Below are 57,671 nucleotides of genomic sequence, written 5' to 3'. Positions count from 1 at the left end.
GGGTCAGCGGCTTTGTCCGGCGCTTTCGGGCCCGTCAGGGAGCGCATTTGCAGGCGGTCACGGGCATATTTCAGGCCACCCTGGAAGCCGATCTCGGCGTGGGCCAGGCCTTGCAGCGCGGTGCCCAGGCGTGCAGTGTTCATGAAGGTGAACATGCAGTTCAGGCCTTTGTTCGCCGGGCCGATCAGGAAGCCAGTGGCCGCGTCGAAGTTCATCACGCAGGTGGCATTGCCGTGGATGCCCATCTTGTGTTCCAGGGAACCACAGCTCACCGCGTTGCGCTGGCCGACGGTGCCATCAGCATTTGGCAGGAACTTGGGAACGATAAACAGCGAGATGCCCTTGGTGCCGGCCGGTGCATCCGGCAGACGTGCCAGGACGATATGGACGATGTTGTCGGCCATGTCGTGTTCGCCAGCGGAAATGAAGATCTTGGTGCCGGTGACCTTGTAGGAACCATCGGCCTGCGGTTCGGCCTTGGTGCGCAACATGCCCAGGTCGGTACCGCAATGAGGTTCGGTCAGGCACATGGTGCCGGTCCATTCACCGGAAACCAGCTTGGTCAAGTAAGCCTCTTGCTGCTCGGGCGTACCGTGCTCGGAAATCGTGTTCATCGCGCCATGGGACAGGCCTGGGTACATGCCCCACGACCAGTTGGCTTCGCCGACCATCTCACTGACCGCCAGGCCCAGGGACTCCGGCAGACCTTGACCACCATGCGCCACGTCGTGGGCCAGGCTTGGCCAGCCGCCTTCGACGAATTGCTTGTAGGCCTCCTTGAAACCGGTCGGGGTTTTCACGCCGGACTCGCTCCAGGTGCAACCTTCGATGTCACCCACGCGGTTCAGCGGAGCCAGCACCTGCTCACAAAACTTGGCGCCTTCTTCGAGAATGGCGTCAACCATGTCCGGAGTTGCGTCCTGGCAAGCCGGAAGGCTCTGATAATGCGCTTCGTAGCCGAGCAGTTCGTCACGAACGAAGCGAATATCACGCAAGGGGGCCTTGTAGTCAGGCATAGCGATAAACCTCTGCTGATGTAACCGGGAATGAACGACCGCATGGATTTGTTATGGCGGTCAAACAGTTGTTTGAAACATACGTTTACGCCCAAATCTTGTCAAGCGTCGATCTTTTGCCATTCGTCATCGAATCGGGAAAATCCCAGGCAAGCGCGATCCTTCACAGCCAAGGCCCGCGATACACGTGGAGAAAAGATTAGTTGAGCAAGAAGAGGTTAGAGACAAAAACGCCGCGAACGATCGCGGCGCTTTTGCAAACTTGAAGTAGAGCGATCAGGCGAAGGTATCGATCAACGTACCGAGCATTTCGTCGGATGCCTTAGCGACCTTCACGCCCAAGTCAACCTGGAACTTGCCCTGGGACATTTCCACCATGTTGCTGGCCACGTCTGACTGCTGACTACGATCCACCGAACGCAGGCGATCGACCTGGACCTCAGAGGACTGGCTGGTGACCGAACGCTCGATGGTAGTGCTGGCGATCTGGCTGGCCGCCTGATCGACACGGTTCTGCCCCGTCTGGACAGTGCTCAGACCGGCATAGAACGCGGTGTTTCCTGCGATTTGCATGGCAGAGCTCGTCTTCTTGAAGGGTCGACAGTGGCTATTGAAGCAGAAGGCCTTCGGAAAGGCCCGACAAAAACACTAATGGCACACTGCCTTACCATAGCGAAAACCTTAATCCAGCAGCTCCAGATGCAGATGACCGGCCACGGCCTCAGCAGTGACACCTTTGATTTTCGGCACTCTGCCCAGGCATGGCGCGGGAAGACGTTCGGCCAGGGTGGCGAGGTTTTCTTCCAGGCGCGAGGTCTTGGGGTCGATGATATTCGCCACCCAACCGGCCAGCTGCAAGCCGTCTCGGGCGATGGCTTCGGCGGTCAGCAGCGCATGGCTGATGCACCCCAGGCGCACGCCCACCACCAGGATCACCGGCAGGCTCAATGCCTTGGCCAGATCCGAAAGATTGTCCTGATCGGCCAGTGGCACGCGCCAGCCGCCGGCGCCTTCGATCAATGTGAAATCAGCTTGCAAGGCCAGTATCTCGCGCATCGGCCCGAGCAATGATTGCACGGTCAGCGCAACACCGGCTTCCCGGGCTGCCAGGTGCGGCGCAATCGCCGGCTCGAACGCCACCGGGTTGACCTGGGCATAATCGAGCGGCACCGAGCACTCGGCCAACAGCGCCAACGCATCGGCGTTACGCAGGCCCTTGGGGGTGACCTCGCAACCGGAAGCCACCGGCTTGCCGGCGGCGGTGCTCAGGCCGGCCAAGCGTGCGGCGTGCAGCAGGCCGGCCGCGACGGTGGTCTTGCCGACATCGGTGTCGGTGCCGGTAATGAAATAGGCCTGACTCATAGCGGTTTCTCCAAAATGGCGTAGACCACCTGGTAGGTCGCCGGCAGTCCTTGTGCCTGACGAAACTGTTCATAGGCCTCGACCAGCGCCTTGATCCGCGCCCTGCCCGTCAATCCGCCGGGGCGACCGGGATTCAGATTGTGCGCGCCCAGCGCTTTCAACTCGTGGGTCAGGCTGCGCACGTCGGGGTAGTGCAGCACATGAGGAAGGTTTTCCAGGCTGATGAGATTCAGCCCGCTGGCCGCGCACAGCTGTTGATAGGTCTTGAACGCTCGGAAACGGTTGACGTGCACCAGGCCATCCACCTGACGCCAACTGTCGCGCAATTCGTACAGCGTGCCCACGCAAAGGCTGGTGAAGGCCAGCACTCCACCAGGTTTCAATACGCGATAGGCCTCGCTCAGTACCGAAGCAAACTCCGCGCACCACTGCACCGCCAGGCTGGAGAACACCAGGTCGCAGCTCGACGCCTGCACCGGCAGGCGCTCGGCGTCGCCGGCGACAAAATGTGCGGCCCCACCCTGAGGGCGGGCATGATTGAGCATGCCTTCGGCGATATCCAGCGCCAGACCATTCGCTGCGCCGAAGCGCGCGCCCAGGGCTCGGGTGAAATAACCGGTGCCGCAGCCCAGGTCCATCCAACGCCCCGGCACAAACCCGGCAGGTAACCGCGCCAGCAATTGCTGGCCAACGTCGCGCTGCAATTCAGCGACGCTGTCATAGCTGGTCGCCGCCCGGGAAAACGAAGCGGCAACCTGGCGTTTGTCGGGCAAGGCGCCGGGTAATGGGGGAATCGATAAATCAGTCATCACCGGACTCATGCAGAAAAGCCTGGATCGCCGCCGCCACACCGTGGGGGTCGTCCAGAAGGAATCCGTGGCCGGCCTGTTCGATCAGGCCGATTTCGACATCCGGCAGCAACGCCAGCAAATCAGTTGTTGCCTCCGCCGGCACCAGGGCATCCAGCCCGGCGAACAAATGCAGTTGCGGACCGCGATAACCCTGTAATGCCGCGCGAATATCCAGTTGCGCCAGCACTTGCAGGCCGGCCATCAATACTTCAGGCGAACCGCCCGGCGCACCGGCCAGCAGCAACCGCGACAAGCCCCGCGGATCGCTGCAGCCCTGGGCGCACAACAGGCTGAAACGCTTTAGGGTTTGCCGTGGATCAGCGGCGCACCCGGCGAGGAACCCGTCGTAGGTCTCGCTGGCCATCGCGCTCGGCCACTGTTCATGCGCGACGAACGACGCATTGCTCGCCAGCGTCAGCAATCCGCAGCAGCGCTCGCCCCGGCGCGCCGCCAGCTCCGCGGCCAGCATGCCGCCCAGGGACCAGCCGCCCAGCCAGGCGTCCTGCGGCACGCAAGCGTCCAGTTCGTCGAGCCATTCTTCGGGGTCAACGGACGCCAGCGCCGGCAACGGCTCGATTTCCACCCGCAAGTGCTCGTCCAGCCCATGCAGCGCGGCGGCCAGCGGCTCCAGCGGTGAAACGCCCAAGCCCCAACCGGGCAGCAATATCAGTCGATCACGCATGGCTTGGCTCCAGTCCCAACTGTGCGAAACATTCGGCCAGTGCATTCAACAATAGTTGCACTTGAGCTTCGCTATGGGCGGCGGTCAGTGTCACGCGCAAACGCGCACTGCCGGCCGGCACCGTGGGTGGACGTATCGCGGTGACCATCAGTCCGCGCTCGCGGAGCATCTGCGACAAGCGCATCGCCCGCCCCGCATCGCCGAGCAGGATCGGTTGGATCGGCGTAAAGCTGTCCATCAATCGCAGGCCGATCTGCTCGGCGCCCTGGCGGAACTGGCGGATCAGTACCTGCAAGTGCTCGCGCCGCCAATGCTCGCTGCGCAGCAGTTCGAGGCTCTTGAGGGTTGCGCAGGCCAGGCCCGGTGGCTGGCTGGTGGTGTAGATGTAGGGGCGGGCGAACTGGACCAGGCTCTCGATCAGTTCCTCGCTGCCCGCAACGAAAGCCCCGGCAGTGCCGAACGCCTTGCCCAGGGTACCCACCAGGACCGGCACGTCATCCTGGCTCAAGCCGAAATGCTCGACAATCCCACCACCGTTTGCCCCCAACGGGCCGAAACCGTGGGCATCGTCGACCATCAGCCACGCGCCCTTGGCCTTGGCTTCACGGGCCAGTGCCGGCAGGTCGGCAATGTCGCCGTCCATGCTGAATACGCCATCGGTGACCACCAATGTGTTGCCGGTGGCTTTCTCCAGGCGGCTGGCCAGGCTCCGGGCGTCGTTGTGCAGGTAGCGGTTGAAACGCGCTCCGGACAACAGCCCGGCGTCGAGCAATGAGGCGTGATTGAGCCGATCTTCCAGCACCGTATCGCCCTGCCCGACCAACGCAGTGACGGCGCCGAGGTTGGCCATGTAGCCGGTGGAGAACAGCAGGGCGCGCGGACGACCGGTCAGCTCGGCCAGGGCCTCCTCCAGGGCGTGATGAGGACCGCTATGGCCGATCACCAGATGCGAAGCGCCACCACCGACACCCCAGCGGGCCGCCCCGGCGCGCCAGGCCTCGATCACCTGCGGGTGATTGGCCAGGCCCAGGTAATCGTTGTTGCAGAACGCCAGCAATGGCTGACCGTCCACCACGACTTGCGGCCCCTGCGGGCTTTCGAGTAGTGGGCGTTGGCGGTAGAGGTTTTCGGCACGACGGGCAGCCAGGCGTGCGGCGAGATCGAAGGGCATGCAGGCCTCGGGGGAAACGCCATTTAAAGACCGAATGGGTCCCCTGTGGGAGCGAGCCTGCTCGCGATGGCGGTGTGTCATTCAAGTAGATGTCGAATGTTTCATCGCTGTCGCGAGCAGGCTCGCTCCCACAGGGGCCCGCATTCCAAATAAGAAGTCGGGTTGATCAAACAGCCGCGTTATAGAACTGCTCGCTGCTCTTGTGCTCCACCAGCGCCTGCTCGATCGCCGCCTGGTGCACTTCGTCGGCATGTTCTTCGCGGGCTTCAGGCTGGATTCCGAGGCGGGCGAACAACTGCATGTCCTTGTCGGCCTGCGGGTTGGCGGTGGTCAGCAGTTTGTCCCCGTAGAAAATCGAGTTCGCGCCGGCCAGGAATGCCAGGGCTTGCATCTGCTCGTTCATCGCTTCACGACCGGCCGACAGGCGTACATGGGACTTGGGCATGAGGATCCGCGCTACCGCGAGCATGCGGATGAAATCGAACGGATCGACGTCCTCGGCATTCTCCAGCGGCGTGCCGGCGACTTTTACCAGCATGTTGATCGGCACCGATTCCGGATGCTCCGGCAGGTTTGCCAGTTGGATCAGCAGGTTGGCGCGATCGTCCAGGGATTCGCCCATGCCGAGGATGCCGCCGGAGCAGATTTTCATCCCCGAATCACGCACGTAGGCCAGGGTTTGCAGACGCTCGCTGTAGGTGCGTGTGGTAATGATGCTGCCGTAGAACTCCGGCGAGGTGTCGAGGTTGTGGTTGTAATAGTCCAACCCGGCCTGGGCGAGGGCTTCGGTCTGTTCCTGGTCGAGACGGCCCAGGGTCATGCAGGTTTCCAGGCCCATGGCCTTCACGCCCTTGACCATTTCCAGCACGTAGGGCATGTCCTTGGCCGATGGGTGTTTCCAGGCCGCGCCCATGCAGAAGCGGGTCGAACCGATGGCCTTGGCCCGTGCGGCCTCTTCCAGGACCTTCTGCACTTCCAGCAGCTTCTCTTTATCCAGCCCGGTGTTGTAGTGACCGGACTGCGGACAATATTTGCAATCTTCCGGGCAGGCGCCGGTCTTGATCGACAACAGGGTCGAAACCTGGACGCGGTTGGCGTCGAAATGCGCGCGGTGCACGGTCTGCGCCTGGAACAGCAGGTCATTGAACGGCTGCACGAAGAGTGCTTTGACTTCGGCCAAAGACCAGTCATGACGCAGGTTGGCAGTGGTGCTGGCGCTCATCGGTATTTCCTTGATTATGCTTGGCTGGCGTCCGGGATATCCAATACCCACAGGCGCGACACGGATGTTCGGCATATTTAAGGAAGAGCCATGCGCTGTCAACCACGATACGAAGGACAGGTTTACATCTGGTTAAAAAATAAACAATTCTGTCTGTTGTGCGGTGAGTCTACCGATACGCTACAGCCGATCTGCACCCCCTGTGAAAGCGAGCTGCCTTGGCTCGGCAATCAATGCAGCGTCTGCGCCCTGCCGCTGCCTACAGCCGGACTGCGTTGCGGGCAATGCGCCACGCGACCACCGTCCTTCGAGCGGGTCCTGGCGCCCTGGGCTTATGATTTTCCGGTGGACAGTCTGATCACCCGCTTCAAGCATCAAGCGAAATGGCCGCTGGGTCGGCTGATGGGCGAACTGCTGGCGCAGGCATTGCAACACCAATTCGATGAAGGGCTGGAACGGCCTGATGCGCTGTTACCGGTGCCACTGGCTGCCCGGCGCTTGCGCCAACGGGGCTTCAATCAAGCGGCACTGATTGCCCGCTGGCTCTGCGAAACGCTGGAAATTCCCTGCGAAGAAAACCTCCTGCGGCGGGTCCAGGACACCCCGGCGCAACAGGCACTCGATGCCCGGGCGCGCCGTCGAAACCTGCGTCAGGCCTTTGCCTTGGCGCCCGGTGTCGACTTGCGCAAGCGTCACCTGGCGTTGGTGGACGACGTGCTCACCACCGGCGCCACCGCCGAGGCGCTCGCGGGATTGCTACTCGACGCCGGTGCGGCACGCGTCGATGTCTACTGCCTGGCCCGCACGCCAAAACCCGGCGAACCGGCTTGACGCGCCGCGCCCAAGGCGCCAACGTCCGTTGATCAATCTTCGCGTGTAGTTTCGTCATGTCCTTGCCCACGCTCCTGACCCAACACATCGTCCGGCGGCCCCAACGTATCGCGCTGCTGCAGCATATCGCCGAACAGGGTTCGATCACCCGCGCAGCCAAGAGCGCGGGCCTGAGCTACAAAGCCGCCTGGGACGCCATCGATGAGTTGAACAATCTGGCGGACCAGCCTTTGGTGGAACGCAGCATCGGCGGCAAGGGCGGTGGCGGCGCCAGGCTGTCGGACGAGGGACAACGGGTGCTGCGCCTCTACCAACGCTTGCAGACCTTGCAGGCGCAGTTGCTCGAAGCCAGCGAAGCCCCCGACGACCTGGGCCTACTGGGTCGTCTGATGCTGCGCACCAGTGCGCGCAATCAACTGCACGGCACGGTCCTGGACATCGAATCCCAGGGCCACAACGACCGGGTACGGCTGGAATTGGCCCGTGGCCTGGTCATCGAAGCGCGGATCACCCACGACAGCACCGTGCGCCTGGAACTTGCGGCCGGCACCCAGGTGGTCGCACTGATCAAGGCCGGCTGGCTGGAATTACGCGCGCCCGAGGAAACCGATACCTCCGGGAACAACGTCCTGCACGGCGTGATCGAGCACGTTGCCGCGGCCGAGGATGGCCCCAGCGAAGTACGCATCGGCCTGCCCAATGGCCAGACATTGTGCGCCCTGGCCGACCCGCTCCAATTGCGCAACCGGAACCTGGCGCCCGGTTCGGCGGTACAAGTGCGGTTTTCCCCGACAAATGTGTTGCTCGGTACACCGTTGTAGCGAGTTGCAACAATAGTTTCATCGACCCCCTTTAAGGTGACTGCCAAAACCAGCAGGGAGCCTGAGATGAGCCTATTAGAAGAAAACCAATCCACCGACCTGGAAAAAATCGTCGGCCTGAGCCGTCGTAGCTTCATCAGCGCCGGCGCCCTGTGCGGCGCGGCGATGTTTTTGGGCGGCAACCTGCTGAGCCGCAGCGTCCTGGCCGCCGCCGTGAGCGAAGGCAACAGCCGGCTGTTGGGCTTCAAGAGCATCGCTGCCGCCACGACCGACACCATCACCCTGCCGCCGGGCTACAAATCCTCGGTACTGATCAGCTGGGGCCAGCCGCTGAAGAAAAACGCGCCGGCCTTCGACCCCAGCGGCAATGGCACCGCCCGCGCCCAGGAAGTGCAATTCGGCGACAACAACGACGGCATGAGCCTGTTCCCCTTCCCCGGTGACAACAATCGGGCGTTGATGGCGATCAACAACGAATACACCAACTACCGCTACCTCTTCCCCCACGGCGGCCAACCGCAGTCGGCTGAAGACGTACACAAGGCCCAGGCCAGTGAGGGCGTGTCGGTGATCGAGGTCCAACGTCGTCGCGGCGGCCAGTGGCAGTTCGTCCAGGATTCGCGCTACAACCGCCGGATCCACGGCAATACGCCGATCCGCCTGCGCGGCCCGGCTGCCGGTCACGACCTGCTGAAAACCAGCGCCGACAAGAGCGGCAAGAAGGTGCTGGGGACATTCCAGAACTGCGCCAACGGCATGACGCCTTGGGGCACTTACCTGACCTGCGAAGAAAACTTCACCGACTGCTTCGGCAGCAGCAAGTCCGACTTGCAGTTCGACGAAGCGCAAAAACGCTACGGCGCCACTGTCGCCAGCCGCGAAATCAACTGGCATCTGTACGATCCACGCTTCGATCTGGCGAAGAACCCCAACGAACTCAATCGCCACGGATGGGTGGTGGAGATCGATCCGTTCGATCCTGATTCCACGCCCGTGAAACGCACCGCCCTGGGCCGCTTCAAACATGAGAACGCCGCCCTGGCGCAGACCCGTGACGGTCGCGCCGTGGTGTACATGGGCGACGACGAGCGTGGCGAGTTCATCTACAAGTTCGTCAGCCGCGAGCGCATCAACCCTCGTAATGCCAAGGCCAACCGCAACCTGCTGGACCATGGCACCTTGTACGTGGCGCGCTTCGATGCCGGCGACGGCAACCCGGACCATCCCAAAGGCAAGGGTCAGTGGATCGAGCTGACCCACGGCAAAAACGGTCTCGATGCCAGCAGCGGTTTCGCCGACCAGGCGCAAATCCTGATCCACGCACGCCTGGCTGCCAGCGCCGTCGGGGCCACGCGCATGGACCGTCCGGAGTGGATCGTGGTCAGTCCGAAGGACGGCCAGGTCTATTGCACCCTGACCAACAACTCCAAGCGCGGCGAAGACGGCCAACCGGTGGACGGACCGAACCCACGGGCCAAGAACGTCTACGGCCAGATCCTGCGCTGGCGCACCGACCGCGACGACCACGCGTCCAAGACCTTCTCCTGGGACCTGTTCGTGGTCGCCGGCAACCCGACGGTGCACGCCGGCACGCCGAAAGCCGGTTCGTCCAACATCAATGCGCAAAACATGTTCAACAGCCCCGATGGGCTGGGCTTCGACAAGGCCGGCCGGCTGTGGATCCTCACCGACGGCGACTCCAGCAATGCCGGGGATTTCGCCGGCATGGGCAATAACCAGATGCTCTGTGCCGACCCCGACAGCGGTGAAATCCGCCGGTTCATGGTCGGACCGGTGGGCTGCGAGGTGACCGGGATCAGCTTCGCGCCGGACCAGAAGGCTCTGTTCGTCGGGATCCAGCATCCGGGAGAAAACGGCGGCTCGACCTTCCCCGAGCACCTGCCCAACGGCAAGCCGCGCTCGTCGGTGATGGTGATTACCCGTGAGGATGGCGGGGTAATCGGCGCCTGAGTCATTCTTTGTGGCGAGGGAGCTTGCTCCCGCTTGAGCGCGCAGCGGTCATCATCAAGCATGCGACCGCTGCGCGGTCGAGCGGGAGCAAGCTCCCTCGCCACAGGGCCCGGTACAAGTCTGATCAATCAATCCAGACTGCTTTGCGCTACCATGCTGGGCCGGACGCGGCAGCCCTGCCGCTGCGCAGGAGTCAGCATGTCCCATCCGTTCGATACCCTCACCCCCGACCTGGTGCTCGATGCCGTTGAGAGCCTTGGCTTGCTCAGCGACGCCCGTGTGCTGGCCCTCAACAGTTATGAAAACCGCGTCTACCAGGTCGGCATCGAAGATGGCGAGCCGCTGATCGCCAAGTTTTATCGCCCGCAGCGCTGGACGGACGAAGCGATCCTGGAAGAGCACCGCTTCACCTTCGAGCTGGCCGATTGCGAAGTTCCGGTGGTGGCGCCACTGATCCATCACGACACAAGCCTGCATGAGCACGCGGGGTTCCGCTTCACGCTGTTTCCCCGGCGCGGCGGGCGGGCGCCGGAGCCGGGTAACCTGGACCAGCTCTATCGCCTCGGGCAATTGCTCGGACGTCTGCACGCGGTGGGCGCCAGCCGTCCGTTCGAGCATCGCGAAGCCCTGGGCGTGAAGAACTTCGGCCACGATTCGCTGGCGACCGTGTTGCAAAGCGGCTTCGTGCCCAGCGGCCTGTTACCGGCCTACGAGTCGGTCGCCCGGGATCTGCTCACACGCGTCGAAGAGGTCTACGCCGCCACGCCCCACCAGACCATCCGCATGCACGGCGACTGCCATCCCGGCAACATGATGTGCCGCGACGAGGTATTCCACATCGTCGACCTGGACGACTGCCGCATGGGCCCGGCGGTGCAGGATCTGTGGATGATGCTCGCCGGCGACCGCCAGGAATGTCTCGGGCAGTTGTCGGAACTGATGGATGGCTACAGCGAGTTCCACGACTTCAACCCCCGCGAACTGGCACTGATCGAACCCCTGCGCGCCTTGCGCCTGATGCATTACAGCGCCTGGCTGGCCCGGCGCTGGGATGATCCGGCGTTCCCTCGCAGCTTCCCGTGGTTCGGCAACGAACGGTACTGGGGCGACCACATACTGGCATTGCGCGAACAACTGGCGGCGCTGGATGAAGAGCCGTTGAAACTGTTCTGACGACCAATGCGCTCCCACAATGGGATTGGGTACGACCGCCAGAGACAGGTCAGCTGTCAGGCCGCCACAGTTTTTTTCAGCAAGCGCATCAAAATCCCTCACCCCACAACCTGACAAATCTCCTTACAATCACTCCTTTGTTAGCTGCCTAAGCAAGGATTCTGCATGCAAGCCGCCAACCCGCGTCGCGGGTACATCCTGGGCCTGAGTGCCTACATTATCTGGGGTCTTTTCCCAATCTATTTCAAAGCCATCGCCAGCGTACCGGCGGTGGAAATCATCATCCACCGGGCGCTGTGGTCAGCGCTGTTTGGCGCCGCATTGCTGATGGTCTGGAAACACCCCGGCTGGTGGCGTGAGCTGCGGGACAATCCGCGTCGCTTCGCGATCCTGGCCCTGAGCGGCACCTTGATCGCGGCCAACTGGCTGATCTATGTCTGGGCGGTGAACAACGGACGCATGCTCGAAGCGAGCCTGGGGTATTACATCAATCCCTTGGTGAACGTACTGCTGGGGATGCTGATCCTGGGCGAGCGGCTACGGCGCATGCAGTGGCTGGCGGTGGGGTTGGCGGCGGTCGGCGTGGCGCAGCAGGTCTGGCAAGTGGGCAGCTTGCCCTGGGTTTCGCTGGCATTGGCGTTGACCTTCGGCTTCTACGGGCTGATCCGCAAGCAGGCGCCGGTCAAGGCCTTGCCGGGGCTCGTAGTGGAAACCTGGATGCTGGTGCCGATCGCCCTCGCCTGGTTGCTGTTCAACCCGACCGCCACCAGCGCCCAAGCGGCCTTCTGGAGCACCTCCGATGCCTGGTGGCTGGTCGCCGCCGGCCCGGTGACACTGGTCCCACTGGTGTGTTTCAACGCCGCCGCACGGCATCTGCCCTACACCACCCTGGGTTTCTTGCAGTACATCGCACCGACCCTGGTGCTGATGCTCGCGGTGCTGTTGTTCGGTGAACACTTGTCGTCCAGCACCCTGGTGGCGTTCCTGTTCATCTGGGCCGGGCTCGCGGTGTACAGCGTCGATGCCGTAATCAGCATGCGCCGGCGCAGCTGATCAAAAAATGCACAGACCTCCACAGGCTACGCCGGACGTGGCCTGCACTGATCCTTCCCAAGGTTATCCACAGCGTGATCCCCGCCGTTTGTGCACAAGCCCTTGAAAATTGGTGATTTTTTGATCATCACTCGCTAAGGCCCGGCAGGCTTGGGCCAGCGCCGGGTCTCTACAGGTTATCCACAGGCAGGCGCAGGGTTTCCTTGGATAAAACCGCGGTCATGCTTCGTCGCTAAGCTTGAGCTCCACCATCAATTCATCGGCCAGGGTTTCCAGCCGCTCTTGCAAGGTATCCAGGGAAAGACCCAGCGGCACTCCCAGGATCGCTTCGGCGTGAAACAGCAACTCGCCGCTCATCGGCGCCGGTCGCACATCGGTGACCAATCGCTCGACATTGACGCCCTGCTCGCTGAGCAAACGGGTGATGTCGCGCACGATGCCGGGACGGTCATTGCCCACCAGTTCCATGGCGATGGGTTTCCAGGTACAGGATTGTTCCATTGCACTTTCAGCGATCAACACGCGAATGCCATGAGTCGTCAGCCCCTGCAAGGCTTCGATCAGTTCTTCATGGGCTTCGGCGGGGGCGCTGAGGCGCAGGATTCCGGCAAATTGACCGGCCAGGTGCGACATGCGGCTTTCCAGCCAGTTGCCGCCGTGCTCGGCGATGCAATCGGCAATGCGCTCGACCTGCCCGGGCTTGTCCGGGGCGAAAACAGTAATGACCAAGTGGTCCATGGCGCAGCCCTCTTGTTGTGAGAAGCCAGAGTATAGGCAAGCCACCGCATCACGACGGCCGGGCTTTTGTGGCGAGGGAGCTTGCTCCCGCTGAACCGGACCGGCGCTATGGGAAACGCGCGACTCGACTTCTTGGGCTACTGCGTTGCCCAGCGGGAGCAAGCTCCCTCGCCACAGAATGTGTACATAACGTAGATTTATCTGGAACAATCCATCAATTTTTTGAGAACATCCAATGCTTCGTCGTGACCGTACTGCTTTAGTCGGTCGCAGAACGACGCATTTAGTCTGATTTTCACAACCGCGCCTGATCATGTAGTATGCCGCAGCGCGCACTACATAACGCTGGACCGATGTCTGCCAAGGCGCAGTCGCATCCCTGAGAAAGCCCCGTCAGCAAGGCTTAAACGCCCGTGGCAGGTCCCACCCAGCCGCCAGCGATGGCATGTACTGGTAACCGGGTTTGTGGTTTAAATGTCCCGAGGCTTCATTGTCAAAATCGAAGAGCTGAAAAGCGAAATAGCTGAGCAGAGTGAGGCAAGCAATGACTGAACACGTTCAAGTCGGTGGCCTGCAGGTCGCCAAAGTCCTGTTCGACTTCGTGAATAACGAAGCCATTCCCGGAACCGGTCTCACGGCCGATGCGTTCTGGGCCGGCGCCGACAAGGTCATCCACGACCTGGCGCCGAAAAACAAAGCCCTACTCGCCAAACGCGACGATTTCCAGGCGCGGATCGATGCCTGGCACCAGACCCGTGCCGGCCAGCCCCATGACGCCGTGGCTTACAAAGCCTTCCTGCAAGACATTGGATACCTGCTGCCAGAAGCGGCGGATTTCCAGGCCACGACCCAAAACGTGGATGACGAAATCGCCCGCATGGCCGGCCCGCAGTTGGTGGTGCCGGTGATGAATGCCCGTTTCGCCCTCAACGCCTCGAACGCCCGCTGGGGTTCGCTATACGACGCGCTGTACGGCACCGACGCCATCAGCGAAGCCGATGGCGCGGAAAAAGGCAAAGGCTACAACAAGATTCGCGGCGACAAGGTCATCGCCTTTGCCCGCGCCTTCCTCGACGAAGCCGCCCCGCTGGCGGCCGGCTCCCATGTCGACTCCACCGCTTACAAGATCGTCGACGGCAAACTGGTGGTCGCGCTCAAGGGTGGCAGTAACAGCGGCTTGCGTGACGATGCACAACTGGTGGGCTTCCAGGGCGACGCTTCGGCACCGGCCGCCGTCTTGCTGAAGCACAACGGCCTGCACTTCGAAATCCAGATCGATGCCGGCACCCCGGTCGGCCAGACCGACGCCGCCGGCGTCAAAGACATCCTGATGGAAGCCGCGCTGACCACCATCATGGACTGCGAAGACTCGGTCGCCGCCGTGGATGCCGACGACAAAGTGGTCATCTACCGCAACTGGCTCGGCCTGATGAAGGGCGACCTGGCGGAAGAAGTCGCCAAGGGCGGCCAGACATTCACCCGCACCATGAACCCCGACCGGGCCTACACGGCCGTCGACGGTTCGAGCCTGACGCTGCACGGCCGCTCGCTGCTGTTCGTACGCAACGTCGGCCACTTGATGACGATCGACGCGATCCTGGACAAGGACGGCAACGAAGTGCCGGAAGGCATCCTCGACGGACTGGTGACCAGCCTGGCGGCGATCCACAGCCTCAACGGCAACACCACGCGACGCAACAGTCGTACCGGCTCGGTGTACATCGTCAAGCCGAAGATGCATGGCCCGGAAGAAGCGGCGTTCACCAACGAGCTTTTCGGCCGCATTGAAGACGTGCTGGAGCTGCCGCGCAATACCCTCAAGGTCGGGATCATGGACGAGGAGCGCCGTACCACGGTCAACCTCAAGGCCTGCATCAAGGCGGCCAGTGAACGCGTGGTGTTCATCAACACCGGTTTCCTGGACCGCACCGGCGACGAAATCCACACCTCCATGGAAGCCGGCCCGATGGTGCGAAAGGCCGACATGAAAGCCGAGAAGTGGATCGCCGCGTACGAAAACTGGAACGTCGACATCGGCCTGAGCACTGGCTTGCAAGGTCGCGCACAGATCGGCAAAGGCATGTGGGCCATGCCGGACCTGATGGCCGCCATGCTCGAACAGAAGATCGCCCACCCAATGGCTGGTGCCAACACCGCCTGGGTACCGTCGCCGACCGCCGCTGCCCTGCACGCGCTGCATTACCACAAGGTCGACGTGTTCGCCCGGCAGGCCGAGCTGGCCAAGCGCGCCCGTGCTTCGGTTGACGACATCCTGACCATCCCGCTGGCCGTCAACCCGAACTGGACGCCGGAACAGATCAAGCACGAACTGGACAACAACGCCCAGGGCATCCTGGGTTATGTCGTGCGCTGGATCGACCAGGGCGTGGGTTGCTCCAAGGTGCCGGACATCAATGACATCGGCCTGATGGAAGACCGTGCGACGCTGCGTATCTCCAGCCAGCACATCGCCAACTGGCTGCGCCATGGCATCGTCACTCAGGACCAGGTAATGGAAAGCCTCAAGCGCATGGCGCCGGTGGTGGACCGTCAGAACGCCAACGACCCGCTGTACCGCCCGCTGGCGCCGGACTTCGACAGCAACATCGCCTTCCAGGCGGCGGTCGAACTGGTGATCGAGGGGACCAGACAGCCCAACGGTTATACCGAGCCGGTGCTGCACCGTCGTCGTCGTGAGTTCAAGGCGGCCAATGGGTTGTGATTGAGCGGTAGCGTTGAAAAAGGGCCCTGATCTTGCGATCAGGGCCCTTTTTATTCACTGGGAAGATGATTCAGAGGCAACTCTTGTGGCGAGGGGATTGATCCCCGCTGGGTTGCGCAGCAACCCTAGACTCGTCGCCTCTATGTTCGAACGAGTTGAATTCAACGCGTTGGGCTGCTTTGCAGCCAGCGGGGATAAATTCCCTCGCCACAGGTTCTTCGCGAAAGGGACCTAGAGATCCATCCCCAGCTCATGCTTGACCAGCCCCAGCAATTTTTCGGTATCGATGGGCTTGAGCAAAAAATCCACCACGCTCAGGTGCATGGCTTCGATCGCATCCTTCACGTCGGCATCGCCGGACACGATGATGATCGGTAGCGCGGCCCGTTCCGACTCGCGTACCAGGCGCACCAGTTCCAGGCCATCGACGTTACCCATGCGCAAGTCGGTAATCACCAGACCGATGGAGGGCTTGGTCTCCAGCATCTTGAGCGCCGTTTCACCGCTGGCGGCGGTCATGCAATGAATACCGTCCAGCGCCAGAATTTCCGACAGCAGCTCGCGGGCGTCTTTGTCGTCATCGACGATCAACACCCGTTGCGGCGGCAGGTCAGGCTCCAGCATGACGGCACTCAGCGCCTCGCGCTCGGCGTCACTCAAAATATCGTGGTCGGACATGATGCTCTCTACGTTCTTAAATCGATCCCCTGGCACAGTGGTCAGACATCGTCTCGCGGCGCTTCAATGTGCACTTCGTCGGATTTTTTTCCAAGGGCATTCAGTGACGATTTTGCAGACACCGGACGTAAGTCTTTTTCCTTATCGCGGTGCGATTGCTGCGACCTAGACTTACGTCCAATGGGCACCCCGTGCTCAGGGGTCGACCATGGGGGAACTGATCCGACCACAACAATTCGAAAAAGATTGCGTAAAGTCATGAAAAAAGCGGACGCCTTCATTCAGGCAGGGAAAACCGCGGTGTTGCAAAACATCCAGGGGACGCTGCAATTCCTCCAACGCTTCCCCCCGTTCAACCAAATGGAAAATGCCCACCTGGCCTATCTGGTGGAGCAATGCCTGCTGCGCTTCTATGCCTCGGGCGAAAGCATCATCAAGCCGGCCGACGGTCCGGTGGAGCACTTCTACATCGTCAAGCAGGGCCGGGTGGTGGGTGAGCGTCCGCACACAGCCAAGGGCGGAACCGAAACCACCTTCGAAATCACCTCCGGCGAATGCTTTCCCCTCGCTGCCCTGCTCGGCGAGCGCGCCACCCGCACGGAGCATCTGGCCGGCGAAGACACGTTCTGCCTGCAATTGAACAAACAGGCCTTCATCAAGCTGTTCGCCCTGTCCGGGCCGTTTCGTGATTTCGCCCTGCGCGGGGTCAGCAGCCTGCTCGACCAGGTCAACCAGCAGGTCCAGCAGAAGTCGGCCCAGGCGCTGGGCACGCAATATTCCCTCAATACCCGGCTGGGTGAGCTGGCGATGCGTCATCCGGTGAGTTGCCATCCGGCCACGCCGCTGCGCGAAGCCGTGAAGCTGATGCACGAGCAACAGGTCGGGAGCATCGTGGTGGTGAACGATAGAAAATCGCCAGTCGGCATTTTCACTCTGCGCGACTTGCGACAGGTCGTGGCCGACGGCACCGGGGATTTTTCCCAAGCCATCGCCGAGCACATGACCCAGGCGCCGTTCCATCTGACACCGGACCACAGCGCCTTTGACGCCGCCATTGCCATGACCGAGCGCCACATCGCCCATGTCTGCCTGGTCAAGGATCAGCGCCTGTGTGGCGTAGTGTCCGAGCGCGACCTGTTTTCCCTGCAGCGGGTCGACCTGGTGCACCTGGCCCGAACCATTCGCAGCGCGCCGCGGGTGGAAAACCTGGTGGCCCTGCGCGGTGAGATCGGCCAACTGGTGGAGCGCATGCTGGCCCACGGCGCGTCATCGACGCAGATCACCCACATCATCACCCTGCTCAACGACCACACCGTGTGCCGGGTCATCGAGTTGACCCTGGCCGACAAGGGCGACCCGGGCGTGCCATTCAGTTGGCTGTGTTTCGGCAGTGAAGGCCGGCGCGAGCAGACCCTGCACACCGACCAGGACAACGGCATCCTCTTCGAAGCCCGGGACGCTGCCCATGCGGCGCAGATTCGCGGCTTGCTGTTACCCATTGCTCAGCAGATCAACCAGAGCCTGGCGCTGTGCGGCTTCGCGTTGTGCAAGGGCAACATCATGGCCGGCAACCCCGAACTTTGCCTGTCCCGCGCGGAATGGGCTCGACGCTTTGCAGCATTTATCCGCGAGGCGACGCCGGAGAACCTGCTCGGTTCGAGTATCTATTTCGACTTGCGGGTGGTCTGGGGTGACGAACAAGGGTGCGAGCAATTGCGCCAGCAGATTCTCCAGCAGGTGGGCGATAACCGGCTGTTCCAACGGATGATGGCCGACAATGCACTGCGCCACCGACCACCGGTGGGGCGCTTCAGGGAATTCGTGCTGAGCCGCAAAAACGGCGAGAAAGCCACCCTCGACCTGAAAGTCCAAGGCCTGACGCCTTTCGTCGACGGCGCCCGCTTGCTGGCACTGGCCAACGGCATCGAAGCCAACAATACCCTGGAGCGCTTGCGGCAACTGGTGGCCAAGGACGTGATCGAGCCGCTGGACGGGGCTGCCTATGAAGAGGCCTATCACTTCATCCAGCAGACCCGCATGCAGCAGCATCAATTGCAGACCCGTGAAAACCTGCCCTATTCCAACCGGGTCGACCCCGACAGCCTGAATCATCTGGACCGGCGCATCCTGCGCGAATCCCTGCGCCAGGCTCAGCGCCTGCAGAGCAGCCTGACGCTGAGGTATCAGTTATGAAGCTGTTCTCCTGGTTGCGCCCAGCCCAACCGACATTGCCCGATGCGTTGCAAAAACGTCTGGAACGGCTGCCGGTGCCTTCGCCGCTGTGTGAATGCAGCCTGCGGGAACAGCGCTGGGTGGTGCTGGACCTGGAAACCACCGGGCTGAACCTGAACAAGGATGAAGTGTTGTCCATCGGCGCGGTGGTCATCGAGGACGGCGCCATCGACTTCAGCCAGCAATTCGAACGGACGTTGCAATGCGACAAGCAGAAGCTCGGACCGAGCGTGTTGATCCACGGCCTGGCACCCAGTGCCATCGCCGCCGGCAGTCATCCGGCCGAGGCGCTGGTGGCGTTCATGGAGTTCGTCGGCGACAGCCCGCTGCTGGCATTCCACGCCCCTTTCGACGCCCACATGCTTGGACGCGCGCTCAAGGATTACCTGGGCTATCGCTTGCAACATCCGTTTATGGACGTGGCGGACCTTGCGCCGATGCTCTGCCCCCAGGCGCACCTGCGCAAAGCAGGGCTGGACGAGTGGATCGGATGGTTCAAGCTTGAAGTGCAGGAACGCCACAACGCCAGCGCCGATGCCCTGGCTACCGCAGAACTGGCACTCATCCTGTTCAGCCGCGCCCGCCAGCAACAGATCCACAGCCCGCTTGAGCTGCAACAGCGCCTGGGCCAGTGGAAGCGCCGGCAGCAGGCGCCTTCTATCTAGTGCGACCCTCTTGCGCAACGCCTTGAAGGAAACCACTGAACCTGTGGCGAGGGAGCTTGCTCCCGCTGGGCTGCGAAGCAGACCCATTTTTGCGAGCGCTGCGCACTGGATCGCCAGCCGGTCGAGCGGGAGCAAGCTCCCTCGCCACAGTGACCCGGCCCGCCTGAAATAACCGGCGTTACATACGCCCCTTTTAATCGCCCGACCAGCGCCAATTGCTTTCCTTCCCTGCTCTCTGACACAATCGCGAACAATTCTCGTTACTTAAAACGTCGGTGATGCTCCGTGTCGTCAATCCCAAGCCCCCACAGTGACCTGGTTGGTGCGTTGTACCGCGACCATCGTGCGTGGCTGTTGGCATGGCTGCGACGTAACGTGGCCTGTGCGCAGAAGGCCGAGGACTTGAGCCAGGACACGTTCTTGCGCCTGCTGGGCCGCGACGAACTCCAGGCGCCTCGCGAGCCGCGGGCCTTCCTGGTGGCGATCGCCAAGGGTTTGCTGTTCGACCACTTCCGCCGGGCCGCGCTGGAACAGGCTTACCTCACCGAACTGATGCTGATTCCCGAAGCCGAGCAGCCTTCGGTGGAAGACCAGCAAATGATCCTTGAAGATCTCAAGAACATTGATCGGCTACTGGGCAAATTGTCGAGCAAGGCCCGTGCAGCCTTCCTCTATAACCGCCTCGATGGCCTCGGCCACGCCGAAATCGCCCAGCGCCTGGGGGTGTCGGTGCCGCGGGTACGGCAGTATCTGGCCCAGGGCATTCGTCAGTGCTACATCGCGATGTACGGTGAGCCGACATGAGTCCGTCCCCTTCCAAACCGGTCTCGGCTCGCGTGCTGGATGCAGCGATTGCCTGGCAGTTGTCGCTGGACACGGGCAGCCCTCAGGAGCGTGAGGCCTTCGCCCAATGGCACGCCGCCGATGAAGAACACGCTCGCGCCTGGCGGCAATTGCGCATGCTTGACCAACGCTTCAGCGTGGCCAATGGCCCGGCGCGCGCCGCGCTGCTGCAAACGCGGGCCGGCATTCGCCGCCGGCTGCGCAAGGTCGGCAGCGGCCTGGCGAGCGTGGTTGCGGTCATCGGCCTGGCGCTGTTCGCCGGGGAGCGTTACCTGCCGCTGGATTATTGGCTCGCCGACCAGCGCACCGCCACGGGCGAACAGCGCACGCTACGCCTGGCCGACGGCACGTTGATCAATCTCAACACCCACAGCGCCCTGGACGTGCGTTTCGATGACAAGCAGCGGCGAATCGTCCTGCAGGAAGGCGAGATCCTGGTGCAGACCGGCCACAACGATCCACGTCCGTTCATCGTCGAAACCCGCGAAGGCCGCATGCGTGCCCTGGGCACGCGGTTCCTGGTCAAACGCGAGGACGAAGGCACCCGGCTGAGCGTGCTGCAATCTGCCGTGGCGGCCCATCCCCAGGCGACGGACACCGAACAGATCCTGCGCGAAGGCCAACAGGTACTGATGCGCCGCGGTGGCCTGGGCCCGACGCTGGCCCTGAATCCCGGCGCCGATGCCTGGACCCGCGGCATGCTGGTGGTGGACAACGCCCGCCTCGAAGACCTGATGCATGAGCTCGGGCGCTACCGTCGTGGTTACCTGGGCGTCGAGCCCAAGGTCGCGGACCTGCGCATCACCGGGAGTTTCCCGCTGCACGACACCGACCTGGCCTTGACGGCGCTGCTGCCGACCTTGCCAGTGCAGGTCGAGCATCACACAAGATGGTGGGTGGTGGTGGGGCCAAGGACTGAGGCCAAGCCCTGAGATATCAGGTGCCTGACAGGTAGCTATCGCGAGCGGGCTCGCTCCCACAGGCGTTTTGCGTTGAGCACAATATGGTGCACAACGCGGTCATTGTGGGAGCGAGCCTGCTCGCGATGAGACCATCTGCCTCACCCTAAAACCCGGATAAATCACCCTGCCACCGATTTGAATCGAAATTATTTTCATCCACCCCTATCACTTTTCAATTTTCGTCCGGCACCCAGGCAATTGAGAAATATTTCCATTCAGGAGCCGCCGTATGTCCCGCCCGCTAGACACCCTGTTGCGCCCCAGCCTGTTGGCCCTCGCCATTGCCTTTGCCATGCCGTTAAGCAGCGGTCCGCTGCTGGCGGCCGAACAGGCCTCGAACGTGCGCGCCTACAACCTGCCCGCCGCGCCACTGGCCAGCACCCTGAACCAGATCGCCAGCCAGGCCGGCCTCGCCCTGAGCCTGGAACCGTCCCTGGCTTCAGGCAAGACCTCGGCCCCGGTCCAGGGTCAGTTCGATGCCACCGGCGCGTTGCGTGAAGCCTTGCGCGGCACCGGTCTACAACTGCAGCAAAGCAGCGCCGGCACCTACAGCCTGGTGGCTATGCCCGAGGGCGTCATGGCCCTGCCGGAAACCAGCGTGATTGGCGCAGGTGTCAGCGAAAGCGCCTGGGGCCCGACCGACAGTTATGTCGCCACCCGCACCGCCGCCGGCACCAAGACCGACACCCCGATCGTCGAACTGCCGCGCTCCGTCTCCGTGGTCACTCGCCAACAGATGGAGGACCGTTCTGTCCTCAACCTCAATGACGCCCTGCGCTACACCGCCGGCGTGCAGAGCAGCGGCTACGGCTCTGACTCGCGCAATGATTGGTTGTTGGTGCGCGGCTTCGTGCCGACCCAATTCCTCGACGGCTTGCCACTGCCCAAGGGCAACTACGTCACGCCCAAGATCGAGACCTGGAACCTTGAGCGCATCGCCGTGCTGCGCGGCCCGGCGTCCTCGGTATATGGCCAGACGCCTCCCGGCGGCATGCTGGACATGGTCAGCCGTCGTCCCCAGGCCGAAAGCAGCAATGAAGTCGAGTTGCAGGCCGGCAGCTATGAACACAAGCAGATCAACTTCGACAGCACCGGCAAGGTCGACGACGAAGGCCAGTTCCTCTATCGACTCAGCGGCACCGTGCGCGACAGCAACGCCCAGGTCGATCACATTCCGGACAAGCGCTACAACCTCGCGCCGAGCCTGACCTGGAACATCAACGACGACACCCGGCTGACATTCCTGTCCCAGTACACCCGCGACGACACCGGGATTACCGGGCAATTCCTGCCGTTGCAAGGCACCAGGCTGGCGTCGGCGGCGGGCAAGATCTCCCACCACAAGAACCTCGGTGACCCGGACTGGGAGTTCTACGACCGCACCTACTACGCGCTGGGCTATGCGTTCGAGCACCGATTCAACGACACCTGGCAGTTCCGCCAGAACCTGCGCTACACCAAGAGCGATCTGGAATTCCAGGGCATCTCTGCGGGCGGGTCGTTCTTTCCGGACGGCCCAGACCAATCCGTGAGCGCCGACGGCACCGTCAAACGCAGCGCCAGTATCGTAGACGAAGACATCAGCCAATTCGCCGTGGACAACAACTTCCAGGCCGACTTCCAGACCGGGGTCTTGAGCCACACGTTGTTGCTGGGCCTGGATCACCAGCGCTCCAACAGCAATGCCCGCTGGAAGTGGGGCTCTGGCGGTGTGCCGACCAGCAACGTCAACAACCCGACCTATGGGCAGGACTTCTCCAACGTCCAGTACTTCACCATGTACGACTACAACCAGAAAACCAACCAGACCGGCCTGTACGTCCAGGACCAGATCGCCCTGGACAACTGGCGCCTGACCCTCGGTGGACGTGAAGACTGGATTCACACCGGCACCGTGTTCCACAACCAGAACGATGCGACCAACACCCAGCGCGACAAGAAATTCAGCGGCAACGCAGCGCTGAGCTATGTGTTCGATAACGGCGTGACGCCGTATATCTCCTTCGCCCAATCGTTCCAGGCGGCGGCCGGTTCAACCGTCAACAGCACCGAAGCGTTCAAACCAACAGAAGGCGAACAGTACGAAGCCGGCATCAAGTACCAGCCGCCCGGCACCAAGACTTTGCTCACGGCTGCGGTGTTCGACCTGACGCAGAAAAACAACGCGGTCAGTGAAAACAACGTCACCCGCCAGGTGGGCGAAGTGCAGGTGCGTGGCCTCGAGCTGGAAGCCTCGGGCGAAGTCACCGACAACCTGAAACTCATCGGCTCCTACACCTACAACGACAGCGAAATCACCAAGGGCACCGCGGCGGAGAAAGGCAAGCGCATGGCCCAGGTACCGCGCAACCAGGCCACCGCCTGGGCTGACTACAGCTGGCACAACGGCCCGCTCGACGGCTTCGGCGTGGGTGCAGGCGTGCGTTATGTCGGCGACACCTACGGCAATACCACCAACACCGATTGGGGGCATGTCAGTTCCTATACCGTCTACGATGCCTCGGCTCATTACGAGCTGGGACGCCTGAGCAATTCGCTCAAGGGTGTATCGGTGGCGGTGGATGCGAAAAACATCTTCAACAAGGACTACCTGTCCACCTGCGACGGATTCTATTGCTACTACGGCGACCAGCGCAGCGTCGTCGCCAGCGTGAATTACAAGTGGTAAGGATTAGCAGAGTGAATTTTTTGAGAGCCATCTGAGGCCTGTCGGCTGAATGAAACCCTTGTGGGAGCGGGCTTGCTCGCGAAGACGGCGTAACAGGCGATATTATGGTTGCCTGACACGGCGCTTTCGCGAGCAAGCCCGCTCCCACAGTTTCTGCGGCTCGTCCGACCCATCTCGGATGACACGGCCTCTTGCAACCGGATAGACCATGAAAAGCAAAACCATCCGCCGCTGGTCCTTCGTCCACACCTGGACCAGCCTGATCTGCACAGTGTTCCTGCTGATGCTGGCGATCACCGGGCTGCCGCTGATCTTCCACCATGAAATCGAGCACTTGCTGGGCGACGCCCCCGAGCTCCGGCAAATGCCTGCCGACACCCCACAGTTGGATCTGCAACAGTTGGTGGAAAAAGCCAAGGCCCATCGCCCGGGTGAGGTGGTGCAGTATTTTGGCTGGGACGAAGACGACCCCAACGGCGTCATCACCATCATGGCGCCGACGCCGGACACCGAGCCCAATTCGTCCCACACCTTCATGCTCGATGGACGCACGGGTGAAGCCCTGGAAATGCCCTCGGCCAATGGCGGCTTCATGATGGTCATGCTGCGCCTGCACGTGGACATGTTCGCGGGCTTGCCGGGCAAGTTGTTCCTGGCGTTCATGGGCCTGCTGTTCGTGATTGCCATCGTCTCGGGCGTGGTGCTGTACCTGCCGTTCATGCGGCGCTTGAAGTTCGCCACCGTGCGCCAGGACAAATCCACCCGCCTGCGCTGGCTCGACCTGCACAACCTGATCGGCGTGGTGACCCTTGTCTGGGCGCTGACCGTAGGCGTTACCGGGGTGATCGCCGCGTGCGCCGAGTTGATCATCGCCGCCTGGCGCAACGACAGCCTCAGCACCATGATCGAACCCTACCGCGATGCTCCGCCGCTGACACACCTGGCGCCGGCCACTCGCCTGCTGGACATCGCCAGAGAGGTCGCACCTGGGATGGAGCCGAGCTTCATTGCCTTCCCCGGCACGCTGTTCTCCAGCGCACACCACTACGGCGTGTTCATGAAGGGCAGCACGCACCTGACCTCGCACCTGCTAACCCCGGTGCTGATCGACGCCAGCACCCTGGACGTCACCGCCGTGGCCGAACGCCCGTGGTACATGGACGTCATGAGCCTGTCGCTGCCCCTGCATTTCGGCGACTACGGCGGCCGGCCGATGCAGATTTTCTGGGCGGCGCTCGACGTGTTGACCATCATCGTCCTCGGCAGCGGTGTCTACCTGTGGGTGGTGCGGCGCAAAGCAGCCAAGCGTGCAGCCATTGGCGCGCAGGCCACCTCATGAGGCCTCGGCAATCGAGTTTCTGGAAAGTGTTTGGTATTCCCGTACTGATTGGCACCCTCAGTGCTGCCGGGCTGTTTTCGGCACTCCTGGGGGACGGGGCTTGGGATGCCGTGAGCTGGGTGGGCTTAGGAGTGCCAACGTTGCTGGGGACTTGGGGATTGATCAAACGCGGATAAGCATCCGGTTCCCACACCGGAGCTCGCCACCCGCCCCGGAACTGTCTAGGCTAAGCCCTGGTCGTTTTTCGAGGATACCCGCATGTCCACACCCAGCATGACGCTGTTCTACAACCCCGCCTCCCCCTTCGTTCGCAAGGTCCTGGTGCTGCTGCATGAAACCGGCCAGCAGGATCGCGTGGCGTTGCAGCTCAGCCAACTTACGCCGGTCAAACCGGACCAGGTGCTGATCGATGACAATCCGCTGAGCAAGATCCCGGCCCTGCGCCTGGCCAACGGCAATGTGCTGCATGACAGCCGGGTCATCCTCGACTATCTGGACCACCAGCACGTCGGCAATCCGCTGATTGCTCGGGACGGAGCAGCCCGCTGGCGGCGCCTGACGCTGGCCTCCCTGGCCGACGGGATCATGGATGCAGCCGTGATGATCCGTTACGAAACTGCCCTGCGTCCGGCCGAAAAACACTGGGACGAATGGCTCGATGCGCAACGGGACAAGATCCGTCGCGCCCTGGGCGTGCTTGAAACCGAGGCCGTCGCCGAGCTGGCCAGTCATTTCGACGTGGCGTCCATCAGTGTCGCCTGCGCCCTCGGCTATCTGGACCTGCGCCACCCGGACCTGGAGTGGCGCAAGAACAGTCCGCAACTGGCAACGTGGTTTGCCGAGGTGAGCTTGCGGCCTTCGATGGTGGAGACGGTGCCCAGAATTTAGTTTTTCGCCGAATGCGATGACCTCATCGCGAGCAGGCCCGCTCCCACATTTGATCGCGTCGCCCTTTGTGGGAGCGAGCCTGCTCGCGATGGCCGCGCAACGGATCCAAAGGAAACAACCCGGCAATGCGCATCACCAACACCTCCCCCACTCGCTGATCCTCACGCAAGCCCAACGACCGGCTCATTTCACCTCTCCCAGATCAAAGCTCATGGCCGCAACAGGCTTGGCTCCGACCCCATACCAGTCCAGCTTGCGGGTCAGCACCATGAACACCCCCAGCAGGCCGAACAGCAGCAGCGAGCCCATCAGCAGCGCGTAGTCTTCGGCGCTCAGCAAGCCGTAGAGCAAGGCGTACAACGCCGCCAGTCCCGCCGAGAACCCCAGGCCATGGATCACGCTGCGCAGCACATGGCAGACATAGAAACCGATCAGCACCACACAGGCACTGGCCGACAACACGTATGCCAGGGCGAAGCCGATGTGCTCCGACAGTGACAACAGCAGCAGGTAGAAGAATGCCAGCGCCACACCGACCAGGGCGTACTGGACCGGGTGCACCGCCAGGCTCTTGAGCACTTCGAAAAGGAAGAAACCAGCGAAGGTCAGCGCGATGAACAGCAGCGCATATTTGATCGCCCGGTCGCTCTTGAGGTACTGGTCCACCGGGTCGATGAAGCTCACGCCAAAGGCACGGCTGCGGAAGGCTTCGCAGCTATCGCTGTCGATGCAGCTCTGCAGGGCCTCTTCGAGGTTGGTGGAAAAGAACGAGGTCTGCCAGTCAGCGCTGAAACCGTGTTCATTGATCTCGCGGTTGGTCGGCAGGTAGTTGCCGATGAAGCTAGGGTGCGGCCAGTCGGCGCTCAGGTGCACTTTGCTGGTCTTGCCCACCGGCAGCACCTGCAACTCACCGGTCCCCTGCAGGCTCAGGTCGAAGCCGAAGGTCAGGTCGGCGCTGGCCTGGGCATTGACCATCGGCAGCGGCACGTGCACACCCTGCCCCAGCCAGCCGACCCGCGAGCCAGGCAGGAAATCGACGGTCTGCTGGTTGAGCTTCAGGGCCAGCGCGTTCTCGATGCCGCGAATGTCGCTGATGCCCACGCTCAGGTACGGCTCATCGAAGCGGTAGTCTGCTGCTTCCTTGGCTGACAGGCCAAAGCGCTCGGGCACTTTGAAACGCCCGTCGATGCGGTTCTCGGCGTGAAACAACCGCGCCTCGTAGATTCCCCGTGCTCGGGTTTCGGTACGGACTTGGCCGTCGAGTTCGAATTGCTCCGGCAGAAAATACAATTCTCCCTTGTGCTCAACGGTTTCCAGAAAGCGCACGCCGGTCTTCTCATTGGTGTTCCAGACCTTAACGTCCTTGCGAAACGGCACCACGATCATCGGCCCGATCAACCGCTGGCTATTGCTGGAGCTGCGGGCGATGTCCTGCAACACCCCGTCGCGCAGTTGCTGGCGCTCGTCGATAAGGCCATTGATCATCAACAGCGGGATCATCAGTAAAAGAATCAATAGGGCAATCATGCCCAGTTTCATGGCGAGGCTGCGGTTCATGTGGGGCTCTCTCCCTGTTCGAATGGGGAAGAGTCTGGCGAGGTTTTGTGGGATGTTTATGAGCTGAATGTGGAGATTGTGTGGAGACTCAACCACTCTTACAGGCCGAAACCCCGTGGCGAGGGAGCTTGCTCCCGCTGGAGTGCGAAGCGCTCCTCAGAAAGCGACTGCTACGCAGCCGAGCGGGAGCAAGCTCCCTCGCCACGACGGCGTTCCGTCAAGGGAAGCTCATTTCAAGGCAACCGCAACACCACCTCGACCCCACCCTCGACATTACCAATCCCGAGCTCCCCGCCATGCAACTGCACCACCTCCTCGACGAAGTTAAGCCCCAGCCCGGTGCTCTTGCGGCCGCTGTCCGGTCGCGGCAAGGAATAGAAACGCTCGCTCAGGCGCGGCAAGGCGTAGTCGGGGATCGGTTCGGCCTGGTTGAACAGGCGAATCTCGACCCGGTTTCCGATACGCTCAGCGCTGATGCGCAGCAGCCCATTGACCGGCGTGAAGTCCAAGGCGTTCTCCAGTAGATTGCCCAACGCCTGGCGCAACAGAAACGGTTCGCCCATCAGCGTCAGGTCCGCAGCAATTTGCCGTTCCACGCGTAACTGCCGGCTCTCGATCCAGCCACTGCGCGCTTCCAGCAGTTCCTCGAACAACCCGGCCAGCGGCACGGCGACGACTTCCTCTAGGCCCTGGCGCTGCTCGACCTGGGCCAGGTTGAGCAAGCGCTCGATCAACTGCTGCATGCGCATGCTTTCGCTATCAATGTTGCTAACGAAACGCTGGTGCTGGGCCGGCGGCATGTCGCTTTGCAGCAGTTCGGCGGCACCGCGAATGGCTGCCAGCGGACTCTTGAGCTCGTGGGTCAAGGTATGCACGTAGCGCTCGACGTAGGCTTTGCCTTCCAGTTGGGTGCGCATGTGGTCCACCGCGCCGGCCAGTTGCTCGAACTCGCCGCCGCGGTAATGCGGCACTTCGACCCGTTGTCCCTGGCTGACCGCCTGTGCGTAGCGGGTCAAGCGGCGCAGCGCCGAACTGAGCCACCAGGACAGCAAGGCGCCGAGCAACAGGCCCAGGCCGATCAGCCCGACGCCATAAAGCAGCAGGCGCCGCTCCGTACGGTCGATATAAGGTTGCAGCGAGCTGTTGGGCTTGGCGACGGTGACCACGCCGATGATCCGACCATTGTCGCGGATCGGCGCGCCGACATGCATCACCGATGACGCCGGATCATCCGGGTTGGCGCGAGTCGAACGCGCACCGTATTGGCCGCGCAAGGTCAGGTACACGTCGTTCCAGCGCGAGTAATCCCGGCCCACCGCCACGCCACTGGAGTCCAGCACCACGATGCCTTTGGCATCCGTGACATAGATCCGGTGGCTGACCTGGTTTTTCGGCAAGCCCCAGATGGTCGCCGCCGGCCGGCGCTCGCCGTAGGCCCTGAGCAGCTGCGGCCAGCGATTCTGGTTGAGGGTGCCGGCCTTGAAATCATCGCGCAGGATCTCGGCCATCAGGTTCGCGGTGTCCACCAGGGTTTCCTCGGTGGACTGGCGCACGCCGGGGCGGATCTGTTCGATCACCGTGCCGAACACGAAATACCCGGTCAGGCTGATGAACAGTACATAGACCAGGAAGATCCGGATGCCCAACGACATCAGCTATGCCCCGGGCTGTAACTGTAGCCGAGACCACGATGGGTCTGGATCGGCTCCGCCTCGGGCCTGACCAGGCGCAATTTGGCGCGCACGCTCTTGATGTGGCCGTCGATGCTGCGCTCGTAGCCGGCATCACTGGCCACACCCAGGGCATCGAGCAACTGTTCGCGACTGAAGACTCGCTCCGGCTGTTCAAGCAGACAGTTCAGCAGACGGAATTCATGGCGGGTAAGGTTCAACGGCTTGCCGCGATAGCTGATCTGTACCCGCTCGCTGTCCACCTGAAACAACATCGCACCCAGCTCCGGCGCCGGGCGCGGCGCCACGCGCTTGAGAATGGCGCGGACCCTGGCCGCGACCTCACGGGGACTGAACGGCTTGACCACATAATCGTCGGCACCGATCTCCAGGCCAACGACCCGATCGATCTCGCCATCCCGGGCTGTAAGAAAGATGACCGGAACGTCGCTGAAACGTCTGAGATTTTTGCAGGTTTCAAATCCGCTGATATCCGGCAGGCCCACATCGAGGATGATCAGGTCCGCCGGGGTGTTTTTCTGGTGCCCCAGCGCCGCCGCGCCGAGGCTCAGCCAGGTGGTGTCAAAGCCCTCCCCTTGCAGGGCAAACACCAGCGTATCGGCGATGGCGGCTTCGTCTTCGACAATCAGAATGTGAGGCATGGCGTCCGAGCCCGACAGTAAAGGTGCCGGAACGGTGCACCAACCCTTGGGGCACGTCAATCGGGGAAATCAGCAGTCCGGCTTGTCAGCGGTATAACGCCGGGCCGGGTTCACCGCCGCGCCGAACTCGCGCAGCGCCTTGGCACCGATCAGCAACGGGTAGTTGAAGCTGCTGCGGTCGGTCAGGTTGACCTCCACGGTGCGCTTGACGTTACCCAGGCACATCTCCAGGTCGACCACCGGGCGCTTGCTCGGTGCAATCTTTTCGTCGTCGTCTTCATCTTCTTCGGAACGGGTCTTGATCTTGCTGATGCGGGCGATCTTATGCTCGTAGACCTTGTTGTCCGCGTCCTTGGTCGCCAGGCGGAACCGTACCCAGTCATCACCATCGCGGGTAAAGGTCTCGATGTCCTTGGCCGACAGCGACGCGGTCAGCGCGCCGGTGTCCATCTTGGCCTTGAGCACCTCGCCGCCGATCTCCGGCAGCGCGATGTATTCGTAGCGCCCGTACAGGGTCGGCTCGGCGGCCAGCGCTGGAAAAACCACAAGGGACAGCAAGGCGAGAATGGATTTCATGCAATAAAGCTTCCTGTGTGGGGTGGGATTTTAGACAGTGGCCGATGGATTCGTTCGGTCGCGCACTTGTGGCGAGGGAGCTTGCTCCCTCGCCACAAAAACAAACCCAGCATACCCGCCAAAAGGTGAAACATTCGTCCACACCCATTTGGCCTGCTGCCCGAAGCTGCTTATGATGGCCCGTCCATCCGTCTGCAAGAGTCATCTATGCGCCGCCTGCTCACCGGCTGTTTCGTCACCCTGCTGCTGTTACTCAACACCCTGGTGCTGTTCGGGCCGTTGATGGTGTTCGCCCTGCTCAAGCTGATCCTGCCCGGACGCTTCCGGGACTATGCCTCGTGGGCAGTGATGTGGATCGCCGAGACCTGGGCGGAAATCGACAAGCTTATCTTCGCCTTGTGCATCCCCACCCGCTGGGACATCCGCGGCGGCGCCGACCTGCGCCGCGACACGTCTTACATGGTGATCAGCAACCACCAATCCTGGGTCGACATCCCCGCCCTGGTCCAGACCCTCAACCGCCGCACGCCGTTCTTCAAGTTCTTCCTCAAGAAAGAACTGATCTGGGTACCGTTCCTCGGCCTGGCCTGGTGGGCGCTGGACTACCCCTTCATGAAACGCTACACCAAGGCATTCCTGGCGAAGAACCCGGAACTGGCCGGCAAGGATCTGGAAATCACCAAGGCCGCTTGCGAGCTGTTCAAGCGCCAGCCGGTCACCGTAGTGAACTACCTCGAAGGCACGCGCTTCACCACGGCCAAAAGCCAACAGCAACAATCGCCTTTCACCCACCTGCTCAAGCCCAAGGCCGGTGGCGTGGCGTTCGTACTGGCGGCGATGGGTGAGCAACTGGACGCCATCCTCGACGTGACCGTGGTCTACCCGCAAGAACGGATCCCCGGATTCTGGGACCTGATCAGTGGCGCGGTGCCCCGGGTCATCATCGACATCCAGACCCGCGAACTGGACCCGACGCTGTGGCAAGGCGATTACGAAAACGACCCGGTGTTTCGCCAGCAGGTGCAGGAATGGGTGAATCAATTGTGGACTGAGAAGGATCGGCGGATTGCCGTGTTGCGTAGTGGTGACTAGCAGTTCTGATAGTAGGCAGCGCCTGGAAAACCGCCGATGCTGGAGCTCCTGATGACTGGACTTACATGGAGCCCGGTGCATGCCTGCCGATTCTCGCAAAACCCTACTGTGCCGCTATCGCTATGACCCGCTGGATCGCCTGACCGACTGTGCGCCAACCGCGGAAGCTGGCACCCAGCGCTTTTACTGCAAAAGCCGGCTGGCGACCGAGATACAGGGCGCAGTGCAACGCAGTGTCATCCAGCATGACGACCAGTTGTTGGCGCAGCTACGGCGCGAGCATTTGAAGGTCGACGCCACGTTGCTGGCGACGGATCAACAGCGCTCGGTGTTGACTGCCCTCGATGCAACCCAAGCACATCCCCTAGCCTACACGCCCTACGGCCATCGCCCGACGGAAAACGGCTTGCTCAGTTTGCTGGGGTTTAATGGCGAACGGCCGGATCCGGTGACGGGGCATTATCTGCTGGGGAATGGGTATCGGGCGTTTAACCCGGTTTTGATGAGATTCAATAGTCCGGACAGTTGGAGTCCGTTTGGGGAGGGAGGGTTGAGTGCGTATGCGTATTGTTTAGGAAACCCGCCGAACTACCAAGACCCGACTGGACATTTCTCGTTAAGCACCATCAGTCACTCTTTTTTTAATTTCATTGACAACTACATGATGGTGCACATAGGCGGAGTCAGGATAAAACCGATCACCAATGCGAGGAAAGTCGCTACGAATGTAGATATCTTCGAGGATATTTATAAACAAAAAACACGTCTTAATATAGTCGCCCATGGCGGGCTCCCTATTGATGGCAACAAGCCTTTTATTCTTTGGGACAGAGAACTCATTTCACCACCTGTTTTACATGAGCGTCTCGTTATCGAGCACGGTGTGAATTTTGACGTCTACGACAGTATCCGACTGCTTGTCTGCCACTCAGCCGATACCGACCATTCCTTCGCTGTAACCTTTGCGACATTGACAAATAAGCCAGTCAAAGCATTTTCAGGCCCTGTCTCAACGGGACTTCTCCCAGAATTTAGAAAGCAAGTACCTGTAGGCGCGCGAGACCCCGAAGCAAAAAAAATGCAGATTTTTAAAAACCGGGGACTTTTCGGGAGAATGCTTAGACCCTACCATCCAAGGACACTCCACCCTAACCAAAGCTCAATAAGGCGACCTTGACGGGAGCTGAGCTGTTAACCGCCACTCCAAACCCGACCCAAATCCTGCAGCAACGAACTCCCCACCCCCCTGCAGCCCAAGATACTCAAGAATCACCGGAGCAAACTGCCCGATCTTACCGTCGTCCATGCCCAGCGCACTGAAAGCATTATTCAGGTCTTGAGTGTCCTCGACATTACCGAGCAAACCGTCGAGCAAGGCAGTCTTGTCCGACCCACCGCCAAGCAGTCCACCGAGGCCATTGAGCCCACCGATGGCACTGTTGCCGACGATCTTATCAAGGCCCGGCACGCTTTTGCTCAATTCGGAAAACTGCGGCTCGCTGAGCCGATTCTTCGCCAGCCCTAGCATTGTCCCGGCGCCGCCTATGGCCTGTTCCGGAGTGATCTTGAGTTCCGAACCGAGGCTATTGAGCAATCCGGCGGCTTTCGGCGCCGCCGCCACTGCCCCTTTCCCTTGTTCGCTCTGATTGCCCTGCATCGCCGACAGCACGTTGGCCGCGTCATCGAGACTGAACTGAGCGAAGGCCGGGCTTGCCGCGAATGACAGCAGGCAAGACAGGGCAAAACCGCGTGAAACCTTCATAGGAGACGCATCCTCGGACATCTGAAAAGAACGCCCAGGGTGGGCGGCTTGAACCCTCCGTAAGACTGGACCGTAAAGCGATTGTTCCACCATGCCAGACGATGTCTACGGAAAACTCCTTCGGCTATGCCGGAAACGTCTGATTCACCAGAAACAACAGCGATCAATGATCACCAAAAAAATTTCCAATATTCCCTCATAGTTCAAAATTGACATAAATCACTGCCAACATTGACAGTGGCCTGCCCGGTCATAGCCGCGGCAATCCAATGGGCCATGGAGGCTGGCAGATGAACAATGTACTGGCGGGAGGGGTGAGTTTCATGAGTGCTGTTCATCGGTCATGTTCAAGCCGGTGAGATACTTAAGTCTTTTAACACCCCTGATCGAGCTCTTGTTCGTGCTGGCGGAATTACCGTACCGTGCGGCTCCCCCCGCGAGTTTTACTTATGAACATAAAAATCGGTGGAGCGACCCTCGCGGTCATCCTCACGGGCATGCTCGTTGCCCTAGGCGTCAGCGAATGCCAGCGTGGCCCGCTCAACCCTGAAGTGGCCGACGGCACCAGCGACGAGCAAAAGACCTGGTTGACCATTGAACACCGTATCAGGCGCTACGACCCGGCCCTGACCGAGGTCATCCGCAATGGCCCGCAAACGTTGACGGTGCGCTACCGTCCCGGTGTCCCTCCGGAAAGCGACGACGCCTGGGTGGCGGACCTGCTGCGCATCGTCGGCCACGGCCTGGCGGCGCTGAATAATGCGCCGGGAGGCAAGCAATACACTCACGTGACGGTCCAGGCCCGACGGCTGGCCGACGACGATGTGGAGCTGGTTTACGACATGCGAGGGTTCGATGCCATCAAGACCCAGCGAGACGGATACACCACCTTCGCCAGCCAGCCCCGCAGGCTGACATTCAACGCCGCCGCGCTGACCCAGCTAAAAGCCGAATGTCGCAACCCGAACACCCGGGGCTTCTACCCCGAATTCTGCGAGCGCGTCAGGACCGCAACTGCACGCGACTGACCGTGGCGAGCGAGCTTGCTCGCGCTCGAGTGCGCAGCGCTCGCCCCTGGGGTCTGAAAAGCGAGGGCTGCTTCCCAACCCAGCGGGAGCAAGCTCCCTCGCCACGATGGCGGTCGATCAGCACGGACCAGAATTACCGCAACTACTTGGTAAATCCCCGCAATGACGAGCCTTGCTCCTTCCATAACGCGATACCTATAGTTTCTCCGTCGTCCACATGACGACTCGGGTTTGGCGACTCATTAGACTATTGCTCAGAAGCCCTGATTGACACCGGCTTTTGCACTCGCAGAACTGCTGAATGGCAATGGTGCGCGGGAGGCCTTCGGGTCTGCCGGTTCCATGGTTTTCCGGTTCGCCAACTTGCATACCGCGGCCACCCCGCTCATCGACATCCAAAGCGCCCCTCGACGTCCTCCACGAAACCCCCGCCTACCGCATCCGCGCCGCCATCCAACTGCTGGAAAACATCGCCTTTCGCGAGGTAATCAGCCCCGAAGCCATTGTCATCCACGACTTCGCCCTGTTGCTGGCAATTCCGCTGCGCGATGGCTGCGATGTACTGGACGTGATCGGCAGACGATTGCAGGCCCAAGCCCAAGGCATGACCGCTTCGTGACAATCATCTGAATATCACCCGCCAGCGGTTATTTCCTTTCGGCATTGCCTACTGTCAGCTCTGACAGTAGGCAGCTGTTCAGGCCGACTTTAAGCTCGAACTGTGTCAACGGAAACAAGGCGAACGAGCGACGCGGCTCCCTGCGCCTCTATTCATTCGGGCTTAGGAAAATAACAATGAACGACCGAATCAAAGGCACCGTAAAATGGTTTAACGATGCAAAAGGCTATGGATTTATTACCTGCGGCAAGGGCGGCGAAGAACTGTTCGTTCATTATTCCGCGATTTCCGGCGAGGGTTATAAAACCTTGAAAGAACGACAAGCAGTGTCTTTTGAAGTAGAGCGGAGCGAGAAAGGCATGCAGGCGACGAGAGTCACGCCAGAATAATACGACTCGCGAAACATAAAATAACCCTGCAGATGCAAGGAGTAAATTTATGGATAAGCAGGTGGACAGACATCGCGAAAATCTAATTAACAACGGTACATTTGAAACCGGTCTTGAAGGCTGGAACGCTACCAGTGTTACATGGGCGGGCGGTCGCGCAAGGTTCGCGCCTAACGGCAACCTGAGGCAGACCGTTAGGCTAAATGCGCCAGGCACTGTCAAATTATTGTTTAATATTTCTTCGTACTACGGCATCGGCGGAGTCAGGCTTTCGGTAGGGAACGGCTATTGCAGCATCAATCGGACAGGCCCATACGAAGTCGATTTCACGGTCGACAACGCAGGCTCCATCGACCTGATCTTCACGTCACAAGGCGCTTATGATGTCGATGATGTGGAGTTCTATTTTGACGAAACCGAGTGCCAACCGGTACAGCTACTGCACAATGGCAGCTTCGATAATGGGCTTGAGGGGTGGGACTACGACGGGGAGATAACTATCGTCGAGGGGCAAGCGCATTTGACCGAGCGCTCAAGGCTCGTCCAACAAATCGCGGTGAAACCTGGCACGCCAATAACGGTTTCTTATTCTTTGAAGACAAGCAATCCTTGCAGCGCCTCGTGCACCATTCTTGAATATGGCAAGCGCTGGTTCATTGGATCTATACCTGATAGGTGGAGTGCAGGAGGCCTCGCGTTTGTCGCACCGGAAGGCGTCGCTCCGACGCTCGTTCATGTGGAGTTCCGACTGCACTCCTCGCCTTACGTCAAACCTTTCTTTTTACACCTGGACGACATCGAGGTTTGGGCCTGTCCCGGAGCAGCGGACGCTATGACAAAAGTCCGGCACGACCTGTGGTCGATTGACCAGAGTATCGATGTTGAGTAGGGCGCAGGAGCGACATCGTGACGAACTCATCTGGCATGCCGGTCGAACGCGAAAATGTACTCTGCCAATACAGCTACGACCCTTTGGATCGGCTGGTCGCCTGCACGCCAACCGCCCAGACCGGTTCCCGGCGGTTCTACCTGAAGGAACGCCTATCCACCGAAATTCAAGGATCGGCGCACCGTTCGATTTTCCAGCAAGGCGATCTAGTCCTGGCCCAACAACAGCAGCAGCAGCAGCAGCAGAACGGTGCCGTCAAAACCACACTGCTTGCGACCGACCAACAGCGGTCGGTACTGCATGCGCTCAACAAGCAGATGCATCCCCTCGCCTACACGCCATATGGTCACCGCGTTCCGGAAAGCGGTCTACTCAGCCTGCTCGGTTTCAACGGTGAACGGCAGGATCCAGTGACGGGGCATTATTTGTTGGGCAATGGTTATCGGGCGTTTAACACTGCGCTCATGCGCTTTAATAGTCCGGATTCGATGAGCCCATTTGGAAAGGGCGGATTAAATGCATACGCGTATTGTGCCGGAGACCCTATAAACTGGACTGACGCTACCGGACACTTTCCTAGCGTATGGAAAGGTCTATTAAAATTTTTGAATCTTAGAAGCACTAGGAATTTTGCTACGACCCAAGCTGCAAACCCTACTCTAAGACGTCAAGCCACCATTGCGGGTTCAACAAGTTCACTTCGCGAACATGTATTCCTAGACCATCCTCTGGCCTCCTCAAAACAACCGATCAACTCTTTAGCAAAAAACCCACTGTATCAATCTTCCAACGGGTCTGTTGTCTCGCAGTCTTCCAGGTCAGTCCAATCAGGAAGTCCAACCGCCGCAAGCAACATACACGACCCTGCGGATCTGCAGTACCGACCTTTGCCAGCACCGCCTGCTAATGCAAGGCTTCATACCGACTGGTCAATGCCTGAACCAAGGGGTATGGGTGAGCCCCACTATGAGCAACTGCAACCCTACCGCCGTTCGGGAAGCACTCCACAGCCTCTCACCGTCTCACCCGATGAGGAATTAATGACGATGAAGACAGAAAGGCTGATTAACGCAATCGGGCTAAAACGCTATGAAAGAGCCCAAGCAGTTATTAGGAATGGCCTTGACGTGGAATGGTGGAGGCAGAGAGGGCGACGCTAAGCGCCCTCGCCACCCTCCTGGTTAACGTTACGCCGCACTAAACATCTTATGCGGATCAATCACAAACTTCTTCGGCACACCCGCATCAAACTCGCCGTACCCCTTCGGTGCGTCATCCAGGCTGATCACCTGCACACCCACGATTTCAGCGATGTTGATCCGGTCCCACATGATCGCTTGCATCAGCGCACGGTTGTACTTCATGACCGGGGTCTGGCCGGTGTGGAAGCTGTGGGATTTGGCCCAGCCCAGGCCGAAGCGGATGCTCAGGGCGCCGATCTTGGCGGCGGCGTCGACGGCGCCCGGGTCTTCGGTCACGTACAGGCCGGGGATACCGATCTTGCCGGCGACGCGGGTCACTTGCATCAGCGAGTTGAGCACGGTGGCCGGGGCTTCGTGCTTGACGCCTTCATGGCCGTGACCACGGGCTTCGAAGCCCACGGCGTCGACGGCGCAATCGACTTCCGGCTCGCCCAGCAGATCGGCGATCTGCTCGTGCAGCGGGGTGTCCTTGGACAGGTCGGCGATTTCGAAGCCCTGGGCCTTGGCGTGGGCCAGGCGCACCGGGTTGACGTCACCGACGATGACCACCGCCGCGCCCAGCAGGCGCGCCGAAGCAGCGGCCGCCAGGCCAACCGGGCCGGCGCCGGCGATGTACACGGTGCTGCCTGGGCCGACGCCCGCGGTGACGGCACCGTGGTAGCCGGTCGGCAGGATGTCGGAGAGGCAGGTCAGGTCACGGATTTTCTCCATGGCCTTGTCGCGGTTCGGCAGCTTCAGCAGGTTGAAGTCGGCATACGGCACCAGCACGTATTCGGCCTGGCCGCCAGTCCAGTCGCCCATGTCGACGTAGCCGTAGGCGCCGCCGGCACGCGCTGGGTTGACGGTCAGGCAAACGCCGGTGTGTTGCTCCTTGCAGGAACGGCAGCGCCCGCATGCCACGTTGAACGGCACCGACACCAGGTCACCGATTTTCAAGTTCTCGACATCGCTGCCCTTCTCGATCACTTCACCGGTGATTTCATGGCCCAGGACCAGGCCGGTCTGGGCGGTGGTGCGGCCGCGCACCATGTGCTGGTCGGAGCCGCAGATGTTGGTGGATACCACGCGCAGGATGACGCCGTGCTCGATCTTCCTGCCACGCGGGTCCTGCATTTTTGGATAGTCGATTTTCTGTACTTCAACCTTGCCTTGGCCGAGATACACGACACCACGATTACCGGACATGCTTTCACCTCGCTGTTGTTTTTATGGAACTGCGTTGCCCAGGCAGGCAGCGCGTTGATTGCTCGGGTTAGTGCTTGTGTCTTTGTTTCTTTGTTGTCTGTAAGGGCCTCATCGCGAGCAAGCCCGCTCCCACATGGTTTTTGGTGTAACTAATATTTGTATACCGACACAAATCCTGTGGGAGCGAGCCTGCTCGCGATGGCGTCCGTCAGAGCACCACCGTGCGATTGGCGTTAAGGAACACCCGCCGTTCAATGTGATACCCCACCGCCCTGGCCAGCGTCAGCCCTTCGATATCCCGTCCCTTGGCGATCAGGTCTTCGGGGTAATGGCTGTGATCCACCACTTCCACGCCCTGGGCGATGATCGGGCCTTCGTCCAGGTCGTTGTTGATGTAGTGCGCCGTCGCGCCAACCAGCTTCACGCCCTTGTTGTAAGCCTGGTGATATGGCTTGGCGCCCTTGAAGCCCGGCAGCAGGGAGTGGTGGATGTTGATGGCCTTGCCATCGAGCTTGCGGCACAGCTCCGGTGACAACACCTGCATGTAGCGGGCGAGGATCACCAGTTCGGCGCCGGTTTCTTCGATGACCTGCCACACCTGCCGCTCCTGGGCCGGCTTGTCGTTCGGATCCAGGGGGAAATGGTAGTAGGGAATCTGGTGCCAGTCGGCCAGCGGTTTGAGGTCCGGATGGTTGGAAACCACCGCTACCACGTCCATGGACAACTGGCCGATGCGCTGGCGGTAGAGCAAGTCATTGAGGCAGTGATCGGCCTTGGAGACCATGATCACCACTTTCGGCCGGTAGTTGGGCGGGGTCAGTTCGAAGACCATGCCAAAGGCTTCGGCACGCTCGGCCAGGCCGGCACGGAAAGCCTGCTCGGCGAAACCGTCGGGCTGGCGGAACTCCACACGAATGAAGAAACGCCCCGAGAGGCGGTCGTCGAACGAGTGATGCTCGGTGACGTAGCAGCCCTGCTCGAACAGAAAGCGGGTCACCGCGTCCACCGTGCCGAGCACGCTGGGGCAGTCGGCAGTCAAGATCCATGTATCCGGGGCGCGGCTCATTGCTGTGACTCCTGTTCAAATTTTCGGTGCGACAGAGAAACCCTGTGGCGAGGGAGCTTGCTCCCGCTGGGTTGCGCAGCAACCCCAATGTCAGCAACCGCGCCCTCATCAGGAACGCGGACTCAGGTTTTACGACTGCTACGCAGCCGAGCGGGAGCAAGCTCCCTCGCCACATAAGCATTCGAGCACTGCGTTAAGCCTGAACACTCAACCCATACTCAGCCGCCGCATCCTGCAACCACAGCCACCAGTAATCGGAGAAGCTGCGGCGGATCAGCAGTTCCCAGGTGTCTTCGGCGGTATGACGGATCACCAGTTGCGACTTGGCGAACACCGTGCCCACGGCCTTGCCCACCGGAAAATTGCTTGGATGGACGTCGTAGCTGGTGGATTTCATCAGCACGTCGCGCACGTTCGGGCCGGACAGTTCGAGAATCTGCTGGCCGCCGCTGACGTTGACGATCTGGATGTGCAGGCCGCCCAGGGCTTCGCGCAGTTTCTGCTCGGCGGCGAACTCTTCACCGGTCGGCACCACCAGCAGCCATTCATCCGGGCCCATCCATTGCAGGCTGGTTTCGCCCTTGACGATGATGCTCAACGCGCCCGGCAACTCGATGCCCAGGGCCTTGTGCACGCCGGCGGCGAATGCGGCGTCGTGACCATCGCCACGAATGGTCAAATGGCCCAGGAGTTTCTTCTCGCGCACGGTCACGCCGGCGTTCTTGCGACCCTTGCCCACCAGGCTGGCTAGGTCGGCATGGTGCAGCGACGACTCGGCTTTGGCCCCGGTGGTCGGGCGTTGTTGGTAAACATTGGCTGCTGTCATATAGCACCTGTCTTGAATTCAGTAGTGCGCTGGGCTCAACCCTTGTAGTGACTGTGCTGCCGTCTTCGCGAGCAAGCCCGCTCCCACATTGGATTGATGCCTGGCCTAAATTTCTTCAACCCCTTCGATCCTGTGGGAGCGGGCTTGCTCGCGAATGCGGCAGCCCTGCCTCCACAGAATCTGACGGTCATCAGATATTCTGCCGATCCCCCTTCGGATCGAAGAACACCGAAGAAACGATCTCCGCCTCGATCACGCTGCCGTCGGCTTGCGGCGAGAACACCCGCTCGCCGATGCGCTTCAGACCGCCCTTGACCACACCCATGGCAAACGAATAGCCCAGGGAGTTGTGCGCGTAGCTGGAGGTCACGTGACCGACCATGGTCATCGGGATCGACTGCTTGGGGTTGAAGACCAGTTGCGCACCTTCCGGCAGCCAGACATTCGGGTCGATCGGCTTGAGGCCTACGAGTTGCTTGCGGTCTTCGCGCACGCAATCCTCGCGGTTCATGCCACGCCAGCCGATCCACGAGAACGGCTTGGTACGACCCACGCACCAGCCCATGTTCAAGTCGTCCGGGGTCATCGACCCGTCGGTGTCCTGGCCGACGATGATGAAGCCCTTCTCGGCCCGCAGTACGTGCATGGTCTCGGTGCCGTACGGGGTCAGGTTGTACTTCTTGCCGGCCTCGACGATCTGTTCGAGCACGCCCATGGCGTAGTCGGCCTGTACGTTGATTTCGTACGACAGCTCACCGGTGAACGAGATGCGGAACACCCGCGCCGGCACGCCGCCCACCAGCCCTTCCTTCCAGGTCATGAACGGGAAGCCGTCCCTGTCCAGGTCGATGTCGGTGACTTCGCTCAACAGCTTGCGGCTGTTGGGGCCCGACAGGGTCATGGTCGCCCAGTGGTCGGTGACCGAGGTGAAGTACACCTTCAGGTCCGGCCATTCGGTCTGCTGGTAGATCTCCAGCCATTGCAGCACGCGGGCCGCACCGCCGGTGGTGGTGGTCATGATGAAGTGATTGTCGCCGACGCAGGCGGTCACGCCGTCGTCAAACACCATGCCGTCTTCCTTGCACATCAGGCCGTAGCGGGCCTTGCCCACGTCGAGCTTGGTCCAGGCATTGGTGTAGATGCGGTTGAGGAACTCGCGGGCATCGGGGCCCTGGATGTCGATCTTGCCCAGGGTCGAGGCGTCCAGCAGGCCGACGCTGTCACGCACGGCCTTGCACTCGCGCTTGACCGCAGCGTGCATGTCTTCGCCGTTCCGTGGGAAATACCAAGGGCGTTTCCACTGGCCGACGTCTTCGAATTCGGCACCGTTCTTCAGGTGCCAGGCGTGCAGCGCGGTGAAGCGTACCGGTTCGAAGATGTGCCCGCAGTGCCGGCCGGCCACCGCGCCGAAGGTCACCGGCGTGTAGTTCGGACGGAACATGGTGGTGCCCATCTGCGGGATGCTCACGTTCAGCGAACGGGCCGCGATGGCCAGGCCGTTGACGTTGCCCAGTTTGCCCTGATCGGTACCGAAGCCCAGTGCGGTGTAGCGCTTGACGTGCTCTACCGACTCGAAGCCTTCGCGGGTGGCGAGTTCGATGGCGGCAGCGGTGACGTCGTTCTGCAGGTCGACGAATTGCTTCGGCGCCCGTGCGGTCGCTTTTTCGTGCGGCACCTGGAACAGCGCCAGGGTTGGTTCCTCGTGACGGCTCAGGGCTTTGGGCAACACGCCCTCCACCGCTTTGAAACCGGCTTCGCTGGCGGCGCGCACGCCGCCTTCAAAACCATCGGCGAGGGAATCGGCGAGGCTGTAGACGCCATTCACACCGCCGACGCACACGCGCTTCTGCGGTGCTTCGCCGGGTACGAAACCGAGGATGTCTTCACGCCAGATCGGCTTGCCGCCCAGGTGCGACGCCAGGTGGACCACCGGGCTGTAGCCGCCGGAGCTGGCAACCAGGTCGCAGTCCAGCCATTCGCCTGGGCTGGTGACTTTGTGCGCCTTGACATCAATGGCGGCGATCCGAGCACCGGTGACGCGCTTGCTGCCACGAGCCTCGATCACGGCGCTGCCGGTGAGGATGCGGATGCCCTTGGCACGCGCCTCTTCCACCAGCGCACCCCGTGGGTTGCTGCGAGCATCGGCGACCGCGACCACTTGCAGGCCGGCATCGAACCAGTCCAGCGCCACGCGATAAGCGTGGTCGTTGTTGGTGCTCAGCACCAGCTTCTTGCCCGGTGCCACGCCGTAGCGACGCACGTAGGTGGACACCGCGCCGGCCAGCATGTTGCCGGGCACGTCGTTGTTGCCGTAGACCAGCGGGCGCTCGCAGGCCCCGGTCGCCAGCACCACGCGCTTGGCGCGGACGCGGTTGATGCGCTGGCGCACCTGACCGATCGGCGCACGGTCACCGAGGTGGTCGGTGAGGCGTTCGTGAATGGTCAGGAAGTTGTGGTCGTGGTAGCCATTCACCGTGGCGCGAGGCAGCAGCACCACTTCCGGCATCGAGCGCAGTTCGGCAATCACCGCCGCTACCCACTCAGCCGCAGGCTTGCCGTCCAGGCTCTCGCGGGAATCGAGCAGGCTGCCGCCGAACTCTTCCTGCTCGTCCGCCAGGATCACCCGCGCACCGCTGCGTCCAGCAGCCAGTGCAGCGGCCAGGCCAGCAGGACCTGCACCGACCACCAGCACGTCGCAATGACGGTTCATGTAGTCGTAGGTGTCCGGATCGTTCTCGGTCGGCGAGCGACCCAGGCCGGCGGCCTTGCGGATGTACTTCTCGTACGTCATCCAGAACGATTGCGGGTACATGAAGGTTTTGTAGTAGAAGCCCGGCGGCATCAGCTTGCCGCCGACCTTGCCGAGAATCCCCATCATGTCGTTGTTCACGTTCGGCCAGCCGTTGGTGCTGGTGGCGACCAGGCCTTGGTACAGCGCCTGCTGCGTGGCACGCACGTTAGGGATCTGCGTGGCTTCGGTGGCGCCGATCTGCAGCACCGCATTCGGCTCTTCGGCACCGGCGGCGAAGATGCCGCGGGGACGGGAATACTTGAAGCTGCGACCAATGATGTCGACGCCGTTGGCCAACAAGGCAGCGGCCAGGGTGTCGCCTTCGAAGCCTTTGTAGGTCTGGCCGTTGAAGGTGAAGCTCAGCGCTTTGTTGCGGTCGATCCGTCCGCCGTTGGACAGGCGATTGATCTGGCTCATACCTTCTCTCCCAGAGCCTGTGCGGCCGCTTTCGGACTGTCAGCCTTGTCGGTGAATTGCGGCTTTTGGCCGATCTTGTAGGTTTCGAGAATCTCGTAGGTCACGGTGTCGCGAGTCGCGTTGAAGTACTGGCGGCAACCGGCGGCGTGAATCCACAGCTCATGGTGCAGGCCGCGGGGGTTGTCGCGGAAAAACATGTAGTCGCCCCACTGCTCGTCGGTGCAGGCGTTCGGATCCAGCGGGCGCGGGATGTGCGCCTGGCCGGACGAATGGAATTCCTCTTCGGAGCGCAGTTCGCCGCAGTGAGGACAGAAGATGTGCAACATAGGGATTTCTCCTTCCTGTTAGTGGGCGACGGCAGCAGCGCCATGTTCGTCGATGAGCGCGCCGTTGTGGAAACGGTCGATGGAAAACGGCGCGGCCAGGGGGTGCATTTCACCCTTGGCCAGGCTGGCGGCAAACACGTTGCCCGAGCCCGGGGTGGCCTTGAAGCCACCGGTGCCCCAACCGCAGTTGAAGAACATGTTCGGCACCGGGGTCTTGGAGATGATCGGGCAGGCGTCCGGCGTGGTGTCGACGATGCCGCCCCACTGACGGTTCATCCGCACCCGCGAGAGCACCGGGAACATCTCGACGATGGCCTGGATGGTGTGCTCGATCACCGGGTACGAACCGCGCTGGCCGTAGCCGACCCAGCCGTCGATACCGGCACCGATCACCAGGTCGCCCTTGTCGGACTGGCTGATGTAGCCGTGCACGGCGTTGGACATGATCACGCTGTCGATGATCGGCTTGATCGGCTCCGACACCAGCGCTTGCAGCGGGTGGGATTCGACCGGCAGGCGGAAGCCGGCCAGCTTGGCCATGTGCCCCGAGTTACCGGCGGTGACCACGCCGACGCGCTTGGCGCCGATGAAGCCCTTGTTGGTTTCCACGCCGATGCACACGCCGTTTTCCTTGCGGAAACCGATCACTTCGGTCTGCTGGATCAAGTCCACGCCGAGGGCATCGGCGGCACGGGCAAAGCCCCAGGCCACGGCGTCGTGACGGGCCACCCCGCCGCGACGCTGGACGGTGGCGCCCATCACCGGGTAGCGAGTGTTTTTCGAGCAATCCAGGTAGGGGATCTCGTCGGCCACTTGCTTGGCGTTGAGCAGTTCGCCGTCCACCCCATTGAGGCGGTTGGCGTTGACCCGACGCTCGGAATCACGGATGTCCTGCAGGGTGTGGCACAGGTTGTACACACCGCGCTGGGAGAACATCACGTTGTAGTTCAGGTCCTGGGACAGGCCTTCCCAAAGCTTCATCGCGTGTTCGTACAGGTGGGCCGATTCGTCCCACAGGTAGTTGGAGCGCACGATGGTGGTGTTGCGGGCGGTGTTACCGCCGCCCAGCCAGCCCTTCTCGACCACGGCGACGTTGGTGATGCCGTGCTCCTTGGCCAGGTAGTAGGCGGTCGCCAGGCCGTGCCCGCCACCGCCGACGATGACCACGTCGTAGACTTTCTTCGGGGTGGGCGTGCGCCACATCCGCTGCCAGTTTTCGTGATGGCTGAGAGAGTGTTTGAAGAGGCCGAAGCCCGAATAGCGTTGCATAGTCATTTACTCCAAAACCGACTCAGCGATAAACCGGGAAGTCCGCGCACAGGGCCGCTACTTGCTGGGCAACGTTGGCCTCGACATCGGCGTCGCCGAGGTTGTCGAGGATGTCGCAGATCCAGCCGGCCAGCGTCACGCACTGGCTGACCTTGAAACCACGAGTGGTCACCGCCGGGGTGCCGATGCGCAGGCCCGAGGTCACGAACGGCGACTGCGGATCGTTCGGCACGGCGTTCTTGTTCACGGTGATGTGGGCGCGGCCCAGGGCGGCGTCGGCGTCCTTGCCGGTCAGGCCCTGACGGATCAGGCTGACCAGGAACAGGTGGTTATCGGTGCCGCCGGACACTACATCGTAGCCGCGCTTGATGAACACGCCAGCCATGGCCTGGGCGTTCTCGATCACTTGCTGCTGGTAGGCCTTGAAGCCAGGCTCCAACGCTTCCTTGAAGCACACCGCCTTGCCGGCGATCACATGCATCAGCGGGCCGCCCTGGGCGCCCGGGAATACCGCGGCGTTGAGCTTTTTCTCGATCTCTTCGTTCGACTTGGCGAGGATCAGGCCACCACGCGGACCGCGCAGGGTCTTGTGGGTGGTGGTGGTGACCACGTCGGCGTAAGGCAGCGGGTTCGGGTACAGACCAGCGGCGACCAGACCGGCGACGTGGGCCATGTCGACGAACAGCAGGGCACCGACCTTGTCGGCGATCTGGCGGAAGCGTGGGAAGTCCAGGGTCTTGGAGTAGGCCGAGAACCCGGCGACGATCATTTTCGGCTTGTGCTCGACCGCCAGGCGCTCGACTTCGTCGTAGTCGATCAGGCCGGTGGTGGTGTCGATGCCGTACTGCACCGCGTTGTAGAGTTTGCCCGAGGACGACACCTTGGCACCGTGGGTCAAGTGACCGCCGTGGGCCAGGCTCATGCCCAGGATGGTGTCGCCGGCTTGCAGCAGGGCCAGGTATACGGCGCTGTTGGCCGATGAACCGGAGTGCGGCTGGACGTTGGCGTAGTCGGCGCCGAACAGTTGCTTGGCACGTTCGATGGCCAGGGCCTCGACTTTGTCGACGTGCTCGCAGCCACCGTAGTAGCGCTTGCCCGGATAGCCTTCGGCGTATTTGTTGGTCAGGCCGCTGCCCTGGGCCTGCATCACGCGCTTGCTGGTGTAGTTCTCTGACGCGATCAGTTCGATGTGATCTTCCTGGCGTTGCTCTTCGGCGTTCATCGCCGCCAGCAGTGCATCATCGTAACCCTGGATCTGGTCTTGCTTGCTGAACATCGCGTCTCTCCCAGCGGCGGCGTTGCGCCTTTTTGTCTTGGTGAGGCACCGCCGGTTCGACAGTGCCCTTTGGATGCGATGGTATGGCTGGCGCAGGCAAGTCAAATGCCTATGGACGCCACGCAAAGGCGCGTTTACGACATGCATTCAAAAGCACAGACGCGCCTGGGTAACTGTGGCGAGGGAGCTTGCTCCCGCTCGACTGCGCAGCAGGCGTGAAACCGGCAAACACGTTGCATCTGACAAATCGCATTCTCAGGCCCTGGGGCTACTGCGTAGCCCAGCGGGAGTGCGCTCCCTCGCCACAAGGGGTTACGCGGCGATCTGGCGAACCGCAAGCAGAATCAGAAAATGCGCCGGATAAAGCGCATAAGCCCAACGCCGCATCGCTGGCGGCTGAACGCGACCGGCCTGGCGCAACAGCGCCAACCCAAGCCCTGGCGCCAACAGACAAGCCAGCAAGCCCCACAACGCCACGGCGTCCCCCAGCCACGCGGCGCCATATAGAACGCGCCATTGATTGGCCGCCACGCACATAATCCCCGGCAATAAAACCAGGTACCAGGGCCGACGCAACACCAGCAGCATCGCCAGCGGCAGAAGCACGCCGTAGAAGCCGAACATCAGCCGCGCCGAGAACAGCGCCGCCAACATTAACGCCACCACCGCCAGACACCGCGCACGGAGCGTCGGCACCTGCCAACCGAGGGCGACCAGCAAACCCAGGACCAGGGTCGGCATCACATTGAAGGTGGCGGGCTCGGGAAAGAACAATCGGTAGGGATTTCGCTCACGGCGCTGAATAACAGCAACCATCCCAAGTAACGTCCGCGCCCAGCGTTCGTCCCGCTGCGCGCCAGGTTGACCGCCATCGCCAGGCAGAACCAGGGAAACGCCAGGCGTCCCGGCACGTACAGCCAATCGGCGGAGAAACCGACATATCGCAGATGATCGAGCACCATCGCCAGCAGAGCCAGCCACTTGAGCAGGTCCAGCGCCCCGTCACGCCGGCTCATGGACGAAACGGCCCGATGACTTTGTGATTTCCTGACAGAAACATCCGGTGTGTTCCCTCGCTAATCTTGGGTAAAGTGCGCACCAGCATCGAACACGGCGTTGTGGACTCAAACACGCCGAACCACGGACTCCCCACCCGGGAGCTCGCCAGGGATCTCTTACCCAGGACTCTCTACTGAAGGAGCAAGGCCATGACCGACAAGAGTCAACAGTTTGCCAGTGACAACTATTCCGGCATTTGTCCCGAAGCCTGGGCGGCCATGGAAGAAGCCAACCAGGGCCACCAACGCGCCTACGGTGATGATGAGTGGACCCACCGCGCGGCGGATGATTTCCGGGCCTTGTTCGAAACCGACTGCGAAGTGTTCTTCGCGTTCAACGGCACGGCGGCCAACTCCCTGGCGCTGTCCTCGCTCTGCCAGAGTTACCACAGCGTGATCTGCTCGGAAACCGCCCACGTCGAAACCGACGAATGCGGCGCACCGGAGTTCTTCTCCAACGGTTCCAAGCTGCTGGTGGCGCGCACCGAGAACGGCAAGCTGACACCCGAGTCGATCCGCGAAGTCGCCCTCAAGCGCCAGGATATCCACTACCCCAAGCCACGGGTCGTGACCCTGACCCAGGCCACCGAAGTCGGCAGCGTCTACACCCCGGATGAAATCCGCGCCATCAGCCTCACCTGCAAGGAATTGGGGCTGAACCTGCACATGGACGGCGCGCGGTTTTCCAATGCCTGCGCTTTCCTCGGCTGCACCCCGGCGGACCTGACCTGGAAGGCCGGCGTCGACGTGTTGTGCTTTGGTGGTACGAAAAATGGCATGGCGGTGGGCGAGGCGATCCTGTTCTTCAATCACGACCTGGCCGAAGACTTCGACTATCGCTGCAAGCAGGCCGGGCAACTGGCCTCCAAGATGCGCTTTCTGTCCGCGCCCTGGGTCGGCCTGTTGCAGAACGACGCCTGGCTCAAGCACGCCCGCCACGCCAACCACTGCGCACAACTGCTGGCGCAGCTGGTCAGCGACATCCCCGGTGTGGAACTGATGTTCCCGGTCCAGGCCAACGGCGTGTTCCTGCAACTCTCGGAGCCGGCCATCGCCGCCCTCACCGCGCGCGGCTGGCGCTTCTACACCTTCATCGGCAAGGGCGGCGCACGCTTCATGTGTTCGTGGGACACCGAAGAGGCGCGGGTGCGGGAATTGGCGGCGGATATCCGGGAAGTGATGAGCGTCTGAGGCGACCGCAATCTGGCGGGAGAGGCTCTACTGTGGCGAGGGAGCTTGCTCCCGCTCTACTGCACAGCAGTCGCAATCCTGACGATGCAATCTCACTGATGGACCGCATGCACTTGTAAAGGAGCTGCTGCGCCCGGGCGCGGACCGGCCCAGCGCGAGCAAGCCCCCTCGCCACATAGGGGGTGGCTGGCGATCAGAACTCGATCCGCACATCCCCCTTCGGCACGCTGCAGCACGACAGGATGTAACCTTCGGCCTCGTCGTCCTCGGTGATCCCACCGTTGTGATCCATCTCCACTTCCCCGCCCAGCTTCAACACTTTGCACGTGCCGCAGATGCCCATGCCGCAAGCCTTGGGAATCATCATGCCGAGCTTGGCGGCCGCGGCGTGGACGGTTTCGCCCGGCGCCACGCGAATGCTCTTGCCCGAGGAAGTGAACTCCACCAGGTGCAGGTCCGCTGCATCGACCTCCGGCGCCTCGGCAGCCTGTTCGGCTTGCTCCACTGCGTCGGCACGGGCTTCCGGTGGCGTGGCACCGAAGGATTCCTCGTGGTAACGCTTCATGTCGAAACCAGCGGCTTCCAGCAGGCGCTTGACCGCGTTCATGTACGGCGTCGGGCCGCAGCAGAACACTTCGCGCTCGAGGAAGTCCGGCGCCATCAATTCCAGCATCTTGTGGTTCAGGTAACCGCGATAACCGGCCCAAGGCTCGCCCAGGCCATGTTTCTCGCAGATCAGGTGCAGGCTGAAGTTGTCGATCCGCGACGCCATGTGCTCCAGTTCGCGGTGGTAGATGATGTCCTTCGGCGAACGGGCGCTGTGGATGAACACCATGTCGACGTTGCCGTTGGTGTCGTAGTACCAGCGCGCCATGGACATGACTGGCGTGATCCCGACGCCACCGCTGAGGTAGAGGACCTTCGGGGCGGAAAAATCGATGGCATTGAACAGACCTACCGGGCCGTGCACCGCCAGTTCCTGGCCTTCATGCAGGGTGTCGTGCAGCCAGTTGGACACCTTGCCCCCCGGCACGCGCTTGATGGTCACCGAAAAACTGTAGGGCACCGACGGCGAGCTGGAGATGGTGTAGGAGCGCATGACCTGCTGGCCTTCGATCTCCAGTTCCAGGGTCACGAACTGCCCCGGTTTGAAGAAGAACATGATCGGCTGGTCGGCCATGAAGCAAAAGGTGCGCACATCCCAGGTTTCCTGGATGACTTTGACGCAACGCACGATATGTCGGCCATTGGCCCAGGTCTGGGTGGTGACCGGGTTCAGGAAATTATTGGACATGCTGATCTCCACGGCCGACTACCGGCCTTCATGGTGGCGATTGTGCGCAGGCGCCGGAACCGTCGTTTACCTATTCGCGACATCCACGTACTTATCGCGACCAGCCCCCAACCACCGGGGCTTGCGCGTCGGGAACAGATTGGGCCATGTCGCCCATGGATAAGGTTCCGCCCCTGCGCGGCCCCACACTCGCTCCAACAGACAAACAATGTTTTCTGCCTTGCGTCGCACAACCGACTAGCCATTTTTCGTCGGCCACACAGATGGCCTTGAGGATAAAAACGATGGACGTGACCACCACCCTGAGCCTGGGCGATCCGCTGGAACCCGCACGCAAGGCCACCGCACAGATGCTGCAGGAGCGCGAGCGCACGTTCTCGCTGCCGCAGCCGTTCTACAGCGACGAGCGCCTGTTCGACATCGACATGCAGGAGATCTTCCAGAAGGAGTGGTTGATCGCCGGCATGACCTGCGAGATCCCGGCCAAGGGCAATTACCTGACGCTGCAAGTGGGCAAGAACCCGATCATCGTGATCCGCGGCGCCGAGGGCGTGGTGCATGCCTTCCACAACGTCTGCCGCCACCGCGGTTCGCGCTTGTGCACCAGCGACAAGGGCAAGGTCGCCAAACTGGTCTGCCATTACCACCAGTGGACCTATGAACTGGACGGTCGCCTGCTGTTCGCCGGTACCGAAATGGGTGCCGACTTCGACATGAAGCAGTACGGCCTCAAGCCGGTGAATGTGAAGACTTCCGGCGGCTACATCTTCATCAGCCTGGCGGAAAACCCACCACCGATCGACGATTTCCTGTCTACGTTGAATCACTACATGGAACCGTACGACATGGAAAACACCAAGGTGGCGGTACAAACCACCTTGATGGAAAAAGCCAACTGGAAACTGGTGCTGGAGAACAACCGCGAGTGCTACCACTGCGGCGGCTCGCACCCGGAGTTGCTCAAGACCCTGCTGGAGTGGGACGACGTCACCGACCCGCGCGCCGACCAGGCCTTCAAGGATCATGTAGCCGAATCCGCCGCTGCCTGGGAAGCCGAGAAGATCCCTTATGCCCACAAGAGTTTCGGCCTGCGTAACCGTATCGTGCGCATGCCGCTGCTCAAGGGCACCGTGTCGATGACCCTGGACGGCAAGCAGGGCTGCGCCAAGTTGATGGGTCGCATCAAGAACCCGGACCTGGGCTCGATGCGTATCCTGCACCTGCCGCACTCGTGGAACCACTGCATGGGCGACCACATCATCGTGTTCACCGTGTGGCCGATCAGCGCCCAGGAAACCATGGTCACCACCAAGTGGCTGGTCCACAAGGACGCGGTCGAAGGCGTGGACTACGACGTGGAGCGCATGCGCCAGGTCTGGGACGCCACCAACGACCAGGACCGTCGCCTGGCCGAAGAAAACCAGCGCGGCATCAACTCCACCGCCTACCAGCCAGGCCCGTACTCCAAGACCTATGAGTTCGGCGTGGTGAACTTCGTGGATTGGTACAGTGAGCGCATGCTCAACAACCTCGGCGCCGAACCGGCTCCGTACCTCAAGGGCGTGCCGGTCCAGGGCTAAAATCAAAGGCTTCGCGAGCAAGCCCGCTCCCACAGTTGACCGCGTTTCTTCAGAAAGAATGCGGTCGAATGTGGGAGCGGGCTTGCCCGCGAAAACGGCCTCCCATTCACCCGATTACTCTGAAGACCAGCGCACCGACCCATCCTCCCCATAGAACGTCTCGACAATCGCCTCCCCGCTCAACTGCACCTTCACATACCCGTTCAACACCCGCTCCGGATACGCCTCATCCCCCGCCAGTTGCGTCTCCGACCACAGCACCCGGGCATGCCCGTTCAACTCGCTGGTGGTGCCATAGGGAATCGCCCCATGCCCGGCGCATCGCGCATGCAAGCCGCCCTGGGTGGCGTAGCAAATGCCGTTGTGCAAATGCCCCCAATACCAATAATCCGGCTCACGGCCCAAGGCGTCGCACACCGGCTGGTACAGCGCGGTCTTGTGGTGCCCGGAAATATCAAAGCCCTGGTGGTGACTGAGCACCATCAACTTCTTGCGTTTGGGCAGGCCCTTCATCCAGTCGATCTGCTGGGCGTTGAGGGTGCCGTCCATGTACAGGTTCATCGCGTCGGAGGCATAGGCCGTGTCGAGGCCCACCACCAGCCAGTCGTCGTTGTACAAGGCAAAGTAGCTGGTGCCCTGCTGCACCGGGAAGCGCTTGGCCAGTTCCTTGAAATAGCCATGAGCGCCGCTGTACATCTCATGGTTGGAGTTGAGGGTGAACGAACCGTGCTTGCCCTGCGGCCAGCCGACCATGTCGACGTCTTCCTGGGAATGGGTCCCGGCGTAGTACACATCCCCCAGGTGAATGGTGAAATCGGCCTGGGCCAGTTGCATCTGGTTGGCGACCGCCACTGACGGGGCATGACTGTCGAAAGGCCCGGTGCCCCAGTCGCCGGCGATGGCCAAGACTACATCACTGTCCATCCTGACCAGTGCCGGATTGGTCGCGAACGGCGCGTGGTGCCGCAGGTTCTCGATCCACTTGAGCAACGCCTCGCTCCACAACAGGTCCAGCAGTTCCCATTTGCGACAACCAAGCAAGGTACCGTCCTTCAGCACCCGGGTCGGCAATTCGTCCTCGGTTTGCGGCAGCGGCGTGGCGTTGCCGATCTTCAGGATCGACAGACCATGGGACAGCTCCCATGGCACCGCCGGCTCGTCGTCCGGCAGGTCGCCGTGCTCGATGACGTGCCGGGCCTGGTCGTGCCCCCGTTCCAGCAGTTTGACGATGGCCTGGAACTCCTCGGGCTCCAGGTCGTTGACGAGCTTTTTCCAGGACATTTCCAGCCGCGTGACCAACCCGTGCAGGCGGACCTTGACCTTGTCGAACTCATGTTCCAGATGGTGCAGTAATGACATGGGAACGCTCCTTCGCTATGCCCTGGGCTACAGGGTCTTCATGAATTCAATCAGGGCGCGCTTGTCGATATCCGACAGTTGCGTGCCATACAGGTGACCGCCGTTGTGATTGCCCTCCAGGCGAGTGTCGTACTTGAAGTCCGCCGACTTTTTCATCTGCGCGCCGCTGGTGACGAAGCCGACCTTCTCCTGGTCGTAGAGGTCGGAGCCGGTGTAGAACACCTGCGGCCGTTTCTCCGGTGTCTGCAGCAGGTCCCACAGTGTCGGCACCGAGCCGTTGTGCAGGTACGGCGCACGTAGCCAGATGCCGTCGGTGGGCGTGTTGCTGTAGCTCTGGGTCTTGCGATAGGCCTCAAAGTCGAACGGCGGTTTCTTAAAGTCATGGAAGGCCGCCACCAGCCCTGTGGTGAAGGAATTCAGCCGATGAGGATCGGTGCCCAACTGATCGATATTGGTAGTGACCTGGCCGGTGTCGCTGCGGCCGAAGTCATGGCAGCCGGCGCAGTTCTTATCCCAGATCGGTTTGCCCTGGGCGACTTTCGCCTGATCCAGGGCGAACGGCCAGGCCGGCGCCCTGTGGCCCAACAGCCAATTGGTGACCCGATTGAAACTCGGCGGCAGCACCGATTCCGGCGTCGCGCCCACGGCCATCGCCGCCGCGTAATTGCGCTCATGGATCTTGTTGTTATTGCCGTCCCAGTGCAGGTACATCGACTCCCGGGGTTTCTGGTTCCAGACCTGCGGCAAGTCCACGGTGCCGATGGTCGAGTCATCCGGGAAGCCGAACACCACCATTTTGGTCGGGTTGAAGGTGTCGGTGCGTCCCGGGCCCTGGGCCGGACGCAGTTTCTGCCAGGCGTAGGCCTGCTTCTGCTTGAGCAGCGCGCTCTTGGCCATCGGGATGATCAGGTAGCGGTTGTAGAGCTTCTCGAAAAAGCCCAGCTCGAACCTGGCATTGATCGCCGTCATCACCGCCTCGGGGGTGAATTTCGGGTCGCTGGCGCAATCGTAGGCGAACCATTGAAAGGCTTGCAGTTGCAAGGTATTGGCCGGTGCCGTGGCGACCGGAACCGCGACGTCCGAGGCGTTGGCCCGGTAGGACCCGGTGTGGCACAGCGCGCAGTTAGGTTCCACGGTGGGATAGCCGAGTTGCCGCTTCGCCATGCCGATGGGCAGGTCGTTGCCATTTTCATAGAGAAAACCGAACACCTCGTAGCCGCCAGGCTTGGGCAGTTTCTCCGGGCATATCTGCGGCAGCACGGCGAACAGGTAGTACGGAATCCGCGCCTCGATGCCCAGGCCGATGGCCGCGTACTTGTAGTGGTCCTCGTCGGAGGTGAAGTCCGGCTGCGGCACCTCGCGGATCATCTGGTACCAGGTCTGGTAGCCGATGAAACCCAACAGCAGCACGACCACCAGGGTGCCGATCCTGAAGCCGTGGCTTTGCCAGTGCCGGGCCCAACCGGCGCGCCACTCGCGCCAGCCTGCGCAGAGCAAGGCCAGCGGGCGATTCTGCGCGGGGCTGCCCAGGTACAACAGCACACCCAGGATCAGGAACATGCTCAAGTCGCCCAGCAACATCGGTTCGAACAACTGACCCTGGTTGTTGGTGTTGATCAGATAGATCCAGAACACCACCGCCACCAGCCGCGACAGTACGCACAGCCACGAATTCACCACGAAACGCGGCGCGTTGAAGCCCGAGGGCATGTAGAACAGGCTGATCCCCACCAGCAGCATGCCGGTGTTCTCCAGCCAGGGATCGGACAGCACGGGCGGCAGGCCGAGCATGGACGTCAGCAATGCCGGCGCGAACAGCGCCGGAATCGCGAAGACCATGTTCATGACAATCCCGACCCAGATGATGCGTTGGAACCAGCGGATGTAAGTGTTCATGGGCATCCTTTTCCTTCTTCTTTGGCTCAGAGCAACGCTTTTTGTGGCGAGGGAGCTTGCTCCCGCTGGGGCGCGCAGCGCCCCCCAAATACCAAAAGCGACGACTGCTTCGCCCGAGCGCGGACCGGCCGAGCGGGAGCAAGCTCCCTCGCCACGGGTTCACCACGACTTCAACCCAACGCAGTCTTCTCCAAGTGTTCAAGGATGATCGGATACACATCCACCACCGCATCCTTGCCGAAGATGCAGTCGATATGGCCGTAGCCCGGTATCTCGTGGCGGCTGAACAGTTGCGGGCCGTGCAGGTCGCACAGGCGCTCATAGGTCTTGAGGGTGCTTTGCGGCAGGTAGCACTGATTGTCGGCACCGCTGATGAAGCAGATCGGCAGTTTCAGCCGGTCGAAATGCGGCATGTAGACGTCGTTGCCCTTGAAGTCCACCAGGTGCCCTTTGCGCACGATCAGCGCCAGGTGCTCGAAGGTGTGCATGTTCGACTCGCCGAACAGCTCATGCAGGTTGTCGTGCAGGGTTTCGTTGAGGGTGTCGTGGCGGTACAGCGACGCGTACATGAAGGTGATGCGGTGGCAGACCGGGTTGGTGCAGTAGCCCTGGGCCTCGATCCGGGCATAACCATTCAACGCCTTGTCGTAGAGTTTGTTGAACCAGTTCTCCTTGGTGTCGGCGTAGGCCGTCAGGGATTTGATGCCGATGGCATCGAGCATCCCCGGCAGGTGCAGGCCGGCTTTCAAGCCGGTGGCGGTAGCGACCACCGTGTCGGCGGCAATCTGCGAGCAGACCACCGAGCGCACCCCTTGCAACCCGGCCAGCATCGACATGAAGAACGTCGTCGCGCCGTAGCAGTGCACCACGCACTGCACGTCACGGGCCAGGGTCGCTTGCTGGATCTGCTCGATGGCGGCCTTGAAATCGTATTGGGCCACTTGGTCGCCGTTCCATTCCTGCTTGCTCACCGGCAGCAGGATGCTCACCCGCAGATCCAGCAACCACACGTCGTACTGGTGCTTGCTCAGGTACTCCAGCAGGTTGGTGTGGATGGTGTCGGTGGAGAAAATATTCGAACCCACGCCCAAGCCATGCACCAGCATCACCGGGCCCTTGGTGCCTGCCTGGTAGCGGGTCAGGCGCAGTTGGACATTGTCCTCGGTCTCGAAGAAATGCACGGTCGGCGCCGGTGCATCCAGCGGCCGCTTGATCCTCGGCGGCGCGTCCGGGTTGAAGTAGATGTCGCCGGCAAACACCCCGCCATAGCTTTCCCAGAGGATCCCGGCGAAGAACTTGCCGAACCGCGCCAGCGCATCCAACCGTTCGCGCTCGTTGCGCGCGTTGAGCACTTTCATGGTGGTCATCTGCCTGGCGAAATCGGCCGGCAGGATGTGCATTACCCCCGAGCCAAGCACCGCGCCGGTCTTGTCCGGGCCGCGATAAAGGGTGACGTACAACGTGCTGGTGTCGTGCCAGATATTCAGCACGCCGTTGTCCTCGGGCACGGTCTTGAAAGCGCTGAAGTAATAGTCGGTGCCGTCTTCGGCGGTCAGTTTCATGTCGTAGTTCATGTGCCGCACGCCGACCTGTTCCTGATATTGCTCGAACAGATTGAACACCCCGTTGCTGGCGACCAGCGGCTGGGGCGAGAGCAGCGGTGCGTCCAGGGTGCCGACGATGGTCGCGGCGTGCTCCGGCTCCTTGATCAGTCGATTGAGATCGTCGCCGGTAATGGTCAGGGTGAATTCGATAGGCGAGTTATCGTTTTTGCCACGCTTGGCCGCCGCTTCGTAAAGCGACAGATCGGTGCCCTGGGGTTGGCTAAAGGCTGTGGAAAAGTAGCCCTTCATCGTCTCGGTGAACTGCACCCCGAGGGTCGGCGCAGCCACCGGTTTACGCGGCGCCGAAGGCAGCGTGTAATCGATGCTCCAGCCATGGTCCGCCGCCAGCAGCCCCATGTTGCGTTCGCTCACGGCCGATATCGTCAACAGCGGATTGACCGCCAGCGAGGTCGGTATTACGGCGCCATCGGCCACGTACAATCCGGGGTGGACGTCCGTGCCGCTGGTGCCGCTGAATACCTGGCCCTTGTGATTGACCACGCCTTGGGTCGCATCCTCGCCCATCACGCAACCGCCCAACGGGTGGACTGAAACGATGCTGTGCCTGAGCAGCTTGGTCCAGATCGGGTTCTCCACCCAGATCCCGCCCAGGGCCTTGGTGCTCTGGTGCAGGCGCTCATTGCCGAGGGTCACGTTTTCCTGCTCGCCGACGCCGGGCCAATCGATGCGCAGCTGGTCCTTGCTGTCGAGCACCATGCGACCCTTGCCGTTGTCGTGGCTCATGATCAGGTAGGTCTGCATGTTATGCAGCGCGCCGTAGTAAGGGCCGCGCACCAGGCTTTCGGCTTCGCGACCCTTGTATTTGAGGCTGGCGCCGAAACCGGTGTCGGTGGGCATGCCGATCATTGCGGCGAACGCCGCCATGCTCGGCACCATCGGCCGGCCGAGGGCGCCGGGGATCGAGCCTTCCTCGATGACCATGCGGCTGCGCCAGTCGCCCTCGGTGCGCATGTCGATGATCGAGGTGATGCACGGCCCCACCGGTTCCAGTTCCTTGGCCGAGTGGGCGCCAAAGCCGATGCCGTTGATGGTCTGGTCGCAGTTGTGGCCAAAGCCGAGGATGTCGCCGTTGCCACTCATGTTCTCGCCCAACTGGTTGGACATCGACAGGCCTCTGTCCCGCGAGCGCAGCATGATTTCGGTAGAACCCAGGGTCCCGGCGGACACCACCACGATGT

General features: G+C 61.5%; 47 protein-coding genes and 2 pseudogenes (2 of these 49 cut by a window edge). 23 read left to right on the top strand and 26 right to left on the bottom strand.

From position 1 onward, the window contains the following. The 7 genes from ACLEJQ_RS15395 to bioB form a co-directional block, all read right to left on the bottom strand. Window positions 1-1,016: the 5' portion of a phenylacyl-CoA dehydrogenase gene (locus tag ACLEJQ_RS15395; protein WP_440796362.1), read on the bottom strand. It extends 790 nt beyond the left edge of the window; only the first 1,016 of its 1,806 coding nucleotides appear in the window; the start codon lies at window positions 1,014-1,016; its stop codon lies off the left edge, out of view. Between the two features lie 276 nt (window positions 1,017-1,292). Then, the gene (locus ACLEJQ_RS15390) at window positions 1,293-1,589 is read right to left on the bottom strand and encodes a pyrroloquinoline quinone biosynthesis protein PqqE (RefSeq protein ID WP_440796361.1); all 297 of its coding nucleotides are present in this window, start codon (window positions 1,587-1,589) and stop codon (window positions 1,293-1,295) included. 108 nt (window positions 1,590-1,697) lie between these two features. Further along, the gene (gene bioD, locus ACLEJQ_RS15385; protein WP_440796359.1) at window positions 1,698-2,378 is read right to left on the bottom strand and encodes a dethiobiotin synthase; all 681 of its coding nucleotides are present in this window, start codon (window positions 2,376-2,378) and stop codon (window positions 1,698-1,700) included. After that, window positions 2,375-3,187: a malonyl-ACP O-methyltransferase BioC gene (bioC, locus tag ACLEJQ_RS15380; RefSeq protein WP_440796357.1), complete on the bottom strand. Its 813-nt coding sequence runs from the start codon at window positions 3,185-3,187 to the stop codon at window positions 2,375-2,377. The genes bioD and bioC overlap by 4 nt, the downstream gene beginning before the upstream one ends. After that, window positions 3,180-3,911 carry an alpha/beta fold hydrolase gene (locus tag ACLEJQ_RS15375; RefSeq protein ID WP_440796356.1) on the bottom strand — a complete coding sequence of 244 codons (732 nt, stop codon included), beginning with the start codon at window positions 3,909-3,911 and terminating at the stop codon, window positions 3,180-3,182. Before ACLEJQ_RS15375 ends, bioC begins: the two co-directional genes overlap by 8 nt. Further along, entirely contained in the window at window positions 3,904-5,082 is a 1,179-nt protein-coding gene (gene bioF / locus ACLEJQ_RS15370) for an 8-amino-7-oxononanoate synthase (RefSeq protein WP_440796354.1), read from the bottom strand. Before bioF ends, ACLEJQ_RS15375 begins: the two co-directional genes overlap by 8 nt. A 166-nt stretch (window positions 5,083-5,248) precedes the next feature. Next, window positions 5,249-6,304, bottom strand: coding sequence for a biotin synthase BioB (bioB, locus tag ACLEJQ_RS15365; protein WP_440796352.1), 1,056 nt, complete (start codon window positions 6,302-6,304; stop codon window positions 5,249-5,251). A 90-nt stretch (window positions 6,305-6,394) separates the two neighbouring features. On the opposite strand from bioB, the gene ACLEJQ_RS15360 reads away from it, so the two are divergent. From ACLEJQ_RS15360 to rarD, 5 genes are all read left to right on the top strand, one after another. Next, window positions 6,395-7,135: a double zinc ribbon domain-containing protein gene (locus tag ACLEJQ_RS15360; RefSeq protein ID WP_440796350.1), complete on the top strand. Its 741-nt coding sequence runs from the start codon at window positions 6,395-6,397 to the stop codon at window positions 7,133-7,135. Between the two features lie 56 nt (window positions 7,136-7,191). Further along, a complete protein-coding gene (locus tag ACLEJQ_RS15355) occupies window positions 7,192-7,956 on the top strand; it encodes a TOBE domain-containing protein (RefSeq protein WP_440796348.1) in 765 nt (254 codons plus the stop codon). A 66-nt stretch (window positions 7,957-8,022) separates the two neighbouring features. After that, entirely contained in the window at window positions 8,023-9,927 is a 1,905-nt protein-coding gene (locus tag ACLEJQ_RS15350; protein ID WP_440796346.1) for a PhoX family protein, read from the top strand. 198 nt (window positions 9,928-10,125) lie between these two features. Next, window positions 10,126-11,100: a serine/threonine protein kinase gene (locus tag ACLEJQ_RS15345; protein WP_440796344.1), complete on the top strand. Its 975-nt coding sequence runs from the start codon at window positions 10,126-10,128 to the stop codon at window positions 11,098-11,100. A 165-nt stretch (window positions 11,101-11,265) separates the two neighbouring features. Next, window positions 11,266-12,153, top strand: a complete 888-nt coding sequence (rarD, locus tag ACLEJQ_RS15340) for an EamA family transporter RarD (RefSeq protein WP_440796342.1) — start codon at window positions 11,266-11,268, stop codon at window positions 12,151-12,153. Window positions 12,154-12,372: 219 nt separating this feature from the next. Here the strand turns inward: rarD and ACLEJQ_RS15335 are convergent, their stop codons facing one another. Continuing rightward, window positions 12,373-12,891, bottom strand: coding sequence for a glycine cleavage system protein R (locus ACLEJQ_RS15335; RefSeq protein WP_440796340.1), 519 nt, complete (start codon window positions 12,889-12,891; stop codon window positions 12,373-12,375). A 544-nt stretch (window positions 12,892-13,435) separates the two neighbouring features. On the opposite strand from ACLEJQ_RS15335, the gene ACLEJQ_RS15330 reads away from it, so the two are divergent. After that, entirely contained in the window at window positions 13,436-15,613 is a 2,178-nt protein-coding gene (locus ACLEJQ_RS15330) for a malate synthase G (RefSeq protein WP_440796338.1), read from the top strand. 231 nt (window positions 15,614-15,844) lie between these two features. Here ACLEJQ_RS15330 and ACLEJQ_RS15325 read toward each other — a convergent pair whose 3' ends face one another. Further along, the gene (locus ACLEJQ_RS15325) at window positions 15,845-16,291 is read right to left on the bottom strand and encodes a response regulator (RefSeq protein WP_440796336.1); all 447 of its coding nucleotides are present in this window, start codon (window positions 16,289-16,291) and stop codon (window positions 15,845-15,847) included. A gap of 258 nt (window positions 16,292-16,549) precedes the next feature. On the opposite strand from ACLEJQ_RS15325, the gene ACLEJQ_RS15320 reads away from it, so the two are divergent. The 8 genes from ACLEJQ_RS15320 to ACLEJQ_RS15285 all read left to right on the top strand — a co-directional run bounded on the left by ACLEJQ_RS15320 (window position 16,550) and on the right by ACLEJQ_RS15285 (window position 25,888). Then, window positions 16,550-18,484: a putative nucleotidyltransferase substrate binding domain-containing protein gene (locus ACLEJQ_RS15320; protein WP_440796334.1), complete on the top strand. Its 1,935-nt coding sequence runs from the start codon at window positions 16,550-16,552 to the stop codon at window positions 18,482-18,484. Further along, the gene (locus ACLEJQ_RS15315; RefSeq protein ID WP_440796332.1) at window positions 18,481-19,188 is read left to right on the top strand and encodes a 3'-5' exonuclease; all 708 of its coding nucleotides are present in this window, start codon (window positions 18,481-18,483) and stop codon (window positions 19,186-19,188) included. Before ACLEJQ_RS15320 ends, ACLEJQ_RS15315 begins: the two co-directional genes overlap by 4 nt. Before the next feature lie 285 nt (window positions 19,189-19,473). Next, entirely contained in the window at window positions 19,474-19,992 is a 519-nt protein-coding gene (locus tag ACLEJQ_RS15310) for an RNA polymerase sigma factor (RefSeq protein ID WP_440796330.1), read from the top strand. After that, window positions 19,989-20,963, top strand: coding sequence for a FecR domain-containing protein (locus ACLEJQ_RS15305; protein ID WP_440796328.1), 975 nt, complete (start codon window positions 19,989-19,991; stop codon window positions 20,961-20,963). The genes ACLEJQ_RS15310 and ACLEJQ_RS15305 overlap by 4 nt, the downstream gene beginning before the upstream one ends. A 259-nt stretch (window positions 20,964-21,222) precedes the next feature. Further along, window positions 21,223-23,661, top strand: coding sequence for a TonB-dependent siderophore receptor (locus ACLEJQ_RS15300; RefSeq protein ID WP_440796326.1), 2,439 nt, complete (start codon window positions 21,223-21,225; stop codon window positions 23,659-23,661). 208 nt (window positions 23,662-23,869) lie between these two features. Next, entirely contained in the window at window positions 23,870-25,000 is a 1,131-nt protein-coding gene (locus ACLEJQ_RS15295; protein ID WP_440796324.1) for a PepSY-associated TM helix domain-containing protein, read from the top strand. After that, a complete protein-coding gene (locus ACLEJQ_RS15290; protein ID WP_440796322.1) occupies window positions 24,997-25,176 on the top strand; it encodes a hypothetical protein in 180 nt (59 codons plus the stop codon). Before ACLEJQ_RS15295 ends, ACLEJQ_RS15290 begins: the two co-directional genes overlap by 4 nt. An 82-nt stretch (window positions 25,177-25,258) precedes the next feature. Then, window positions 25,259-25,888: a glutathione S-transferase gene (locus tag ACLEJQ_RS15285; protein ID WP_440796320.1), complete on the top strand. Its 630-nt coding sequence runs from the start codon at window positions 25,259-25,261 to the stop codon at window positions 25,886-25,888. Window positions 25,889-26,071: 183 nt separating this feature from the next. Here the strand turns inward: ACLEJQ_RS15285 and creD are convergent, their stop codons facing one another. The 4 genes from creD to rloA2 all read right to left on the bottom strand — a co-directional run bounded on the left by creD (window position 26,072) and on the right by rloA2 (window position 30,353). Further along, on the bottom strand, window positions 26,072-27,445 hold the full coding sequence (gene creD / locus ACLEJQ_RS15280; protein ID WP_440796318.1) for a cell envelope integrity protein CreD: 1,374 nt from the start codon (window positions 27,443-27,445) through the stop codon (window positions 26,072-26,074). A 233-nt stretch (window positions 27,446-27,678) separates the two neighbouring features. Further along, on the bottom strand, window positions 27,679-29,097 hold the full coding sequence (gene creC / locus ACLEJQ_RS15275; RefSeq protein ID WP_440796316.1) for a two-component system sensor histidine kinase CreC: 1,419 nt from the start codon (window positions 29,095-29,097) through the stop codon (window positions 27,679-27,681). After that, on the bottom strand, window positions 29,097-29,777 hold the full coding sequence (creB, locus tag ACLEJQ_RS15270) for a two-component system response regulator CreB (protein WP_440796314.1): 681 nt from the start codon (window positions 29,775-29,777) through the stop codon (window positions 29,097-29,099). Before creB ends, creC begins: the two co-directional genes overlap by 1 nt. A 69-nt stretch (window positions 29,778-29,846) precedes the next feature. Continuing rightward, complete coding sequence (gene rloA2 / locus ACLEJQ_RS15265; protein ID WP_440796312.1) at window positions 29,847-30,353, bottom strand: retropepsin-like aspartic peptidase RloA2; 507 nt, start codon at window positions 30,351-30,353, stop codon at window positions 29,847-29,849. 207 nt (window positions 30,354-30,560) lie between these two features. On the opposite strand from rloA2, the gene ACLEJQ_RS15260 reads away from it, so the two are divergent. Further along, a complete protein-coding gene (locus ACLEJQ_RS15260; protein ID WP_440796310.1) occupies window positions 30,561-31,445 on the top strand; it encodes an acyltransferase in 885 nt (294 codons plus the stop codon). A 79-nt stretch (window positions 31,446-31,524) separates the two neighbouring features. Beyond that, window positions 31,525-32,622 carry an RHS repeat-associated core domain-containing protein gene (locus tag ACLEJQ_RS15255; RefSeq protein WP_440796308.1) on the top strand — a complete coding sequence of 366 codons (1,098 nt, stop codon included), beginning with the start codon at window positions 31,525-31,527 and terminating at the stop codon, window positions 32,620-32,622. Between the two features lie 14 nt (window positions 32,623-32,636). On the opposite strand, the pseudogene ACLEJQ_RS15250 reads toward ACLEJQ_RS15255, so the two are convergent. Further along, window positions 32,637-33,207 (bottom strand): annotated as a pseudogene (locus tag ACLEJQ_RS15250) (DUF2780 domain-containing protein). 449 nt (window positions 33,208-33,656) lie between these two features. On the opposite strand from ACLEJQ_RS15250, the gene ACLEJQ_RS15245 reads away from it, so the two are divergent. The 5 genes from ACLEJQ_RS15245 to ACLEJQ_RS15225 all read left to right on the top strand — a co-directional run bounded on the left by ACLEJQ_RS15245 (window position 33,657) and on the right by ACLEJQ_RS15225 (window position 37,292). After that, a complete protein-coding gene (locus ACLEJQ_RS15245) occupies window positions 33,657-34,235 on the top strand; it encodes a hypothetical protein (protein ID WP_440796306.1) in 579 nt (192 codons plus the stop codon). 301 nt (window positions 34,236-34,536) lie between these two features. Beyond that, entirely contained in the window at window positions 34,537-34,854 is a 318-nt protein-coding gene (locus tag ACLEJQ_RS15240) for a hypothetical protein (RefSeq protein WP_440796304.1), read from the top strand. Between the two features lie 176 nt (window positions 34,855-35,030). Beyond that, window positions 35,031-35,243: a cold-shock protein gene (locus ACLEJQ_RS15235; RefSeq protein ID WP_440796302.1), complete on the top strand. Its 213-nt coding sequence runs from the start codon at window positions 35,031-35,033 to the stop codon at window positions 35,241-35,243. 49 nt (window positions 35,244-35,292) lie between these two features. Then, window positions 35,293-36,132 carry a hypothetical protein gene (locus ACLEJQ_RS15230; RefSeq protein WP_440796300.1) on the top strand — a complete coding sequence of 280 codons (840 nt, stop codon included), beginning with the start codon at window positions 35,293-35,295 and terminating at the stop codon, window positions 36,130-36,132. 35 nt (window positions 36,133-36,167) lie between these two features. Continuing rightward, window positions 36,168-37,292, top strand: coding sequence for an RHS repeat-associated core domain-containing protein (locus tag ACLEJQ_RS15225; protein ID WP_440796471.1), 1,125 nt, complete (start codon window positions 36,168-36,170; stop codon window positions 37,290-37,292). A 27-nt stretch (window positions 37,293-37,319) separates the two neighbouring features. On the opposite strand, the gene fdhA is transcribed toward ACLEJQ_RS15225, so the two are convergent. The 8 genes and pseudogenes from fdhA to ACLEJQ_RS15185 form a co-directional block, all read right to left on the bottom strand. Then, a complete protein-coding gene (fdhA, locus tag ACLEJQ_RS15220) occupies window positions 37,320-38,519 on the bottom strand; it encodes a formaldehyde dehydrogenase, glutathione-independent (protein WP_053151494.1) in 1,200 nt (399 codons plus the stop codon). Window positions 38,520-38,727: 208 nt separating this feature from the next. After that, complete coding sequence (purU, locus tag ACLEJQ_RS15215) at window positions 38,728-39,585, bottom strand: formyltetrahydrofolate deformylase (RefSeq protein ID WP_238960815.1); 858 nt, start codon at window positions 39,583-39,585, stop codon at window positions 38,728-38,730. Window positions 39,586-39,778: 193 nt separating this feature from the next. Further along, window positions 39,779-40,411, bottom strand: a complete 633-nt coding sequence (locus ACLEJQ_RS15210; RefSeq protein ID WP_440796297.1) for a sarcosine oxidase subunit gamma — start codon at window positions 40,409-40,411, stop codon at window positions 39,779-39,781. A 190-nt stretch (window positions 40,412-40,601) separates the two neighbouring features. After that, on the bottom strand, window positions 40,602-43,619 hold the full coding sequence (locus tag ACLEJQ_RS15205) for a sarcosine oxidase subunit alpha (RefSeq protein ID WP_440796295.1): 3,018 nt from the start codon (window positions 43,617-43,619) through the stop codon (window positions 40,602-40,604). Then, window positions 43,616-43,945 (bottom strand): sarcosine oxidase subunit delta, encoded by a 330-nt coding sequence (locus tag ACLEJQ_RS15200; protein WP_440796294.1) that lies wholly within the window; start codon window positions 43,943-43,945, stop codon window positions 43,616-43,618. Before ACLEJQ_RS15200 ends, ACLEJQ_RS15205 begins: the two co-directional genes overlap by 4 nt. A gap of 18 nt (window positions 43,946-43,963) precedes the next feature. Continuing rightward, on the bottom strand, window positions 43,964-45,214 hold the full coding sequence (locus ACLEJQ_RS15195) for a sarcosine oxidase subunit beta family protein (protein ID WP_047702349.1): 1,251 nt from the start codon (window positions 45,212-45,214) through the stop codon (window positions 43,964-43,966). Between the two features lie 22 nt (window positions 45,215-45,236). Then, entirely contained in the window at window positions 45,237-46,490 is a 1,254-nt protein-coding gene (glyA, locus tag ACLEJQ_RS15190; protein ID WP_024779447.1) for a serine hydroxymethyltransferase, read from the bottom strand. A gap of 312 nt (window positions 46,491-46,802) precedes the next feature. Continuing rightward, window positions 46,803-47,506: pseudogene (locus ACLEJQ_RS15185) on the bottom strand (TraX family protein). 192 nt (window positions 47,507-47,698) lie between these two features. Here ACLEJQ_RS15185 and ACLEJQ_RS15180 point away from each other — a divergent pair. Further along, window positions 47,699-48,739, top strand: coding sequence for a threonine aldolase family protein (locus ACLEJQ_RS15180; protein WP_440796292.1), 1,041 nt, complete (start codon window positions 47,699-47,701; stop codon window positions 48,737-48,739). Between the two features lie 193 nt (window positions 48,740-48,932). Here ACLEJQ_RS15180 and gbcB read toward each other — a convergent pair whose 3' ends face one another. Continuing rightward, a complete protein-coding gene (gene gbcB / locus ACLEJQ_RS15175) occupies window positions 48,933-50,033 on the bottom strand; it encodes a glycine-betaine demethylase subunit GbcB (protein WP_072430865.1) in 1,101 nt (366 codons plus the stop codon). A 284-nt stretch (window positions 50,034-50,317) separates the two neighbouring features. Between gbcB and gbcA the strand changes: the two genes are divergently transcribed. Next, window positions 50,318-51,613: a glycine-betaine demethylase subunit GbcA gene (gene gbcA / locus ACLEJQ_RS15170; protein WP_440796289.1), complete on the top strand. Its 1,296-nt coding sequence runs from the start codon at window positions 50,318-50,320 to the stop codon at window positions 51,611-51,613. A gap of 114 nt (window positions 51,614-51,727) precedes the next feature. Here gbcA and ACLEJQ_RS15165 read toward each other — a convergent pair whose 3' ends face one another. The 3 genes from ACLEJQ_RS15165 to ACLEJQ_RS15155 form a co-directional block, all read right to left on the bottom strand. After that, window positions 51,728-52,972, bottom strand: coding sequence for a metallophosphoesterase (locus tag ACLEJQ_RS15165; protein ID WP_440796287.1), 1,245 nt, complete (start codon window positions 52,970-52,972; stop codon window positions 51,728-51,730). 27 nt (window positions 52,973-52,999) lie between these two features. Continuing rightward, window positions 53,000-54,868: a hypothetical protein gene (locus ACLEJQ_RS15160; protein ID WP_440796285.1), complete on the bottom strand. Its 1,869-nt coding sequence runs from the start codon at window positions 54,866-54,868 to the stop codon at window positions 53,000-53,002. 170 nt (window positions 54,869-55,038) lie between these two features. After that, window positions 55,039-57,671, bottom strand: the 3' portion of a protein-coding gene (locus ACLEJQ_RS15155; RefSeq protein WP_440796283.1) for an alpha/beta fold hydrolase. It continues 820 nt past the right edge of the window; 2,633 of the gene's 3,453 nt are visible here — the last part of the coding sequence; its start codon lies beyond the right edge, outside the window — the gene reads right to left on this strand; the stop codon is at window positions 55,039-55,041.

Origin of the sequence: Pseudomonas sp. SMV71 (assembly GCF_052042015.1) — a bacterium.
Lineage (GTDB): Bacteria > Pseudomonadota > Gammaproteobacteria > Pseudomonadales > Pseudomonadaceae > Aquipseudomonas.
Note: the sequence above shows the minus strand (reverse complement) of the source record. Positions and strands in the feature narration are given on the sequence as shown.

What these genes read in the sequence shown, in the direction of transcription:
- ACLEJQ_RS15390 (WP_440796361.1), bottom strand. Translation starts at nt 1,589, where the DNA reads ATGCAAATCGCAGGAAACACCGCGTTCTATGCCGGTCTGAGCACTGTC.
- bioD (WP_440796359.1), bottom strand. Translation starts at nt 2,378, where the DNA reads ATGAGTCAGGCCTATTTCATTACCGGCACCGACACCGATGTCGGCAAG.
- bioC (WP_440796357.1), bottom strand. Translation starts at nt 3,187, where the DNA reads ATGACTGATTTATCGATTCCCCCATTACCCGGCGCCTTGCCCGACAAA.
- ACLEJQ_RS15375 (WP_440796356.1), bottom strand. Translation starts at nt 3,911, where the DNA reads ATGCGTGATCGACTGATATTGCTGCCCGGTTGGGGCTTGGGCGTTTCA.
- bioF (WP_440796354.1), bottom strand. Translation starts at nt 5,082, where the DNA reads ATGCCCTTCGATCTCGCCGCACGCCTGGCTGCCCGTCGTGCCGAAAAC.
- bioB (WP_440796352.1), bottom strand. Translation starts at nt 6,304, where the DNA reads ATGAGCGCCAGCACCACTGCCAACCTGCGTCATGACTGGTCTTTGGCC.
- ACLEJQ_RS15360 (WP_440796350.1), top strand. Translation starts at nt 6,395, where the DNA reads ATGCGCTGTCAACCACGATACGAAGGACAGGTTTACATCTGGTTAAAA.
- ACLEJQ_RS15355 (WP_440796348.1), top strand. Translation starts at nt 7,192, where the DNA reads ATGTCCTTGCCCACGCTCCTGACCCAACACATCGTCCGGCGGCCCCAA.
- ACLEJQ_RS15350 (WP_440796346.1), top strand. Translation starts at nt 8,023, where the DNA reads ATGAGCCTATTAGAAGAAAACCAATCCACCGACCTGGAAAAAATCGTC.
- ACLEJQ_RS15345 (WP_440796344.1), top strand. Translation starts at nt 10,126, where the DNA reads ATGTCCCATCCGTTCGATACCCTCACCCCCGACCTGGTGCTCGATGCC.
- rarD (WP_440796342.1), top strand. Translation starts at nt 11,266, where the DNA reads ATGCAAGCCGCCAACCCGCGTCGCGGGTACATCCTGGGCCTGAGTGCC.
- ACLEJQ_RS15335 (WP_440796340.1), bottom strand. Translation starts at nt 12,891, where the DNA reads ATGGACCACTTGGTCATTACTGTTTTCGCCCCGGACAAGCCCGGGCAG.
- ACLEJQ_RS15330 (WP_440796338.1), top strand. Translation starts at nt 13,436, where the DNA reads ATGACTGAACACGTTCAAGTCGGTGGCCTGCAGGTCGCCAAAGTCCTG.
- ACLEJQ_RS15325 (WP_440796336.1), bottom strand. Translation starts at nt 16,291, where the DNA reads ATGTCCGACCACGATATTTTGAGTGACGCCGAGCGCGAGGCGCTGAGT.
- ACLEJQ_RS15320 (WP_440796334.1), top strand. Translation starts at nt 16,550, where the DNA reads ATGAAAAAAGCGGACGCCTTCATTCAGGCAGGGAAAACCGCGGTGTTG.
- ACLEJQ_RS15315 (WP_440796332.1), top strand. Translation starts at nt 18,481, where the DNA reads ATGAAGCTGTTCTCCTGGTTGCGCCCAGCCCAACCGACATTGCCCGAT.
- ACLEJQ_RS15305 (WP_440796328.1), top strand. Translation starts at nt 19,989, where the DNA reads ATGAGTCCGTCCCCTTCCAAACCGGTCTCGGCTCGCGTGCTGGATGCA.
- ACLEJQ_RS15300 (WP_440796326.1), top strand. Translation starts at nt 21,223, where the DNA reads ATGTCCCGCCCGCTAGACACCCTGTTGCGCCCCAGCCTGTTGGCCCTC.
- ACLEJQ_RS15295 (WP_440796324.1), top strand. Translation starts at nt 23,870, where the DNA reads ATGAAAAGCAAAACCATCCGCCGCTGGTCCTTCGTCCACACCTGGACC.
- ACLEJQ_RS15290 (WP_440796322.1), top strand. Translation starts at nt 24,997, where the DNA reads ATGAGGCCTCGGCAATCGAGTTTCTGGAAAGTGTTTGGTATTCCCGTA.
- ACLEJQ_RS15285 (WP_440796320.1), top strand. Translation starts at nt 25,259, where the DNA reads ATGTCCACACCCAGCATGACGCTGTTCTACAACCCCGCCTCCCCCTTC.
- creD (WP_440796318.1), bottom strand. Translation starts at nt 27,445, where the DNA reads ATGAACCGCAGCCTCGCCATGAAACTGGGCATGATTGCCCTATTGATT.
- creC (WP_440796316.1), bottom strand. Translation starts at nt 29,097, where the DNA reads ATGTCGTTGGGCATCCGGATCTTCCTGGTCTATGTACTGTTCATCAGC.
- creB (WP_440796314.1), bottom strand. Translation starts at nt 29,777, where the DNA reads ATGCCTCACATTCTGATTGTCGAAGACGAAGCCGCCATCGCCGATACG.
- rloA2 (WP_440796312.1), bottom strand. Translation starts at nt 30,353, where the DNA reads ATGAAATCCATTCTCGCCTTGCTGTCCCTTGTGGTTTTTCCAGCGCTG.
- ACLEJQ_RS15260 (WP_440796310.1), top strand. Translation starts at nt 30,561, where the DNA reads ATGCGCCGCCTGCTCACCGGCTGTTTCGTCACCCTGCTGCTGTTACTC.
- ACLEJQ_RS15255 (WP_440796308.1), top strand. Translation starts at nt 31,525, where the DNA reads ATGCCTGCCGATTCTCGCAAAACCCTACTGTGCCGCTATCGCTATGAC.
- ACLEJQ_RS15245 (WP_440796306.1), top strand. Translation starts at nt 33,657, where the DNA reads ATGAACATAAAAATCGGTGGAGCGACCCTCGCGGTCATCCTCACGGGC.
- ACLEJQ_RS15240 (WP_440796304.1), top strand. Translation starts at nt 34,537, where the DNA reads ATGGCAATGGTGCGCGGGAGGCCTTCGGGTCTGCCGGTTCCATGGTTT.
- ACLEJQ_RS15235 (WP_440796302.1), top strand. Translation starts at nt 35,031, where the DNA reads ATGAACGACCGAATCAAAGGCACCGTAAAATGGTTTAACGATGCAAAA.
- ACLEJQ_RS15230 (WP_440796300.1), top strand. Translation starts at nt 35,293, where the DNA reads ATGGATAAGCAGGTGGACAGACATCGCGAAAATCTAATTAACAACGGT.
- ACLEJQ_RS15225 (WP_440796471.1), top strand. Translation starts at nt 36,168, where the DNA reads ATGCCGGTCGAACGCGAAAATGTACTCTGCCAATACAGCTACGACCCT.
- fdhA (WP_053151494.1), bottom strand. Translation starts at nt 38,519, where the DNA reads ATGTCCGGTAATCGTGGTGTCGTGTATCTCGGCCAAGGCAAGGTTGAA.
- purU (WP_238960815.1), bottom strand. Translation starts at nt 39,585, where the DNA reads ATGAGCCGCGCCCCGGATACATGGATCTTGACTGCCGACTGCCCCAGC.
- ACLEJQ_RS15210 (WP_440796297.1), bottom strand. Translation starts at nt 40,411, where the DNA reads ATGACAGCAGCCAATGTTTACCAACAACGCCCGACCACCGGGGCCAAA.
- ACLEJQ_RS15205 (WP_440796295.1), bottom strand. Translation starts at nt 43,619, where the DNA reads ATGAGCCAGATCAATCGCCTGTCCAACGGCGGACGGATCGACCGCAAC.
- ACLEJQ_RS15200 (WP_440796294.1), bottom strand. Translation starts at nt 43,945, where the DNA reads ATGTTGCACATCTTCTGTCCTCACTGCGGCGAACTGCGCTCCGAAGAG.
- ACLEJQ_RS15195 (WP_047702349.1), bottom strand. Translation starts at nt 45,214, where the DNA reads ATGCAACGCTATTCGGGCTTCGGCCTCTTCAAACACTCTCTCAGCCAT.
- glyA (WP_024779447.1), bottom strand. Translation starts at nt 46,490, where the DNA reads ATGTTCAGCAAGCAAGACCAGATCCAGGGTTACGATGATGCACTGCTG.
- ACLEJQ_RS15180 (WP_440796292.1), top strand. Translation starts at nt 47,699, where the DNA reads ATGACCGACAAGAGTCAACAGTTTGCCAGTGACAACTATTCCGGCATT.
- gbcB (WP_072430865.1), bottom strand. Translation starts at nt 50,033, where the DNA reads ATGTCCAATAATTTCCTGAACCCGGTCACCACCCAGACCTGGGCCAAT.
- gbcA (WP_440796289.1), top strand. Translation starts at nt 50,318, where the DNA reads ATGGACGTGACCACCACCCTGAGCCTGGGCGATCCGCTGGAACCCGCA.
- ACLEJQ_RS15165 (WP_440796287.1), bottom strand. Translation starts at nt 52,972, where the DNA reads ATGTCATTACTGCACCATCTGGAACATGAGTTCGACAAGGTCAAGGTC.
- ACLEJQ_RS15160 (WP_440796285.1), bottom strand. Translation starts at nt 54,868, where the DNA reads ATGAACACTTACATCCGCTGGTTCCAACGCATCATCTGGGTCGGGATT.